The sequence below is a fragment of the Citrobacter sp. MGH104 genome (genome assembly GCF_001034485.1).
GTDB lineage: Bacteria > Pseudomonadota > Gammaproteobacteria > Enterobacterales > Enterobacteriaceae > Citrobacter > Citrobacter freundii.
In genome coordinates this window covers 1,790,003-1,847,673 of sequence record NZ_KQ089818.1, presented here as the reverse complement: position 1 = coordinate 1,847,673, position 57,671 = coordinate 1,790,003, and the positions used below count along the sequence as shown (strand labels likewise).

The 57,671-nt window shown below is 52.8% G+C and carries 50 protein-coding genes and 1 tRNA gene (2 of these 51 running past the window's edge); 16 read left to right on the top strand and 35 right to left on the bottom strand.

Annotation, left to right across the window (positions count from 1 at the left end; genetic code table 11):
- The 11 genes from SK34_RS08595 to SK34_RS08545 form a co-directional block, all read right to left on the bottom strand.
- Positions 1-8 carry the 5' end (the start) of a DUF805 domain-containing protein gene (locus SK34_RS08595; RefSeq protein WP_003024853.1) on the bottom strand. The gene continues 358 nt to the left of window position 1, outside the view, so only the first 8 of its 366 coding nucleotides appear in the window; the start codon lies at positions 6-8; its stop codon lies beyond the left edge, outside the window.
- A gap of 863 nt (positions 9-871) precedes the next feature.
- Positions 872-1,858: a glutathionyl-hydroquinone reductase YqjG gene (yqjG, locus tag SK34_RS08590; RefSeq protein WP_032950281.1), complete on the bottom strand. Its 987-nt coding sequence runs from the start codon at positions 1,856-1,858 to the stop codon at positions 872-874.
- Between the two features lie 71 nt (positions 1,859-1,929).
- Positions 1,930-2,322: a DoxX family protein gene (locus SK34_RS08585; RefSeq protein WP_003024847.1), complete on the bottom strand. Its 393-nt coding sequence runs from the start codon at positions 2,320-2,322 to the stop codon at positions 1,930-1,932.
- Positions 2,323-2,495: 173 nt separating this feature from the next.
- On the bottom strand, positions 2,496-2,795 hold the full coding sequence (locus SK34_RS08580) for a YqjK-like family protein (protein ID WP_003024845.1): 300 nt from the start codon (positions 2,793-2,795) through the stop codon (positions 2,496-2,498).
- Complete coding sequence (locus SK34_RS08575) at positions 2,795-3,190, bottom strand: phage holin family protein (RefSeq protein WP_048232840.1); 396 nt, start codon at positions 3,188-3,190, stop codon at positions 2,795-2,797. Before SK34_RS08575 ends, SK34_RS08580 begins: the two co-directional genes overlap by 1 nt.
- A 2-nt stretch (positions 3,191-3,192) precedes the next feature.
- Complete coding sequence (locus tag SK34_RS08570) at positions 3,193-3,498, bottom strand: ElaB/YgaM/YqjD family protein (protein WP_003024832.1); 306 nt, start codon at positions 3,496-3,498, stop codon at positions 3,193-3,195.
- Positions 3,499-3,531: 33 nt separating this feature from the next.
- Entirely contained in the window at positions 3,532-3,900 is a 369-nt protein-coding gene (locus SK34_RS08565; RefSeq protein ID WP_003024825.1) for a DUF1090 domain-containing protein, read from the bottom strand.
- A gap of 148 nt (positions 3,901-4,048) precedes the next feature.
- The gene (gene mzrA, locus SK34_RS08560) at positions 4,049-4,417 is read right to left on the bottom strand and encodes an EnvZ/OmpR regulon moderator MzrA (RefSeq protein ID WP_162838710.1); all 369 of its coding nucleotides are present in this window, start codon (positions 4,415-4,417) and stop codon (positions 4,049-4,051) included.
- Between the two features lie 18 nt (positions 4,418-4,435).
- Positions 4,436-5,098, bottom strand: a complete 663-nt coding sequence (yqjA, locus tag SK34_RS08555; RefSeq protein ID WP_003024820.1) for a DedA family general envelope maintenance protein YqjA — start codon at positions 5,096-5,098, stop codon at positions 4,436-4,438.
- Positions 5,099-5,446: 348 nt separating this feature from the next.
- Complete coding sequence (exuR, locus tag SK34_RS08550; RefSeq protein ID WP_003024817.1) at positions 5,447-6,223, bottom strand: transcriptional regulator ExuR; 777 nt, start codon at positions 6,221-6,223, stop codon at positions 5,447-5,449.
- A 134-nt stretch (positions 6,224-6,357) separates the two neighbouring features.
- Positions 6,358-7,659, bottom strand: a complete 1,302-nt coding sequence (locus SK34_RS08545; RefSeq protein WP_003024814.1) for an MFS transporter — start codon at positions 7,657-7,659, stop codon at positions 6,358-6,360.
- A 471-nt stretch (positions 7,660-8,130) separates the two neighbouring features.
- Here SK34_RS08545 and uxaC point away from each other — a divergent pair, with 471 nt between their 5' ends.
- The 3 genes from uxaC to SK34_RS08530 all read left to right on the top strand — a co-directional run bounded on the left by uxaC (position 8,131) and on the right by SK34_RS08530 (position 11,808).
- Positions 8,131-9,543, top strand: a complete 1,413-nt coding sequence (gene uxaC, locus SK34_RS08540) for a glucuronate isomerase (RefSeq protein ID WP_016151022.1) — start codon at positions 8,131-8,133, stop codon at positions 9,541-9,543.
- A gap of 15 nt (positions 9,544-9,558) precedes the next feature.
- Positions 9,559-11,046 carry a UxaA family hydrolase gene (locus tag SK34_RS08535; protein ID WP_048232839.1) on the top strand — a complete coding sequence of 496 codons (1,488 nt, stop codon included), beginning with the start codon at positions 9,559-9,561 and terminating at the stop codon, positions 11,044-11,046.
- A gap of 207 nt (positions 11,047-11,253) precedes the next feature.
- Positions 11,254-11,808: a YgjV family protein gene (locus SK34_RS08530; RefSeq protein ID WP_032937316.1), complete on the top strand. Its 555-nt coding sequence runs from the start codon at positions 11,254-11,256 to the stop codon at positions 11,806-11,808.
- 16 nt (positions 11,809-11,824) lie between these two features.
- Here SK34_RS08530 and sstT read toward each other — a convergent pair whose 3' ends face one another.
- The 4 genes from sstT to SK34_RS08510 form a co-directional block, all read right to left on the bottom strand.
- A complete protein-coding gene (gene sstT, locus SK34_RS08525) occupies positions 11,825-13,069 on the bottom strand; it encodes a serine/threonine transporter SstT (RefSeq protein ID WP_003841490.1) in 1,245 nt (414 codons plus the stop codon).
- 243 nt (positions 13,070-13,312) lie between these two features.
- Entirely contained in the window at positions 13,313-14,281 is a 969-nt protein-coding gene (locus SK34_RS08520) for a TerC family protein (RefSeq protein WP_003828551.1), read from the bottom strand.
- 271 nt (positions 14,282-14,552) lie between these two features.
- On the bottom strand, positions 14,553-15,551 hold the full coding sequence (locus tag SK34_RS08515) for a Gfo/Idh/MocA family protein (RefSeq protein WP_003846207.1): 999 nt from the start codon (positions 15,549-15,551) through the stop codon (positions 14,553-14,555).
- A gap of 72 nt (positions 15,552-15,623) precedes the next feature.
- Positions 15,624-16,124, bottom strand: coding sequence for a M48 metallopeptidase family protein (locus SK34_RS08510; protein ID WP_044700945.1), 501 nt, complete (start codon positions 16,122-16,124; stop codon positions 15,624-15,626).
- Positions 16,125-16,208: 84 nt separating this feature from the next.
- On the opposite strand from SK34_RS08510, the gene rlmG reads away from it, so the two are divergent.
- Entirely contained in the window at positions 16,209-17,345 is a 1,137-nt protein-coding gene (gene rlmG / locus SK34_RS08505) for a 23S rRNA (guanine(1835)-N(2))-methyltransferase RlmG (RefSeq protein ID WP_003024789.1), read from the top strand.
- 128 nt (positions 17,346-17,473) lie between these two features.
- Here rlmG and SK34_RS08500 read toward each other — a convergent pair whose 3' ends face one another.
- The 7 genes from SK34_RS08500 to ebgR form a co-directional block, all read right to left on the bottom strand.
- On the bottom strand, positions 17,474-19,492 hold the full coding sequence (locus SK34_RS08500) for an oxidoreductase (protein ID WP_048232837.1): 2,019 nt from the start codon (positions 19,490-19,492) through the stop codon (positions 17,474-17,476).
- A 228-nt stretch (positions 19,493-19,720) separates the two neighbouring features.
- Positions 19,721-22,072, bottom strand: a complete 2,352-nt coding sequence (ygjK, locus tag SK34_RS08495; RefSeq protein WP_046670247.1) for an alpha-glucosidase — start codon at positions 22,070-22,072, stop codon at positions 19,721-19,723.
- A gap of 15 nt (positions 22,073-22,087) precedes the next feature.
- Positions 22,088-23,149 (bottom strand): protein YgjJ, encoded by a 1,062-nt coding sequence (ygjJ, locus tag SK34_RS08490; RefSeq protein ID WP_048232835.1) that lies wholly within the window; start codon positions 23,147-23,149, stop codon positions 22,088-22,090.
- 207 nt (positions 23,150-23,356) lie between these two features.
- The gene (locus tag SK34_RS08485; protein WP_003846220.1) at positions 23,357-24,790 is read right to left on the bottom strand and encodes an amino acid permease; all 1,434 of its coding nucleotides are present in this window, start codon (positions 24,788-24,790) and stop codon (positions 23,357-23,359) included.
- Between the two features lie 66 nt (positions 24,791-24,856).
- Positions 24,857-25,306, bottom strand: a complete 450-nt coding sequence (locus tag SK34_RS08480; RefSeq protein ID WP_003024776.1) for a beta-galactosidase subunit beta — start codon at positions 25,304-25,306, stop codon at positions 24,857-24,859.
- Entirely contained in the window at positions 25,303-28,395 is a 3,093-nt protein-coding gene (gene ebgA, locus SK34_RS08475) for a beta-galactosidase subunit alpha (RefSeq protein ID WP_048232833.1), read from the bottom strand. The genes SK34_RS08480 and ebgA overlap by 4 nt, the downstream gene beginning before the upstream one ends.
- Positions 28,396-28,602: 207 nt before the next feature.
- The gene (gene ebgR, locus SK34_RS08470; protein ID WP_003024771.1) at positions 28,603-29,586 is read right to left on the bottom strand and encodes a transcriptional regulator EbgR; all 984 of its coding nucleotides are present in this window, start codon (positions 29,584-29,586) and stop codon (positions 28,603-28,605) included.
- 209 nt (positions 29,587-29,795) lie between these two features.
- Between ebgR and SK34_RS08465 the strand changes: the two genes are divergently transcribed.
- Positions 29,796-30,128: a tRNA-binding protein gene (locus tag SK34_RS08465; protein ID WP_003024768.1), complete on the top strand. Its 333-nt coding sequence runs from the start codon at positions 29,796-29,798 to the stop codon at positions 30,126-30,128.
- Between the two features lie 73 nt (positions 30,129-30,201).
- On the opposite strand, the gene ygjG is transcribed toward SK34_RS08465, so the two are convergent.
- Positions 30,202-31,581 carry a putrescine aminotransferase gene (gene ygjG / locus SK34_RS08460; protein WP_168150126.1) on the bottom strand — a complete coding sequence of 460 codons (1,380 nt, stop codon included), beginning with the start codon at positions 31,579-31,581 and terminating at the stop codon, positions 30,202-30,204.
- A 430-nt stretch (positions 31,582-32,011) separates the two neighbouring features.
- Between ygjG and SK34_RS08455 the strand changes: the two genes are divergently transcribed.
- Positions 32,012-33,532: a methyl-accepting chemotaxis protein gene (locus SK34_RS08455; protein ID WP_003841468.1), complete on the top strand. Its 1,521-nt coding sequence runs from the start codon at positions 32,012-32,014 to the stop codon at positions 33,530-33,532.
- Between the two features lie 53 nt (positions 33,533-33,585).
- Here the strand turns inward: SK34_RS08455 and SK34_RS08450 are convergent, their stop codons facing one another.
- Positions 33,586-34,263, bottom strand: coding sequence for a PadR family transcriptional regulator (locus SK34_RS08450; RefSeq protein ID WP_161799266.1), 678 nt, complete (start codon positions 34,261-34,263; stop codon positions 33,586-33,588).
- Between the two features lie 237 nt (positions 34,264-34,500).
- Here SK34_RS08450 and SK34_RS08445 point away from each other — a divergent pair, with 237 nt between their 5' ends.
- Positions 34,501-35,283 (top strand): siderophore-interacting protein, encoded by a 783-nt coding sequence (locus SK34_RS08445; RefSeq protein WP_046670253.1) that lies wholly within the window; start codon positions 34,501-34,503, stop codon positions 35,281-35,283.
- On the opposite strand, the gene SK34_RS08440 is transcribed toward SK34_RS08445, so the two are convergent.
- Positions 35,280-36,128 carry a helix-turn-helix domain-containing protein gene (locus SK34_RS08440; RefSeq protein ID WP_003024755.1) on the bottom strand — a complete coding sequence of 283 codons (849 nt, stop codon included), beginning with the start codon at positions 36,126-36,128 and terminating at the stop codon, positions 35,280-35,282. The genes SK34_RS08445 and SK34_RS08440 overlap by 4 nt on opposite strands.
- 67 nt (positions 36,129-36,195) lie before the next feature.
- On the opposite strand from SK34_RS08440, the gene cfa reads away from it, so the two are divergent.
- Complete coding sequence (gene cfa, locus SK34_RS08435; protein ID WP_003846231.1) at positions 36,196-37,350, top strand: cyclopropane fatty acyl phospholipid synthase; 1,155 nt, start codon at positions 36,196-36,198, stop codon at positions 37,348-37,350.
- An 89-nt stretch (positions 37,351-37,439) separates the two neighbouring features.
- On the opposite strand, the gene SK34_RS08430 is transcribed toward cfa, so the two are convergent.
- Complete coding sequence (locus tag SK34_RS08430) at positions 37,440-39,098, bottom strand: glycerone kinase (protein WP_048232831.1); 1,659 nt, start codon at positions 39,096-39,098, stop codon at positions 37,440-37,442.
- Between the two features lie 561 nt (positions 39,099-39,659).
- On the opposite strand from SK34_RS08430, the gene SK34_RS08425 reads away from it, so the two are divergent.
- Positions 39,660-40,757, top strand: a complete 1,098-nt coding sequence (locus SK34_RS08425; RefSeq protein ID WP_003024745.1) for a glycerol dehydrogenase — start codon at positions 39,660-39,662, stop codon at positions 40,755-40,757.
- Between the two features lie 91 nt (positions 40,758-40,848).
- A complete protein-coding gene (gene dhaR / locus SK34_RS08420; RefSeq protein WP_048232830.1) occupies positions 40,849-42,774 on the top strand; it encodes a dihydroxyacetone kinase operon transcriptional regulator DhaR in 1,926 nt (641 codons plus the stop codon).
- On the opposite strand, the gene SK34_RS08415 is transcribed toward dhaR, so the two are convergent.
- From SK34_RS08415 to SK34_RS08400, 4 genes are read right to left on the bottom strand one after another with little or no spacing between them, the layout of a single operon-like run.
- Positions 42,752-43,282: a cob(I)yrinic acid a,c-diamide adenosyltransferase gene (locus SK34_RS08415; protein WP_003841452.1), complete on the bottom strand. Its 531-nt coding sequence runs from the start codon at positions 43,280-43,282 to the stop codon at positions 42,752-42,754. The two genes, dhaR and SK34_RS08415, sit on opposite strands and share 23 nt — an antisense overlap.
- Positions 43,283-43,636: a glycerol dehydratase reactivase beta/small subunit family protein gene (locus SK34_RS08410; protein WP_032950260.1), complete on the bottom strand. Its 354-nt coding sequence runs from the start codon at positions 43,634-43,636 to the stop codon at positions 43,283-43,285. It abuts the gene before it with no gap.
- A 16-nt stretch (positions 43,637-43,652) separates the two neighbouring features.
- Entirely contained in the window at positions 43,653-44,816 is a 1,164-nt protein-coding gene (gene dhaT / locus SK34_RS08405) for a 1,3-propanediol dehydrogenase (protein WP_003024734.1), read from the bottom strand.
- Positions 44,817-44,838: 22 nt separating this feature from the next.
- Positions 44,839-45,267, bottom strand: a complete 429-nt coding sequence (locus tag SK34_RS08400; RefSeq protein WP_003024730.1) for a GlcG/HbpS family heme-binding protein — start codon at positions 45,265-45,267, stop codon at positions 44,839-44,841.
- A gap of 392 nt (positions 45,268-45,659) precedes the next feature.
- Between SK34_RS08400 and SK34_RS08395 the strand changes: the two genes are divergently transcribed.
- From SK34_RS08395 to SK34_RS08375, 5 genes are all read left to right on the top strand, one after another.
- Positions 45,660-47,327: a propanediol/glycerol family dehydratase large subunit gene (locus SK34_RS08395; RefSeq protein ID WP_003841447.1), complete on the top strand. Its 1,668-nt coding sequence runs from the start codon at positions 45,660-45,662 to the stop codon at positions 47,325-47,327.
- Between the two features lie 11 nt (positions 47,328-47,338).
- Positions 47,339-47,923 carry a propanediol/glycerol family dehydratase medium subunit gene (locus SK34_RS08390; protein WP_003024724.1) on the top strand — a complete coding sequence of 195 codons (585 nt, stop codon included), beginning with the start codon at positions 47,339-47,341 and terminating at the stop codon, positions 47,921-47,923.
- 2 nt (positions 47,924-47,925) lie between these two features.
- Complete coding sequence (locus tag SK34_RS08385) at positions 47,926-48,354, top strand: diol dehydratase small subunit (protein WP_016151007.1); 429 nt, start codon at positions 47,926-47,928, stop codon at positions 48,352-48,354.
- A gap of 10 nt (positions 48,355-48,364) precedes the next feature.
- Positions 48,365-50,179, top strand: coding sequence for a diol dehydratase reactivase subunit alpha (locus SK34_RS08380; protein ID WP_048232829.1), 1,815 nt, complete (start codon positions 48,365-48,367; stop codon positions 50,177-50,179).
- A 109-nt stretch (positions 50,180-50,288) separates the two neighbouring features.
- On the top strand, positions 50,289-50,612 hold the full coding sequence (locus tag SK34_RS08375) for a DUF1889 family protein (RefSeq protein WP_001573898.1): 324 nt from the start codon (positions 50,289-50,291) through the stop codon (positions 50,610-50,612).
- Positions 50,613-50,832: 220 nt separating this feature from the next.
- Here the strand turns inward: SK34_RS08375 and SK34_RS08370 are convergent.
- Positions 50,833-50,908: transfer RNA gene (locus tag SK34_RS08370), tRNA-Ile, on the bottom strand.
- A gap of 125 nt (positions 50,909-51,033) precedes the next feature.
- Between SK34_RS08370 and mug the strand changes: the two genes are divergently transcribed.
- Positions 51,034-51,540 (top strand): G/U mismatch-specific DNA glycosylase, encoded by a 507-nt coding sequence (gene mug / locus SK34_RS08365; protein WP_044700923.1) that lies wholly within the window; start codon positions 51,034-51,036, stop codon positions 51,538-51,540.
- Between the two features lie 30 nt (positions 51,541-51,570).
- On the opposite strand, the gene SK34_RS08360 is transcribed toward mug, so the two are convergent.
- From SK34_RS08360 to dnaG, 4 genes are all read right to left on the bottom strand, one after another.
- Positions 51,571-53,568: a TonB-dependent receptor domain-containing protein gene (locus SK34_RS08360; protein ID WP_048232827.1), complete on the bottom strand. Its 1,998-nt coding sequence runs from the start codon at positions 53,566-53,568 to the stop codon at positions 51,571-51,573.
- Between the two features lie 10 nt (positions 53,569-53,578).
- Positions 53,579-54,628, bottom strand: coding sequence for a 7-bladed beta-propeller protein YncE (yncE, locus tag SK34_RS08355; protein ID WP_003846277.1), 1,050 nt, complete (start codon positions 54,626-54,628; stop codon positions 53,579-53,581).
- A gap of 161 nt (positions 54,629-54,789) precedes the next feature.
- On the bottom strand, positions 54,790-56,637 hold the full coding sequence (gene rpoD, locus SK34_RS08350) for an RNA polymerase sigma factor RpoD (protein ID WP_003024699.1): 1,848 nt from the start codon (positions 56,635-56,637) through the stop codon (positions 54,790-54,792).
- A gap of 243 nt (positions 56,638-56,880) precedes the next feature.
- A protein-coding gene (dnaG, locus tag SK34_RS08345) for a DNA primase (RefSeq protein ID WP_003024697.1) crosses the window boundary here: on the bottom strand, positions 56,881-57,671 show its 3' portion. It continues 955 nt past the right edge of the window; the window shows 791 of its 1,746 coding nt (coding positions 956-1,746); its start codon lies beyond the right edge, outside the window — the gene reads right to left on this strand; its stop codon occupies positions 56,881-56,883.

Here is a 57,671-nt window from a genome sequence, read left to right as displayed (position 1 = left end):
CAATCCATTTTTGCCTCGTTCTGCGTTCAATTACTTGTTTTTAAAGCAATCAAATTAAGAATAGCTGCGAATGGAATGCTGGTAAATATTTGTGTTGTTAATTATTTGGCCTCCAAACGGGCAATGCCGATCAGTTAAGCATGTATGGTGAACATGTGATTCTTGCTCAGGGTTCCGTTCACCTCATGTGCGTTGCTTCTCTGATATCTTTATACCCGTGAACGGGCAAGGGAGGCTCACCGCCGCCTCCCTTGCAACCCAGGCTCCCGGCGGGAAAATCGTCGCTGCGCGATGTATTCGTCTTATTCCGTCTGCCTGTCGGGTCGGAGCCGAGCCTGCGTCCATGCAGGCCGTCCCCTCTGCCCGCATCCCTGCGGGCAGCCCCGGTCAGCCGTCAACGCCTCATCGATTTTCAGCCGGACCGGGGTCATCGCTGTAATGCTCTGACTTCCAGTTAAATCTGATTTGCTGTTCAGATATATTCAAAAAAACGCAGATGGTCAGGTGTGGGCTGGTCCGGCTGAAAATTGCCGACGTGTTTCCGTAAGGCCGGGAGAACCCGCATGGATGCGGGTTCAGGGCGCGTTTTACAGGGACGTTTCCTCGCGCCCGACCCGGTAGCCTGGAGGAATAAGCGGAGGGTATTGCACAGCAACAATTTTCCTGCCGGGAGCCGGGATTGTAAAGGGCGTGGCGGAGAACGCCCTTTACACGTTCACAGGAATCGGTGCTTCAGAGAAACGATGAACATGAGGTGAACGGAACCCTTTCCCTGAAATAGCATATTCATTACCTCCGCCAGCACATGTTGATGCCTTTCGAAACTGAGGCGTTAACTGAACAGCATTACCCAAACGGAGGCCAGTGTAAATCAGGCGAAACGCTCGTCACGCCCATGAGGTTCGCTGAGATCCTGCCACGGGCCGATTGAAATAATACCGGTCGGGTTGATTGTTTTGTGGCTACGGAAGTAGTGATGACGGATATGGTCAAAGTTGACGGTCTCCGCAATGCCCGGCATCTGGTAGATATCGCGCAGAAAACCGTACAGATTCAGGTAATCACTGATGCGGTGTTTGTCGCACTTGAAGTGGGTGACATAAACCGGATCAAAGCGCACCAGCGTGGTCCACAGGCGAATATCGGCCTCAGTTAGCTGGTCACCGGTCAGGAAGCGATGCTGACCCAGGATCTGCTCCAGTCGTGCCAGAGATTGAAAGACTTTTTCCACGGCATCGTCGTAGGCTTCCTGGCTGGTGGCAAATCCCGCTTTATACACGCCGTTATTGACGTTGTCATAAATCCAGCCGTTCAGCTCGTCGATTTTACTTTGCAGGGCAGGTGGATAGTAATCCCCGGCTTTCGCACCCAGCGCATCAAACGCAGTGTTAAACATGCGGATGATTTCTGCAGATTCGTTGCTGACAATAGTGTGGTTTTTTTTGTCCCACAGTACCGGAACGGTCACCCGACCGCTGTAGTGCGGATCGGCGTGTAAATAGAGCTGATAAAGAAATTCGTGCTGATACAGGGTATCGCCGGTTGCCGCTGGGAAGTTGTCGTCAAAGGTCCAGCCGTTTTCCAGCATTAGCGGATGCACAACGGAAACGGAAATAAACGGTTCCAGCCCTTTAAGTTTACGCAAAATCAGTGTGCGATGTGCCCACGGACAGGCCAGAGAAACGTACAGATGATAACGGTCTTTTTCGGCAGCAAAGCCACCTTCACCGGTCTGGCCAGGCGTGCCATCTGCGGTGAGCCAGTTACGGAAAGCCGATGCAGAACGTTGAAATTTCCCACCGGTTGATTTGGTATCGTACCAGGTGTCATGCCAGACGCCGTCAATCAGTTGTCCCATTTTATCGTCTCCTCAGATAGCAAAAGCGAGGAGATATCTCCTCGCTTTTTGATGTGTTCAGTATAGTTTGCTTACCACTTTTTATTCAGTACGCGGTCAATACTGAATGCGCCCGGACCGGTGATAGCCAGCAGCAGGAAGCCGCCTGCGATGGTCAGGTTTTTCATAAACATCAGAGAGTTCACACCTTCCGCAAAGTTACTGTGGAAGAGGAACGCCGTCAGCAGCGTGAAGCCTGCGGTGAACAGCGCGGTAGTACGGGTCAGGAAACCGAACAGAATTGCCAGACCGCCGCCAAACTCAAGCAGAATCACCAGCGGCAGCATAAATCCAGGGACGCCCATGGCTTCCATGTACTGTTGGGTACCTGCATATCCGGTGATTTTTCCCCAACCTGCGGTAATAAACAGGATTGGCATCAGAATGCGCGCTACCAGTACACCAACATCTTCTAATTTCTTCATCATACTCTCCAGGAAACCACTCAGGCGGCTTATTGTGTTTTTTTGTGCAACGACGCTGCTGAGCGCGTCGTTGCTGTCGATGAAGAGAATAATAAACGTGGCTAATGAGAATTGTTAGCAAGGAAAACTGTCAGTATTTTTCAAAAATTTTGAGGTTGGGGATAGGGAAGGGATTAGCCGCGCAGTTGCTGCTGTCTGATGGTCGATTTCACCAGACGCCAGATGCTCCAGACGCTAAAGCCGCGTTTGGCCCAGCGGACCAGCAGATTTGGGTTACGGATGGTGCGAACTGCCATAATACTGCTCCCGACTAACACCCAGCCGCGCAGGTTCAACAGCGTCTTCCAGCCACGATCGTAGACCTCGGTGGCTTCCAGCCAGTCGCGGCGAGTAGCAGACAGATCCAGCCGTTGCTGCTGGATCTGTCCAAGCAGTTGCGCCTTACGTTGTTGACGTTCGACTTTACTGCTCATTATGCGTCATCCTCCAGAGCCCGCCTGTCGTTCGCGAGTTCATTGCGCGTATGGCGTAGCAGCGTTGTTTTACGCGCTTTACGCAGCGTCCATATCCCGCCAATCAGCGCTAACAGCAACAGCACTACGGTGGTGGCAATCATGGCGTTCAGGCGGTATTGAGGGTCAATGGCCCAGATGATAAGTACCATCAGGCTCATCAGGCCAAACGCCGCGAACAGCATAGTCAGCCCAAGCATCAGCAGGATCTGGATGAGGTTGGCTTTTTCCTCTTCCAGCTCAACGACGACCAGCCGCAGCCGCGTCTCTACGATCTCAACGAGAATCGTCAGGATCCGCTGTCCAATACCCAGTACGCCTTTGCCTGGACCTTGTGCGTGTTGAGAATCAGCCATTGTTAACGGCGCGACAGCAGTACACCAAGCACCACACCGACTGCAGCGCCAATGCCGACGCCTGTCCATGGGTTTTCGCGCACGTAGTTATCGGCTTTAGCCGCGGCCTCACGGGTCTGTTTGGCAATCACATCGCTGGTTTCACTCAGACGATGGCGGCTCTCGCGCAGCGCATGTTCGGCTTTGCTGCGAATTTTACTCATCTCTTCCTTCGACTTATCGCCAGAAGAGCTAAGTACTTCTTCAAGCGTATCCGCAAGAGATTTCAGCTCAGCGCGCAGGTTTTCCGTAGCATTATCTTTCGACATAGTTTTCTCCAGTTGAGTGGCTAGTTACCGTACTTAGTAATCGCGGGTCTCGAGTTCTTTTAGCTCTTTCTGAGCTTCAGCAAGCTTGTGTTCGCGCTTAGCTACCTTATCCGCATCGCCTTTTTGCTTAGCTTCGGCTAAGTCACGTTGACGCTCGGCAATCTCATTTTTCTGCTCGGCGATTTTTTTCTGATGGTTGGCGCGCAGTTTGCTGTCAGTACAGTTTGCCCTGACTTCGCTCAGCGCTTTGTTCAGCCCATTGATGCGGCTCTGATTATTGTGTTTTTCGGCATAGCTAATCTCCCGCTGAATGTCTTGTTCTTTTTCCTGACAGAGGGTGTTGGCGTAGCTGCCGGCACTTAGAGCGAAAAGGCTAATTGCCAAAGCGATGCGGTATTTCATTCTTGAACCTTCCATTGTGATTCGACCTCGTCGTTTAGGGTCGATGCTCCAGAATAATAAAACGTTGGGTCATAAGCCCAGTTTATTAATCATAGGCGCTAAACGGTGAAATCACCAAAGTGAGTGATCTAATTCAGATTCCTGGAAATTAACCAAAGCGGTGTGGAGTATCACGTAAGCGGGATAACCACTGCACCGCCTGATTATCATCATCCTGCTGAGCAATAACGAAACCGTGCGGTAACGTTCGATCAAGTACGACCTTTGCGGCTGCGCTCTGCGCGCTGGAATCAAAGGTAATCAGCAGTGCGTCATTTTGCGGAGTGATGCTTTTAAAACGAATGCCGTTGGCATCCAGGTGATGCCAGATAGAGAAGCCATCAGGCATGCTGGCTCCCTGGTTTACGGCACGAATGGCAAGCGTTGATTCCTGCTGGCGAATGACAGACCAGGTCAGGAGCAACGCGCCAATGAACAACATAAAAGTGGTGGACCAGGCAAGTCGTCGGAGCGTTATGCATGATTTCAGCATAATTTACCCTCGGTTCCCGTATTTCTTCTTCCAAAGAACAACCAGTGAACCTGCCAGACCAAACACCAGTAACACCACAGGAAGCAGCATCAGACAAGACATCAGCTGATCTTCATACTTGAGAAACACCGGCGTTTTGCCCAGCAGATAACCAAGCGTTGTGAGAATCAAAACCCAAAGCAGTCCACTCATCCAGTTGAAGAACTGAAAGCGCGCATTGTTCAGGCCGGACAATCCTGCGATGGTCGGCAGTAATGTTCTGACAAACGCGATGAAGCGACCGACCAGCAGCGCAGACAAGCCATGCTTATGGAACAGATGATGCGCGCGCTGATGGTAATGCGCGGGCAGATGAGATAGCCAGTTTTGTACTGTGCGGGTATTCCCCAGCCATCGCCCCTGGATATAGCTAAGCCAGCAACCCAGGCTGGCTGCGGTAGTGAGCAGCAGTACCGTTTGCGGGAAACCCATCGCGCCTTTGGCGATAAGTACGCCGACCAGCACCAGTAGACTGTCGCCAGGTAAAAAGGCCGCTGGCAGCAGTCCGTTTTCCAGAAACAAAATGGTAAATAGTACGAAATAGAGCATGCCAATCATGGAAGGATTGGCCAGCGTTTCAAAATCCTGAGCCCATAAAGCATTCAGTAATTGAGTCAGTAGTTCCATTCAATATTCCTGGAGAATCGGTTGTCGTCATGCCGGTTTTCTGGAGTTTGTAACGCCGCAATTTTATTGGTGTTTTTTACATGGATCGCGGTCTGACACAAATTCACGGCCTGAACTATTCCCTGTAAAGTTGTGAAGTAAGCAAGCTCTCAAACACAAAAATTCAAATAGCATCTAATTGTAACAAAGGTCAACGTTGTCCGTTATAGAAATTACGGTTGTTGAACTGTGATTTTGCTTATCGCAATGGAGGGAGGCGAGAGGATTTACACAGGCTGACACTTTATACCTAATGCTTACCAAGCAGGAGAAACAGGCGCTTTGTCGCGCCTGCATCGAAAAGATTGCTTATTTAGCGCTGTTAACCGCCGTATCGAGATGAACGACCGGATTTTCTGCAAAAAGATAACGATCGGCATTGAACTCAAAATCATCGCTGGTCTCATTGAACAACATGATTTTGGTATTCTCCAGGTGCTGCCACATCGCCAGTTTTGCCGCGTTCGGATCTTTACGGATCAGTGCTTTGAGAATTTGATCATGGTCATCACACCAGTTATCGACGGTACGTGCGTCGATATGTTCGTGCAGTTTTTTCCAGTACGGGTTGTGGCTACGCTGGGTCCACATTTTTTCTACGATGGCGGCCAGCGCTGAGTTCTGCGTGGCTAGCGCGACCTGAATATGAAACTGCAGATCCCATTCGGAATCGCGGAAGCATTTTTCATTCCGCGCATGCTCTTGAATGTCCATCAGTTTCATGATGTCTTGCTTGGTAACCTGCGTCGCGGCAAATTCAGCGATATTGCTTTCAATCAACTGACGAGCCTGAAGCAGCTCGAAAGGACCATAATTGGCGAATTCAAGCGATTCGTCGGTGGCCTGCTGGTGACGGGCCTGGTTCGAAATGACATGAATGCCAGAACCTTTGCGCACTTCTACATAGCCCTCAACTTCGAGCATGATAATCGCTTCACGAACCACGGTACGGCTGACATTTTTTTCATCGGCGATAAAGCGCTCTGCGGGGAGTTTTTCACCCACCAGATAGACGCCCTGCTCAATGCGTTCTTTCAGATCAGCGGCAAGTTGTTGGTACAAACGTCGTGGTTCAGTGATTTCCATATGCGCTCCAGGCATGATACGGCAGACTCTATTTGTTATACCACTTTTACGATTACGGCTCCACTCGCGACGTCAAAAAAGCCGCCAGATAACTGGCGGCTTAGCATGACAAAACCTTGTTAAATCTTGTCCGGTTAACTTTGCGCAGCGGGATCGCCAGTTTGCGACTCTGACTCTACCTCGCTGGCCGATTTGTTCTGCAATACTGTCCAGATGACTAACGCGCCGAGCAGGTCGAATACCGCCAGTACGGCAAACAGTGGGCTAAAGCCGATGGTGTCAGCCAACGCGCCGACGACCAGCGCAAACAGCGTACTTGCAAGCCAGGCGGACATACCGGTCAGACCGTTCGCCGTTGCCACTTCATTACGACCAAACACGTCAGAAGAGAGTGTAATCAGCGCACCGGACAGCGCCTGGTGAGCAAAGCCACCGACGCACAGCAGGGCGATAGCAATGTATGGGCTGGTGAACAGACCAATCATCCCTGGGCCAATCATCAGCAATGCACCCATGGTGACGACCATTTTACGTGAAACGATCAGGTTAACGCCGAACCAGCGCTGGAACAGCGGCGGTAAGTAACCCCCAACGATACAGCCCAGGTCAGCAAACAGCATCGGCATCCAGGCAAACATCGCAATTTCTTTCAGGTTAAAGCCGTAGACTTTAAACATGAACAGCGGGATCCAGGCGTTGAAGGTACCCCAGGCCGGCTCTGCCAGGAAACGAGGCAGCGCGATGCCCCAGAACTGGCGGTTACGCAAGATCTGACCGAGCGACATTTTTTTCGAGGTCGCGTTTTTATGCTGTGATTCCTGACCATTCAGAATGTAATCACGTTCTTCATCAGACAGTTTTTTCTGGTCGCGCGGGTGTTTGTAGAACACAAGCCAGCACATCGCCCAGATGAAGCTCAGCGCACCGGAAATAATGAATGCCATTTGCCAGCTGTGCATGACGATGGCCCAGACCACCAGCGGTGGAGCAATCATCGCGCCGATAGAAGAGCCGACGTTAAAGTAACCTACGGCAATTGAACGCTCTTTTGCCGGGAACCATTCAGAACTGGCTTTCAGACCCGCAGGGATCATTGCGGCTTCAGCGGCACCTACCGCACCACGCGCCAGTGCCAGTCCACCCCAACTGCCAGCCAGTGCGGTCGCGCCACAGAAGACGGCCCACAGAACGGCGAACATCGCGTAACCCACTTTTGTGCCGAGCACATCGAGCACGTAGCCGGCAACGGGTTGCATTACGGTGTAAGCAGCAGAATACGCTGCGATGATATAGGAATACTGTTGAGTGGAGATGTGTAACTCTTCCATCAGAGTTGGCGCAGCTGCCGCCACAGTGTTACGTGTCAGGTAACCCAGCACGGTGCCAAGTGTCACCAGTGCAATCATGTACCAACGTAACCCTTTAATTTTACGCATGTAAAACCTCATCGTTTTGTTATGTCCGCGAACGAGCGGTCATCTTCCAGTTCAGGGCGGAGGATGTTCTTTTACGAGGGGGGACCGAAAAAAAGCCGGTACTCCCCGAACTTTGCCATGTCAATAATTGTGCTAATTCGGTTTCCGTACCGGTCAATCCGATGGATATCCATCGGTAATTTGCATTCCGTCGGCTTATGTATCGCGACGGCCAAAAGATAACTTGTCATACAGCTTTAAAAGGTGAGTGCCATCACAAAAGTGTGAATCTTCGTGTGGTCATTATTTCGATTCAGCAAAGCCAGAACTGGCGCGGCTTGACGCGTGATTTACCTCTTTGAGAGTAATTTTTTTGTCACCATTTGTTGATCTAACTCACGAAAATATCTTCAGCGTATAGAAATTGGTGTGATAACTTTGTCAACATCAAAACATAAGCAATCTGACGCACTCGTTGAGAGGAAGACGATAATGACCCCGTTTATGACTGAAGATTTCCTGCTGGACACCGAATTTGCCCGCCGTCTGTACCATGATTACGCCAAAGACCAGCCGATCTTCGATTACCACTGCCATTTACCACCGCAACAAATCGCTGAAAACTATCGTTTTAATAACCTGTATGACATCTGGCTGAAGGGTGATCACTACAAATGGCGTGCGATGCGTACCAATGGCGTCGCTGAGCGCTTGTGTACCGGCGATGCGTCCGATCGCGAGAAGTTTGACGCATGGGCCTCCACGGTTCCGCACACCATCGGTAACCCGCTGTACCACTGGACCCACCTCGAATTACGTCGTCCGTTTGGTATTACAGGTAAGCTGCTGTCTCCGGCAACGGCTGACGAAATCTGGAACCAGTGCAACGAGCTGCTGGCGCAGGATAAATTCTCTGCGCGCGGAATCATGCAGCAGATGAATGTGAAAATGGTCGGCACTACCGATGATCCGATCGACTCTCTGGAGCACCATGCGGCCGTTGCTAAAGACGGAAGCTTTGATGTGAAAGTGCTGCCGAGCTGGCGTCCGGATAAAGCCTTTAACATTGAGCTGGCGACCTTTAATGACTACATGGCGAAGCTCGGTGAAGTGTCTGACACGGATATCCGCCGCTTCAGCGACCTGCAAGCTGCACTGACCAAACGTCTTGATCACTTCGCAGCTCACGGCTGTAAAGTCTCTGACCACGCGCTGGACGTGGTGCTGTTTGCCGAATCTAACGAATCTGAGCTGGATAGCATTCTGGCGCGTCGCCTGGCGGGTGAAACCCTGAGTGAACATGAAGTGGCGCAGTTCAAAACCGCCGTTCTGGTGTTCCTCGGCGCTGAATACGCCCGTCGCGAATGGGTACAGCAGTACCACATCGGCGCGCTGCGTAATAACAACCTGCGCCAGTTCAAACTGTTGGGCGCGGATGTCGGTTTCGACTCCATCAATGATCGTCCGATGGCCGAAGAACTGTCCAAACTGCTGAGCAAGCAGAATGAACAAAACCTGCTGCCGAAAACCATTCTGTACTGCCTGAACCCGCGCGATAACGAAGTGCTGGGCACTATGATCGGTAACTTCCAGGGCGAAGGTATGCCGGGCAAAATGCAGTTCGGTTCCGGCTGGTGGTTCAACGATCAGAAAGACGGGATGGAACGTCAGATGACCCAACTGGCACAGCTCGGCCTGCTGAGCCGTTTCGTCGGTATGCTGACCGATAGCCGTAGCTTCCTGTCTTACACTCGTCACGAATACTTCCGTCGCATTCTGTGCCAGATGATTGGCCGTTGGGTTGCCGCGGGCGAAGCCCCTGCCGACATCCAGCTGCTGGGTGAAATGGTCAGAAATATTTGCTTCAACAATGCGCGCGATTATTTCGCCATTGAACTGAACTAAGGCCTGGGTGAAGGTATGCAATACATCAAGATCCATGCGCTGGATAACGTCGCGGTTGCGCTTGCTGATTTGGCTGAAGGAAACGAAGTCACCGTTGATGGGCAGGCGGTAATCCTACGTCAGGCGGTCTCTCGTGGCCATAAATTCGCCTTATGCGATATTGCGAAAGGCGAAAACGTCATTAAATACGGTTTGCCAATTGGCCATACGCTGGTGGGTGTTGCGGCGGGTGAGCATATTCATGCTCACAACACGCGTACCAATCTGAGCGACCTGGATACGTATCGCTACCAACCTGATTTTCAGGCGGAAGTTGCACAACCGGCGGATCGCGATGTGCAGATTTATCGCCGCGCGAACGGTGACGTTGGGGTGCGTAACGAACTGTGGATCCTGCCAACGGTAGGCTGCGTTAACGCCATGGCGCGCCAGATGCAGAACCGTTTTCTGAAAGAGACTAACGACGCCGAAGGAATCGACGGCGTGCATCTCTTCAGCCACACCTACGGCTGTTCACAGCTCGGCGACGACCACATTAATACTCGCACCATGCTGCAAAACATGGTGCGCCATCCGAATGCGGGTGCGGTGCTGGTGGTTGGCCTGGGCTGTGAAAACAATCAGGTGGATGCCTTCCGCGAAACCTTAGGCGAGTACGATCCTGAGCGCGTTCACTTCATGGTCTGCCAACATCAGGAAGACGAAGTGGAAGCGGGGATTGAACATCTTCACCAGCTGTACAACGTGATGCGTAACGATAAGCGTGAACCGGGTAAGCTGGGCGAGCTGAAGTTTGGTCTGGAATGCGGCGGCTCTGACGGCCTCTCCGGTATTACCGCCAACCCGATGCTGGGCCGTTTCTCCGACTACGTGATTGCTAACGGCGGAACTACAGTGCTGACCGAAGTGCCGGAAATGTTCGGCGCCGAACAGCTGCTGATGGACCACTGCCGCGATGAAGAAACGTTTGGCAAGCTGGTCACTATGGTCAATGACTTCAAGCAGTATTTCATTGCCCACGATCAGCCGATCTACGAGAACCCATCGCCGGGCAACAAAGCGGGTGGTATCACCACGCTGGAAGATAAATCGCTGGGCTGTACGCAAAAAGCAGGCTCCAGTCAGGTGGTGGACGTACTGCGCTACGGCGAGCGTCTGAAAACCCACGGCCTGAACCTGCTGAGCGCACCGGGCAACGATGCCGTCGCCACCAGCGCGCTGGCGGGCGCGGGCTGTCATATGGTGTTGTTCAGTACCGGTCGCGGTACGCCGTACGGTGGTTTTGTACCGACGGTGAAAATTGCCACCAACAGCGAGCTGGCAGCGAAGAAAAAGCACTGGATCGATTTTGACGCTGGACAGTTGATCCACGGTAAAGCGATGCCTCAACTGCTGAGCGAGTTTGTCGATACGATCGTTGAGTTCGCCAACGGTAAGCAAACCTGCAACGAGCGCAACGATTTCCGGGAACTGGCTATCTTTAAAAGCGGCGTAACGTTGTAATTACCCTTCATCTTTTGCACCACAGCTGTGTTGGCTGCGTTCGCCCACCCCGGTCACTTACTCATGTAAGCTCTCGGGGATGTGCGAACTTGCCACCTTGCTGTAGCACAAAATCTTTTGGGTAAGTTTGTTTATGGTGGAATCTAAAAACGGCGTTTCATAATATGGAGCGCCGTTTGTTTTTGCATTACCTGACAAGGATCATTCATGACCGCGTATTGGCTGGCCCAGGGCGTAGGTGTCATCGCCTTTCTGATCGGCATTACCACCTTTTTCAATCGCGATGAGCGCCGCTTCCGGCTGCAACTTGCTGTCTATAGCGCCACCATTGGCGTGCATTTTTTTCTGATGGGCGCCTGGCCCGCGGGAATGAGCGCAGAACTCAACACCATCCGCACACTTGTCTCAATGCATACCCGCAAACTGTGGGTAATGACCGTTTTTATTATCCTCACCCTGGTTCTCGGTCTGGCGAAATTACAGCATGCGATGGAGCTGTTACCGATAATTGGCACGCTGGCCAGCACCTGGGCGCTGTTTCGCTGCCAAGGGTTAACCGTGCGTTGCGTAATGTGGTGCGCAACCGCCTGTTGGGTTATCCATAATTTCTGGCTGGGATCGATTGGCGGGACGATGATCGAAGGGAGTTTTCTGGTGATGAATGGCCTGAACATTATTCGCTTCCGGCGGATGCAAAAACGCGGAATTGATCCGTTCAAAATTGAAAAAAGCGTACAAGAAAAGGGCCCCTCCGCCCAATGACGGAGGGGCGCAGGGATTAGCCGCGCAGAGCGTTATTTGCCAGACGCTCGTCTTCAGCCTGGCAGGCGGCCGCGGTAAACAAGACATCTGTAGAAGAGTTCAGCGCCGTTTCACAGGAATCCTGCAATACGCCGATGATAAAGCCGACGGCAACTACCTGCATGGCGATATCATTCGGGATACCGAACATATTACACGCCAGTGGGATCAGCAGCAGAGATCCACCCGCCACGCCAGATGCGCCACAGGCGCAAAGCGAAGCCACCACGCTCAGTAACAGCGCCGTCGGTAAATCGACCGGAATACCCAGCGTATTCACCGCCGCCAGCGTCAGCACGGTAATGGTGATCGCCGCACCCGCCATATTGATGGTGGCGCCCAGCGGGATAGATACCGAGTAGGTATCACGATCCAGATTCAGCTTCTCACATAGCGCCATATTCACCGGAATGTTGGCGGCGGAGCTGCGGGTAAAGAAAGCGTACACGCCGCTTTCGCGCAGACAGGCCAGCACCAGCGGATACGGGTTACGGCGAATTTTCCAGAAGACCAGCAGTGGGTTGACCACAAACGCCACCAGCAGCATACAGCCTACCAGTACGGTCAGCAGTTGGGCGTAGCCCCAAAGCGTTGCAAAACCGGTGGTTGCCAGCGTGGATGAGACCAGACCAAAGATACCGATTGGCGCGAAACGAATCACCAGCTTTACCATAAAGGTGACGGCGTTGGACATATCATTGACCAGATTTTTGGTCGTTTCATTACCGTGGCGCAGTGCAAAACCCAGACCGACGGCCCAGACCAGAATACCAATATAGTTAGCGTTAAGCAGGGCATCAACTGGGTTAGAAACCATGCTCATCAGCAGGCTACGCATTACTTCAACGATGCCGGACGGCGGCACGATATCGCCAGCGCTGCTGGAAAGATGCAGTGTCGACGGGAAGGCGAAGCTGAAGACAACGGCGGCTAATGCCGCTGAAAATGTTCCGAGCAGGTAAAGGAACAGAATGGGGCGGATATTGGTTTTTTGCCCGTGTTGGTGGTTGGCGATAGAGGCCATGACCAGCATCAGAACCAGAATTGGCGCGACGGCTTTTAATGCGCCGACGAACAGCGTACCCAGTAAACCAACGGCTTCTGCCGCAGGTTTTGACACCAGTGCGAGTAAAATCCCCAGTACCAGGCCAATCAAAATTTGTTTAACCAGGCTCCCTTGCGCCAAACGCGAGAGTAGCCCCGATGAACGTTGCGTAGTCATGTAGTGATCCTTTCATTGTGTTGTTGCTCATCCATCGTGCGCTCTTACGACGCATCTTTCTGGATGTAACAAAGTGTTTGCGTGGTTGAGTATAAGGAAAGATAAAGCTTCGGGAAGAGAAATATCCTGGATTCCCCGCTGAGATCATATTTTATAACTTTGAATTAACATTGTTTTGACATGATAAACAAAAAGCCCGACGCACGCAGTGTGCTGCCGGGCTTTTCAGCTAGCAGATGAAACTTACTGTATTTGCTGCTTTTTATCGTGCTGGTGGTTGACCCATGCGTTAACAATCAGCGTCACAAACAGAATGCCAAATACCACGCCTAACGAGATAGCGATCGGGATATGGTAGAAATCGACGATCAGCATCTTAATACCGATAAACACCAGAATGACCGACAAGCCGTACTTCAGCATGGAGAAACGCTCTGCCACGCCCGCCAGCAGGAAGTACATCGCACGCAGCCCCAAAATAGCAAACAGGTTCGAGGTCAACACGATGAACGGGTCGGTGGTAACGGCAAAGATAGCCGGAATACTGTCGACGGCGAAAATCACGTCGCTCAGCTCAACCAGAATCAACACCAACATCAGCGGCGTGACAAACAGCAGACCGTTTTTACGCACGAAGAATTTTTCATCTTCGATGGTATCGGTCATGCGTAAATGGCCGCGCAGCCAGCGTACTAACGGTCTGTCGCCGATACCGGAGGCATCTTCTTTCGCCAGAGCCATCTTCACGCCGGTAAACAGCAGGAACGCGCCGAACACGTACAGCAACCACTCAAACTGGGTGATAAGCCAGCTGCCGGCGAAGATCATGATCGTACGCAGAACAATTGCTCCCAGCACGCCATACACCAATACCCGGCGCTGCAACGCAGGCGGCACTGAGAAGTAGCTGAAGAGCATCAACCAGACAAAGACGTTATCTACTGCCAGCGATTTTTCGATCAGATAGCCGGTCAGGAACGCCAGTGCCTGTGGGTCGGCAACGGCGCGGCCCTGGGTTTCCGCCAGGTACCACCAGAAGGCGGCGTTAAACAGTAGCGACAGCGTTACCCAGACGATTGACCAGGCCGCAGCCTGTTTCATCGACATCGTATGTGCGCCACGACGACCCTGCAACAGCAGGTCGATGGCCAGCATAATTACCACTACGACAGCGAAGCCACCCCATAACAACGGTGTGCCGACAGTATTCATTGTATTTCCCCATGCATAAAAAAAACGGCCAACGCCGAATGACGTTAGCCGCTGCTTTTTATGCATAGACCTTGCCATTCGGCAAGGTCTCACTTACAACAACAAAGGAATACGATGGCGTATTCCTTTGTTATCGCCCGGTGACCGGATGTGGTTTTTCACACATCGTAATGACGATCAACCGACAACGAAGTTACTCCCCTTTGCGGGTTACAAAATATTACAGGCCATGCATTCAGTCAATGGCCTGCAACATTCCATTTACACACTTTTACGCAGTCAGCGAGGTTACCGTCTCGTCTGCCGGGAAAACCACGCCGGTCTGGCGGCGAATCTCCGTTTGCAGTTTAGCGGTGATACGGCTGACGGCCAGTGCCGGGTGATCCACTTCGCCGGATTCAACCAAATGGGCAAAAGCCTCTGCCTCATACAGCATAGTATTGATGTGTTGAGGCGTCGTCAGATCCTGCGTTTTTCCCCCGCGTGGAACGAAGCACACCTTTTGGCATTCGGAAATATGCTCGATGACCAGCGATCCCGACTCACCCTGAATTTCACTGGCTAATACCGAGTCGCTTACTTTTGAGTGCTGGAGCGTAACGCTGAAATCACCGTAATTCAGCACCACCACACCGTGGGCATCCACGCCGCTTTCCAGCAGGCTGGCGCTGGCCTGAACGCTCTGTGGTTCGCCCCACAGCGCAACCGCCGAGGCCAGGCAGTAAAAACCGATATCCATAATCGAGCCATTGGAGAACGCCGGATTAAACGTGTTCGGATTCTCACCATCCAGATAGCGCTGGTAACGCGAGGAGTACTGGCAGTAATTGATAAATGCCTTCCTGATTTTTCCAACTTTTGGGAGCGATTGCTGTAACAGCAGGAAGTTAGGCAGGCTGGCGGTTTTAAACGCTTCAAACAGCACGACCTGGTTTTCACGCGCGCAGGCGATAGCGGCTTCGGCTTGCGCCAGGTTGGAGGCCAGTGGCTTTTCGCAAATAACATGCTTTTTGTGCCGCAAAAACAGCTCGGTCTGCGGGAAGTGCAGGGAGTTTGGACTGGCGATGTAGACGGCGTCGATCGCCTCGCTTTGCGCCATCGCTTCCAGCGAAGTAAACAGATGCTCGACGGGGTAATCGTTGGCGAAGGTCTGTGCCTGCTCAAGGCTACGAGAATAGACTGCGGTTAACTTATACTTGCCGGTTTCATGGGCGGCATCGACAAACTGGCGGGTGATCCAGTTTGTGCCAATTACTGCGAAACGTATCATAAATGCCTTCAGGCTGCGAAAAGGGATTCTTTCGTCAATTTAGCATGCCCTGAAGACAAAGCCAGTGCGCGACTACGCAGTTTGCTTTAACGATTGTTGCGTTAACCACAGGCGGGTGTCGAACTCCAGTTGGTGATACTGAGGCTCCATATGACAGCACAGCTGGTAAAACGCTTTGTCGTGCTCTTTTTCTTTCAGATGCGCCAGTTCATGAACGACAATCATACGCAAAAAGGGTTCGGGGGCATTGCGAAAAACGGTCGCCACGCGGATCTCCGCTTTAGCTTTGAGCTTTCCGCCCTGCACGCGAGAAACGGCGGTATGCAGTCCCAGCGCATTCTTCAGAACGTGGATCTTGCTGTCATACATGACTTTATTCAGCGGCGGGGCGTTACGCAGAAACTGATTTTTCAGATCCTGAGTATATTGCCAGAGCGCTTTGTCGGTCGCGAAGTCATGCGTACCCGGATAGCGCTTCTCCAGCACTGCACCCAGGCGTTGCTCAGCAATCAGCGTTCTCACCTGAGAAAGTAAATTCTCCGGATATCCTTGCAGATAGGTCAACTGACTCATTAGTGCCCCATATAAAGTATAAAAAGTGTATACTCACGCACCCTTTTCAGGGATACGCCGAAATTTTACCATTCAGGAGGGCCGATGAGCCACATAGACAACGGTTTCCGTTCGCTGTCACTTAAACGTTTCCCGGAAACGGATGACGTTAACCCGCTGCTGGCGTGGGAAGCTGCAGATGAATATCTGCTGCAACAGCTGGACGATACCGAAATTAGCGGCCCGGTGCTGATCCTGAATGATACCTTCGGTGCGCTGGGCTGTGCGCTGGCGGAACATACGCCGTACAGCATTGGCGACTCCTATCTCAGCGAGCTTGCCACACGTGAGAACCTGCGTCACAACGATATTGCCGAGTCGAGCGTCAAGTTCCTCGACAGTACCGCTGACTATCCGCAGGCGCCGGGCGTGGTGCTGATTAAGCTGCCAAAAACCATGGCGCTGCTGGAGCAGCAACTGCGCGCCCTGCGTGAAGTGGTCACGCCGCAGACGCGTATCATCGCCGGTGCAAAAGCGCGTGATATCCACACCTCTACGCTGGAGCTGTTTGAGAAAGTGCTAGGACCAACCACCACCACGCTGGCATGGAAAAAGGCGCGCCTGATCAACGGCACCTTTACCAAACCGGCGCTGGCCGATACCGCACAGACCCTGAGCTGGAAGCTGGAAGGCACCGACTGGACCATCCACAACCACGCCAATGTCTTCTCCCGTACCGGGCTGGACATCGGCGCACGTTTCTTTATGGAACATCTGCCGGAAAACCTGGAAGGCGAGATTGTCGATCTCGGCTGCGGTAACGGCGTGCTGGGCATGACGCTGCTGGCGAAGAACCCAGAAGCCAGCGTGGTGTTTGTTGATGAATCACCGATGGCGGTCGCTTCCAGCCGTCTGAACGTGGAAACCAACCTGCCGGACGCGCTGGATCGCAGCGAATTTATGATTAATAACGCGCTCTCCGGCGTAGAACCGTTCCGCTTCAACGCGGTGTTCTGCAACCCTCCGTTCCACCAGAAGCATGCGCTGACCGATAATATCGCCTGGGAGATGTTCCACCACGCCCGCCGCTGCCTGAAAATCAACGGTGAGCTGTACATTGTGGCTAACCGTCACCTCGACTACTTCCACAAGTTGAAGAAGATTTTCGGCAACTGCGTAACCATCGCCACCAATAATAAATTCGTGGTGCTAAAAGCGGTCAAAACCGGTCGCCGTCGTTAAGCCCTTGTGCCGGATAGCGGCTAACGCCTTATCCGGCCTACACGAGCTGCATCGTAGGCCTGATAAGCGTAGCGTCATCAGGCAAAGATGTGCGCAGTTGCCTTATCCGGCCTACGGGATACAACGTGTTAAATCTCCAGCGCTAAGCGGGTTCCCTGCGCAATAGCGCGTCGGGCATCCAGTTCCATCGCCACATCGCAGCCGCCGATCAGATGCACCGTTTTACCTGCCGCGTGCAGCGGCTCGACCAGTTCACGGCGTGGCTCTTGTCCGGCGCAAATCACCACGTTATCCACGTTAAAGATCACCGGTTCGCCGTTCAACACGACGTGTAACCCATCATCATCAATCTTCTGGTAGCTGACTGCCGGGATCATTTTCACGCCGCGTGAGAGCAGGGTGGCGCGATGGATCCAGCCTGTCGTTTTACCTAAACCTTGCCCCGGTTTGCTGGCTTTGCGCTGCAACATCACTATCTGGCGCGGGCTGCGGGATAAGTGCGGACCTTCCGGGCGTAAGCCGCCAGGCTGTTGCAGGCTGGTGTCGATCCCCCATTCCACGCAGAACTCCGCAATGTTCTGGCTGGTGGCTTCACCGGGTTGACTCAGATACATGGCTGTATCGAAACCAATCCCGCCGCAGCCAACGATCGCTACACGTTTGCCCACTGGCGTTTTATCGCGCAGGACGTCGAGATAGCTCAGCACTTTTGGATGTTCGATCCCCTCGATCGGCGGCATACGTGGCTCGATCCCGCTGGCAAGGATCACTTCGTCGAAAGTGTGCAGATCGTGTGCGCTGACAAAATGATTCAGCTTCAGGGTCACGCCAGTCACGTCGATCATCCGGCGGTAGTAGCGCAGGGTTTCATAGAATTCTTCTTTGCCGGGGATCTGTTTGGCGATATTAAACTGCCCGCCAATTTCGCCATGTGCGTCAAACAGCGTGACGTGATGTCCGCGTGCGGCGGCATTAATGGCGAAGGCGAGGCCCGCAGGACCCGCACCGACAACCGCCAGATTCTTTGGTACAGCTGCCACAACGATCGGCATTTTAGTTTCATGGCAGGCGCGCGGATTGACCAGGCAAGAGGTGACTTTGCCGACAAAGATCTGATCCAGACAGGCCTGGTTACAGCCGATACAGGTGTTGATCTCATCCGCTCGTCCGGTTTGCGCTTTTGACAGCAGTTCGGCATCGGCGAGGAACGGACGGGCCATCGACACCATATCGGCATCGCCACGGGCCAGAATGTCATCGGCGACCTGGGGATCGTTAATGCGGTTGGTGGTGACCAGTGGGATTGTCACATGCCCTTTCAGCTTACGCGTCACCCAACTAAACGCGCCGCGCGGTACCGGGGTAGCGATAGTGGGAATACGCGCCTCATGCCAGCCAATACCGGTGTTAATGATGGTGGCCCCGGCGGCTTCTATAGCCTGCGCCAGCTGGACGGTTTCGTCGAAGGTTCCGCCGTTTTCTACCAGATCGAGCATCGACAGGCGGAAGATAATTATAAAGTCATTACCGGCACGCTGACGTACCGCTCTCACCACCTCAACGGCAAAACGCATCCGGTTGGCATACTCACCGCCCCATTGGTCATCGCGCTGGTTGGTACGCAGAGTCAGGAATTCGTTGATGAGATACCCTTCCGACCCCATCACTTCTACGCCATCGTAGCCCGCTTCCCGCGCCAGTTGGGCGCAATGGGCAAAATCTTCAATCAACTGCAGCACTTCATCATGCGTCAGCTCATGCGGCGTAAAGCGGTTAATGGGGGCCTGAATAGCAGATGGGGCCACCAGATGCGGCTGGTAGCTGTAACGCCCGGTGTGCAGGATTTGCAGGGCGATTTTACCGCCTTCGTCATGCACGGCATCGGTAATGACGCGATGGTGTGCAAGCTGGCTGCTGTCGTTGAGCATCGCGCCGCCTTCCATCCCCACGCCGGAAAGCGCAGGCGCAATGCCTCCGCTCACAATTAACGCTACGCCGTGACGAGCGCGCTCGGCGTAGAACGCGGCCAGCCGTTCTGCACCGTCGGGATACTCCTCCAGCCCGGTATGCATTGAACCCATCAGCACGCGGTTTTTAAGCGTGGTGAAGCCTAAATCGAGCGAGGCGAACAGCGACGGATAGCTCATAAAGGTGTCCAGTATGTAAAATTATTGTTATGTGGTCGGATGAGTTCTAATTTAGCCGTCGCCGCGTAAAAGGGAAAAGGGGAATGCCGTGATTGTGATGGGATTCAAAAAAGGAGTGGGGCCAGAGAATGAATATGCCGGATATCGGTGCAAGCACCTAATCCGGCTTGTGAAAATGTGTCTTTGTAGACCGGATAAACGAAGCGCCATCCGGCGGTATGTCACAGATTACTGTTTTTTAAGAAAATCGTTGTACAGCATATAGAGATGCGCCGCGCTCCAGGAGAAGTTTGGCGCGCCCTGCTGTGCACCGGTCAATGGGTTATAGTTTTCCTGAATCGGACCGTCAGCGGTGAGGCCTTTGGCGTGGCTGAAGAAGGTATCCGCCAGTTTTAACGCTTCATCGCGATAGCCGTAACGCTCCATCCCTTTTAGTCCGAACCAGAACTGATCCACCCAGACGCGCCCGCGCCAGTAGATGTCCGCGCCGAAGGCGGGGTTGGTCAGCGCTGCAGTACCAAGTGGGACAAAGGTGTTGAACTCGTTGGGATCGAGCATCACCTTAACCACCGCATCCGCATGGGGCTGCGTTGCCGCCCCGTTAAACAGCGGCGACCAGCCTTCCGGCCCTTTGCCACGTTCGACGATTGGTTTACCCGCACAGCCGTTGGTCAACGGGGTATCTTCGATCCTCACGTCATAGAAGAATCGGGTGTCTGGGTCGAACATGCAGGTATTGATGTAATCCGCCAGTTTTTGCGCCAGCTGGCGGTAGCGCTGCGCTTCTTTGTGTTTACCGAGCAGGGTCGCCATCTCTGCCAGATAATGGTTGTCGCTGTACATATAGCTGGCCTGATCGACCGATTCCTGCAGCAGCGAGTAACCCAGCAACTTACCGTCGTTACTGCGGTTTTCGGCAAATTTCACCACCCAGTCGCTGCGTTTCCCACCGTTAGCGACGTATTTATCCAGTTGCTCTTTGTCGATAAAACCAAAGACTGCCGCATCGTCACGCCCGGATTCCCAGGAAGCAGCAACCTGTGCTGGGATCTCGAGGCTGTCATACTGGCCTTTACTGGTGATGTTGGCGTAGTTTTTCAGTCCGGATAGGGTTTCTTCCTTGTCGCCATTTTTCACCGTAAACAGCATTTCACCGCTGTCGGTATTGTGGGCTTTATCGCGGGTCGCGCCGTATTCCGGTACGCCGTTGCCGTTATGATCGCGGTTTCGCAGCCACCAGTCGTGATATGCAACCAGCTTTGGATACATCTCTTCGAGCCAGGCCTTATCCTTGGTGACGTTGTAGACTTCCATTACCGACCAGGCAGCCAGGCTTGGCTTGGTGTTACGCTCGTTCCAGTTGCCGCCGTCGCCGCCGCGCTCGGGGCTAAGGTTCCAGGCAATCAGGTCGGGAAGGAATCCGGCATCCTGCGCACGAACCGGATCGCCAGGTTTAACCTGCCATGAAAAGACGGCGCGAATGTTCTCTTTGGCGATATCCGGGTTAAAGTGCGCCATGGCGAAGGCCTGCTTCCAGGTATCCCACGGCCAGGTCTGGTTGCCGGAGAACCAACGGCCGGTAACCGACGGTGTCACGGTATTGTGTTTTACCGCACCGCCCGGCGAGCGCCAGTTACCGTTCAGCGTTTCGATCGCCTTCACCGCCACTCGGGTTTGTTCTGGCGTGGCGTCCGGGTTGTTTAAGCCTTTCTTGAGATAGTCGTCCCAGCGCTGCTGCGAGGCGAGCATGTAAGAAGAAGGACGCGCCAGAATATCGCGGATCTGCGGTTGCTCTTTTGCCACATCTTCGGCGGTAAGCAGATGAGACCAGGTGGTGTAAATCGTCGTCGAACCGTTGATATGGGTCTTCCCCGTGAAGCGATGACCATTAACCGTGGTTTTCATGGCGACAGATTTATGCACCTGATACTCCGACTCGCCGGAGGTGAGCAGATCCCAGGTTGAACGCACCTTGCCGAAGGTGACTTTCAGGCCGTCGTGCGTGGCGGTGATTTTGCGCTGATAGCCAGGGAACTCGCCATCAATGGTTTTATCCGACAGGGCTTTTCCCTCTTTTGCCTCCAGTTTTTCCAGCAGTTCGCCGTCCCACACCAGATCCAGCGGCGAGTTGCTGGTGATTTTGGTTTCCAGCAGCGAAGTGCGCGGACTGGCGAAGCGTAGCGTCATCTCTACCTGTACATCTTTTGATGACAATTTCTGTACCAGCGCCCCGGGAATGCTGTAAGCCTCGAGGGCAAAATCGACCTTTTTACCGTGCTGATACACCGTCAGTCGGTCAAAATTATTGGCCATAAAGTTGATGTACTCTTCGGTCAGCAGTGCGACGCCAGGAAAGCCGCCCATTGTTGCGGGGCCATCTGGCAACAGATGCCCGTGCCATGAGCCGAGGTCGAAAAATGGATTAAAACGCTGGTGGTCGTCGTGATCGTAGTCATGCATGTAGTCCGGCGCACCGGTGCGATTAATGATGTTTTTGAAGTCATTAACGCTGGCGGCATGTGCAGAGACGTTCATCAGCAGGAGGCAGGCCAGCGGCGTAAGAAGAGGTTTGATATTCATGGGTTCCGGTCCTTGTTACCAATAGAAATATTGCATCAGGAAGATTTGGTCGCTCGGGTCACCAGATGCATTCTGCATATAGAACCGGCTGTCGAAGGCGGTAGCGAAACGTCCGCCGCCGTATTCATACCAGATACCGAACTGCATAAAGGACGTGGTTTCTTCCTCGGCGCGATCTGGTCGGTGTTTGGCGTAGCTATATGCGGTGGAGAGGTAAACGCCTTTTAGCGCTTCATACATCGCGCTGACCATATAGCCGGTCTCGGTGCCGGACACATCCAGCCCGTCGGCGCGACCTGTGTGGTGCCACGCGCGGGCGGCGAAGTTGGGCGAGAGGATGCCGGTCAGGAACAGCTGTCCGGTACCGTCCGTTATCTCCAGACCGTTCATCCAGGTTACGCCTTCAGTCAGGTCGTACTGGATGTAACCGTTCATCATGGCCGGATAGGTATATTTATCGTCGTAGCGATCGTATTTACCAAAGTGCAACCATGCTTTGCTTTCATCGTGATGTCCGGCGGGTGTAGCGGTCACGCTATAGCGCAAAGGGCCGGTCAGGTTTTGCACCTTAATGGCGGTCATGATGTCTCGGGTATTCGGAATAACGTAGCCCAGGTCTGGCGTGAAATCCCCCCACCATTGCAGGTCATCCAGCGAGGAGTCCTGGCGCAGGCTGAGCATCACCTCTGTTCCAGCATCGGTACGGTAACCACCGTAAAAGCGGTTGATCCCGCCTTCGAATCCGCCCCAGCTATGGTCAGGAACCCAGGCATTGCCTTGATGGTCGGCCTGCACGGTCCAGCCCTCGCCGTAGATCAGACCAAACCATGAACCGTGTTTTATCTCCAGGCCACCTTCAATGTAAGTACCGTCGCTGTATTTATGCTTATCTTTTCCTTCTAAATCCATATATCCACCCATGCCCAATTCGCCATAAAAACGAAAAGAGGGGGAGGTTATGGCAGGTGTTTTCGTATCGTCGTGTTCAGCAGGGCGAACTTCTTCTGCACCCACAGAAGAGACGCAGAAAAAGGGCAGGGCAATAATTGCCCTGCAATAATGGCTAATGTTATTCATGCTTCGATCCTAAGCAAATAAAATATAATTTTTATTGTTATATACCCTTCATACTTCAAGCTGCATGTGCGTTAGCTACGTTCGTTCACCCCAGTCACATAGTTATCTATGCTCCTGGGAATTCACTCACTTGCCGCCTTCATGCAACTCGAATTATTTTGGTTATAGCCTTGGAGAATATTGTTTATTGTTATTATGTTTTAGTCATTAATTGATATTTGAAGCGGGAGCAGCCTCAATAGCTTTTTCTTCTTTAGTTAGCCCTTTGATGTATTTACTGTATTTCCACCAGGCAAAACCGAGGAAAATAACAATCCCACCGACGTTATAGAAAATAATGGTTATGATATTTCCGCCGCTCGGGAAGGTAGAGGCAATAAATCCGATAGTGAACAGGACGATCAGCATTGATACCACAATAATGCCGGTTTTTTGCGAACCCATACGGAAGTCGCGCGGTAAGTGGTCCAGTTTTGCGCGCAGATTCAGGTAGGCCAGCATAATAAACAGCGGCGGCAGCATCGATGCGGCGGCGGTCATGTTGATGATGGTGTTCATTAAGTCTTGCACGGTATTGGAACCGAGCGTTGGGATAATCATCAGCGGGATAACGATCAGAAACTGGATCCACGCTGCGCGGGCCGGTACGCCGTTTTCATTCAGTTCGACGGTTTTTTTACCGAAAATACCCGCCGGAATTTCAGAGAAGAAGATCTTCACCGGCGTTGCGGTCCACATCAGCAGAGAGCCGAACATCGCGGTAAAGGAGACCAGGCCGACAAAGCGGTTAACGATCAGTTCCGGCAGACCAAAGTATGCCGCCAGACCGTGGAATACCTGCACCGAACCACCGGTAAACTTCAGCTCTTTGCTGCTGACGAAGACGTTGATCAGCACCGAGGAGATGGAATAAAGCACGCCGATAAAAATCCCGGCAATGATAATGACCTTCACGAACGATTTTGACCCGCCCTTGACGTCGTTGACATATACCGCTACGGACTCCGCGCCGCCTGCCGCCATAAAGATCCAGGTGGTGATACCGAGGAATGCCCAGTTAAAATTCGGGATCATTGCATCAACGGTGATGGGGTCAGCAGGCTGCACGCCGCCCACCAACGCAGTACCCGCCAGTAAAATGTAGGACAGCGTCAGCAGCAGCATTAACGTGGAGGTGACAGAGGTAATCGGCCCCAGCATTTTTGCGCCGTTGGTCGAAACCCAGGTCGAGAAGGCAAACAGCACCATACTTAACACGGTTGTGGCGAAGGGCGTCAGAATGTATTCGTAGCCTAAAAATGCGTACGAGGCATAGGCGATAACGCGCGGGAGTAACGAGGTAAAAAAGAACAGGTTAACGAACCAGTAGGTGTAGGCGGTAATAAAGGCCCAGCGCCCGCCCAGAGAGCTTTTCACCCATGCGTAGACACCGGCTTCGGAGTTTTTATTCAGCGAAACAAATTCGGCGATGATTAAGCAGAATGGAATAAAGTAGAAAATTGTCGCGAGGAAAAACATCGGTGCGGATGCCAGACCAAGCTCAATATTATTGTTGATAACGTTATTAAAACTATAAACCGCGGCAAAGGTGAGTGAAAGTAAGCCGAACTTGCCGATGGTATTACGTTTGGTATCAGACATAGCACATCTCCGATTCCTGATTATTATAGGGTACTGGCGGCGCAACGTCGGCGCCGCCTGTGTTTTTTATTTATTATGAAAATAACCATCTTCGATGGTGACTTTGAGTACGACTTTCTTCACTACGCTATTACAGATAAAACGATAGGCTTCATGGTTGTCACAAATAACCATTTGTCCTTCGTGCACTTCTACGGTTTTTCCGCAGCCTTTCAAATATTCGCGGTCGGTTTCATCGCGATAATATTCAACCACCTGGAGATCCTCTTTGGCGGCATACTCTATTTTTTGCTGTCCTTGCAGGTAGTAATGGATCTCAAAATAACGACGATGACCGGTAAACAGCGCATCGGTTGCAGAGTCTGTCTCTACGCGGTAGCTCAGAGAATCACCGATAGAGTGAGCGACGCCTGGCTGAATATTGTCAATGTTTTCAATGGCCTCGACGCAGCGTTGCCATTTCCGACCCGAAGCATAGCGTTGCTGGAACTGCTCTAAGTTGTCGATGATCCTCATTTTGTATTCTCGCTGTGCATATTCGTGGAAAAGAACCCGGTGCCAAAGGCACGGTTGGCGGTGGTTTGAGCGCCAGACTCACTGCCGGCAACCGGCAACAACGTGAAGCCGTAGCTGAATGACGTAAACCAGACGCGCCAGGAATCAAGTACCTCGCTTCCCCACGAGTTAGAACCTAAGCCCAGTAGCTGATGGTCCAGATTGAGAGTGATGTCATCGCTGTGCTGCAGCTCATTACAGTGCTGTGCGGCAAAGATATTTTCTGGCGTATAACGCCAGGCGCTCAGGTTGACAGGGCGCTGCGGAATCACTAGCAGACCGTTACCGTGACGATTGGTTAGCGTTGCCCAACGTACGTCCTGACGATTGCCGTTGTTTTGCGGGAACGGATAATTCTCGAACATCTCATCCACGCTGCTGCGCCAAATGTCGATGATGTTGGCCTGCTGACTATCGGCATAGTTTTCACCAGGACCACGTCCGTACCAGGCCACCTGTCCCAAATCACCGCTGATGCCCATCGTGAAGCCGATGCACGGAATAATGTCCCGGTACTCGCCGTAAGGCTGGCCGGAAAGCTCCACATTCAACTGACCGTCTGCGGCAATCCGCCAGCGATAGGTGCAGCGCATACCGAAATCAAATACCGGCGGGGCGATAATCGTTTGGCTGGTGATGAGCAGCGCATCTTCGGTTTGCTCAAAGGTAAAGTCGCGCAGATGCTCCTGCATTATCTGTATATGATTTGGCTGCCAGAGGCCTTCGAACTCTTGCTTGTGGTTATCTATGGTTGGTTTGAAGAAATTAATCTTCGGCTCGCGGGTAATCAGCTCTTCACCATTGACGTTCCAGCTAATGGGTTTACCGGTCAGCTTTGAGAACGTCAGATGGAAGTTATAACCGCGAACGGTGCAGCTCTGGCGGTTCTCTTCCAGCGTCAAAGGGGTGGCGTTTTGCAGACTGAACGGTACGGCAGTCGCCGTTCTGGCCTTCAGCGGGAACTGATAAGTCGCGATGTGATGCCCGGCTTCGCTGTATAACGTGCGGGAATCTTTCGTCACGGTGACGTTGAGGAACGCCTCGCGCGCATCCAGCTCCGGCAGCGTGCATTGCAGCAGCGTATCGCTGTTGGGAGGAACGTCGCGCAGTTTTATCTGCTGAGCAGAGAGCGTATCTCCTTCGGCGCGAACCTCAATATGCAAGGTGTAGTCGTCAAGCGTGGTGAACCACAGTTTGTTTTCTACCCGCAGCTCGCCGCGAGCCAGATCCTGCGCGCGCACTTTCACTGGTGCAATTACCTGCTTGTACTCTTGCAGACCCGGGCCTGGGGTTTGATCGGAATAAATCAGGCCATCAAGGCAGAAGTTGTAGTTGTTCGGGTAGTCGCCGTAGTCACCGCCATAGTTGTACCAGACGTTACCGTCTTCATCTTTGGCCTGAATCCCGTGATCGCACCACTCCCAGACATAGTGTCCCTGAATGCAATCATGCTGATAGAAGACGTTCTGATATTCCGTTAGCCCGCCGGGGCCGTTGCCCATTGCGTGAGCATATTCGCAGATGATGCGCGGCTTAGGATGTGGGTATTCACCAAACTCATTCATCAACGGTACGCGGGTGTACATGGTGGAAATGATATCCACCACTTCGGCGTCACGATCTTCTTCGTAGTGGATCAGACGCGTGTCATCCAGCGCTTTTGCCGCGTGGTACATGGCGCGAATATTACAGCCGTAGCCGGATTCATTGCCGAGCGACCAGATGACGATCGACGGGTGGTTTTTCTGCGCGTGGACGTGGCGTACGATGCGCTCAACGTAGACATTTTCCCACAGCGGATCGTCGGTGATCCGGCTGATATCGCCGATATTAGCGAAGCCGTGAGATTCAACGTCGGTTTCGGCCATGACGAACAAACCGTAGATATCGCACAATTCATAGAAACGTGGATCGTTCGGGTAATGGGCGGTGCGTATGGAGTTGATGTTGTGCTGCTTCATTAACAGCAGATCTTTTTCCACGCGATCCATACCGACCGCGCGACCCTTGAGATGATCGTTATCATGACGGTTGACGCCATGCAGCATGACATAGCGGTTATTGATGTAAAACAGACCGTTGCGAACGTTGATATCGCGGAATCCGACGCGCTGCGGCACAACCTCAAGGATGTTGCCGCTGGCATCTCTCAGGGTCATCACCAGATGATAGAGATACGGCGATTCCGCTGACCACTGCTGTGGTGCGCTGACCTTGAAATTGAACGCGGTGCGGGTGAGTTTATCCACTGTCAGAGCGTTAATCACGCCGCTATGCAGCGTCTGCTCACCGTCAAACAAAGTGTATTCGAGCGATGCCATCGTTGGCGTGGAGGCGATGTTTTCCAGCACGATGTCGCAGGAGAGGGTGGCATCGCGATAGTCATCATCGAAATCGGTACGAACAGTAAAATCCTGGATATGGGTCGCCTGTTTGCCGACCAGATAGACGTCGCGGAAAATTCCCGCCGACCACCACATATCCTGGTCTTCAACGTAGGTGGAATCAGCCCATTGCATGACGCGAACGCACAGCAGGTTGTCACCTGTTTTCACCACCGCGCTGATATCAAACTCGGCCGTCAGGCGACTGCCTTTGCTGAAGCCAACGTACTGACCATTCACGTAAACTTCGAAGTAGGTTTCTACGCCATCAAATTTAATCAGCGTCTGTTTACCCTGCCAGCCTTCGCTGAGAGAGAAAATACGCTGGTAGGCTCCGGTGGGGTTATTGGTCGGTACGTAGGGGACATCAATCGGGAAAGGAAAACCTTCGTCGGTATACTGCAGCTTGCCGTGCCCTTCCATCTGCCACATACCGGGTACGGTGATGTTGCCCCAGTCGCTCATAAACTGCGACGTAAAGGCTTCCGGCACCTGCAGCGGATGCTCAAAGAACTGGAAATTCCACTGACCGCTCAGCAACTGAAAGAGGCTGCTGGTTTCGCGGGCAAACGAGCGAGCCTGCGCAACGGAGTCGTAAGAGAAAAAATATGCGCGTGGCGCCAGTCGATTTTCGTGGGTGAGCTGAATGTTTTCCCAGCGATTCATAAGGCCTCCCGGTGGAGAAAAATCGGAACCATTCATTTTAATGGTGAGTAAGTGTAATTGATGGTGATTTTAGTAAAAGTTTTACTAAAATATAGCGAGTGAGGTGATTTACTTTAACTGGATCACGAAAATAATTCGGGCGCAGAAAAAAATGCATGACAATGCGCGCCCGGCTTCAGCAGAAACCGGACGGATTAACGGGGGATTTTAGCGGGTGGTGCCGCGCAGTTTCAGCTTGCTGGGAACAAAAACCAGCAGGGGAAGTGCACGTCCGTCGCGGGCTTTCTCAAACAGCAGGTTGACGCCCTGACTGCCCATCATTTCTGAATGGATGCGTACGGTGGAAAGCGGAGGAAAGGTGAAGCGCGCCGTCGGGATATCATTAACGCTAATCAGCGAAATATCCTGCGGAATGTTCAGTCCACGCTCGTGAATGGCGCGCAGAACGCCAATAGCAATCGAGTCAGAAGCCACAAACAGGGCGCTGGGATAGTCGGCTTTCGCCAGCATTTTTTTGGCCAGTTCATAGCCTGATGAACTGGAGAAGCCGCCGCGATAAATATCCTGTTCTGAAACGACCTGCTGCAGGCGACCGTATTCGACAAACGCGGCTTCGCGGATATCAGCCTTGCCAGGCTGATCTTCGCCGCCGATGAAGCCAATGCGGGTCACGCCCTGGGCGATGAAGTAGTCGATGCTCTCTTTACTGATGCGGGCCAGATCGATATCGACAGCGTCATATTCACTGCCGGGTTCATGAAAATCGATAAAGCAGATGTTGTCGGTAAGCGCTGTTGCCGCCTCGCGCAGCGCAGGAGAAGGCTTGCCGACAATAAGAATGCCGGTAATGTTTTTGCTCTCCGGCAACCCACTGTGCTCATAGCAGTTGGTCAGTTCAATCCCCAGCTTCTCGCACTGGGTTTCAATCCCATGGCGGATCGCGAGATAGTAAGGATCGTTGATTTCCAAATCCTGCTGATAGCTGTAGAGCGCCAGAATATGCTGGGGGCCGAGTGCGCTGGTCTGGTTCTTACGGGCGCTGCTGGTTTTATACTCCAGCTTTTCCGCGATCTCCAGAATGCGATGCTTGGTCTCTTCTTTTACATTCAGCGTGGGGTCATCGTTTAAAACCCGGGACACTGTCGCCAGGGACACGCCAGCTTCGATTGCGATGTCTTTAAGTGTTGCCATGTTTGCCTTTTCCCTGAGTTACCTGCGCATTGTAAATGAAGTGCTTATCTATTCATCTGTTTTCAGTAAAAAAAGCACGTTTAATTGACATGCTCGGGGTAAAACTGGGCTTGCAGAGTGTGATGAATACGTCATTTCCCCGCTTTTGAGAACAATGCCCGGAAAATAGTTTGCTAGTATTTAGTAAAATTTTACCAAAGGAGAAAACAATGGATACTGTCGCATTTGCTGATTTTGCCCGCATGGAAATACGTGTTGGAAAAATCGCACAGGTTAAGCGCCATGACAATGCCGATAAGCTGTATATCGTACAGGTTGATGTGGGAGAGCGTACGCTGCAAACAGTGACCAGCCTGGTGCCTTATTACAGCGAAGAGGAGCTGATGGGGAAAACGGTGGTGGTGCTGTGTAATCTGCAAAAGGCCAAAATGCGCGGTGAAACATCAGAGTGTATGCTGCTGTGCGCTGAGACGGACGATGGCAGCGAAAGCGTGCTGTTAACGCCAGAACGGGTGATGCCTGCAGGCGTGCGGATTGTTTAAATTGTGCTGATGCCGGATGGCGGCTACGCCTTATCCGGCCTACGTTTGCTCACGCAGGCCGGACAGACATCTGTTACATCTGCTCCACGCTCACCCGTAATGCTGCCAGGGCTTTGCGTGTTGATCGCAACACCAGATCGCATTGCTCGATCGTTAACGTTAGCGGCGGTTCGATGCGGATCGTCTTGGCATTGTTCAGCGTCCCAGCGACCAGCACCCGCTGGCGGAACATCTCACTGGCAAAGTTATAGCCGATTTCATTATCGACAAACTCAATCGCCATCAGCATGCCTTTGCCGCGTACATCATGTACCAGGTCCGGGTATTCCCGCGCAAGCTGACGGAAACCATCCAGCAACATATCGCCTTTCTGCTCCGCCTGAGCCGGTAAATTTTGCTCCAGCAGGACGTTAATGGTGGCCAGCGCAGCCGCACAAGCGAGCGGGTTGCCGCCAAACGTGGTGGTATGCAGGAAAGGATTGTCGAACAGGACGGAGAACACCTCTTCGGTGGCAATGGTTGCGCCAATGGGCATCACGCCGCCGCCTAACGCTTTGGCCAGACACATAATGTCGGGCTGCACATTTTCGTGCTCACAGGCGAACATCTTGCCGGTACGCCCCATCCCGGTCTGCACTTCGTCAAGGATCATCAGTGCGCCGAACTCATCGCAAAGTTTACGAACAGCGGTTAAATAGCCTTGTGGCGGCAGGATCACCCCCCCTTCACCCTGGATGGGTTCGAGGATCACGGCTGCGACATCGTCACCGGTCTTTTTACACTCGCTGAGCATGGTGCGCATCGCGTTAACATCGCCAAACGGCACATGACGGAAGCCCGGCAGCAGCGGCATAAAGGGTTTGCGGAAGGTAGATTTAGCCGTGGCGGACAGCGCGCCAAGTGATTTACCGTGGAATGCGCCGCTGGTGGCAATAAACGTAAATTTACCGCGCGGTGATTGATACGCTTTCGCCAGCTTCAGGGCGGCTTCAACCGACTCGGTCCCGCTGTTACAGAAGAAACTGTATTTCAGTTTACCGGGCGCCAGTGCGGCGAGAGTTTTTGCCAGCATGGCCCGCAGAGGGTCAAGTAACTCCTGGCTGTGCAGAGGTTGTTTCGCGAGTTGATTCTGTACGGCGGAAACCACGACTGGATTACGGTGCCCCACGTTGAAAATTCCAAAACCACCCAGGCAATCGACGAACTCCTGCCCTTGGGTGTCGACAAGCGTATTGAGGCTTCCCGCTTGCCACTCTACGGCTCCGTAATCCCCGCCTGCAGTTACAGATTTTCGATACTCTAAGAACCCCGGATTGACATGCTCCTTGAAGTACTCAATCACCTCTCGGTTTAACGATTTCATTTCCTCATGATCAAGCGTGCGCTTTTCGATGAGATTCAGTGCGTGTGCGCTGCAGGCTAGGGCCGATGCGCTGGAAGGTAACCTGTTCAAAATATGCTCCCGGAGCTCGCGTATCACATGATACTGATTTAAGTATTGCAGGGATTGCGCCATTCCGGCGCGCTTAGCAAAAATCGGGATAAACACCAGGAAACATCTCATTTACGCAACATTTAATGCCATTGTTTAACATTTGCTGGCATTTTGCCCAAGTCAGGAGCCTGAAAACAGATCGAATAAACGCAAATTTGCTCTAAAAATGGGCAATATTTGCACTGTGACGGTGCGCTGGTAGAAGTGATATTGAATAGTTACTTGATGAAAGTATTTTAAATCAATGGATTAGAATGCGTACAGTTTTTGAGGTTTAATCGCAAATTGCGATCTAAATCAAATTTAACAACTAAAGATAAAAAAATTATCGCCGAAATAACATAAGCCGAAAGAGTTAACAACCAGATAACCTGCACAGGACGCAATCATGTCTTCTCATCCCTACGTTAGTCAGCAAAATACACCGCTGGATGATGATATCACCCTCATGTCGACCACCGATTTGCAAAGCTATATCACCCATGCGAACGACACCTTCGTTCAGGTCAGCGGCTATCAACTGAATGAGTTGCTCGAAAAGCCGCACAATCTGGTTCGTCATCCGGACATGCCAAAAGCGGCGTTTGCGGATATGTGGTACACCCTGAAGCAGGGCGAGCCATGGAGCGGGATTGTGAAAAACCGGCGTAAGAATGGCGATCACTACTGGGTGAGGGCCAATGCGGTGCCGATGGTGCGGGAAGGACGCGTGACCGGGTATATGTCGATTCGTACCCGGGCAACTGACGAGGAAATTGCAGCGGTAGAGCCTTTATATAAAGCGCTGAACGAAGGACGTTGCAACCGGCGTATCCATAAGGGGTTGGTGGTACGCAAAGGCTGGCTGGGTAAACTGCCGGCGATGCCGATTCGCTGGCGGGTACGCAGCGTGATGGCATTCATGTTTGTCCTGCTAGCGGTCGCATTGCAGCAAATGGGTGCTGAATGGCCATTACTGTTGATGAGTGCATTGGTGATGCTTTTAGGAACGGCTATTTTCGAATGGCAGATTGTGCGTCCTATTGAGAATGTCACCCGTCAGGCGCTGAAAGTGGCGACCGGTGAGCGGAACAGCGTGTCGCATCTTAACCGCAGCGATGAACTGGGACTGATGCTGCGAGCAGTGGGCCAACTGGGATTAATGTGTCGCTGGCTTATTCATGACGTCTCCAGCCAGGTGAGTTGCGTGCGCAGCGACAGCGAAACGCTGGCAAAAGGTAGCGATGATTTAAATAAGCATACGCAGCAGACCGTTGAGAACGTGCAGGAAACGGTGACCACCATGAATCAGATGGCGGCATCGGTAAAACAAAACTCAGAGACCGCCGCGGCGGCTGATAAGCTCTCTATTGCCGCCAGCAGCGCGGCAACGCACGGCGGTGAGGCGATGGATACCGTCATCAAAACCATGGACGATATCGCCAACAGCACCCAGCGGATCGGCACCATTACCACGCTGATTAACGATATTGCCTTCCAGACCAACATTCTGGCTTTGAACGCCGCTGTTGAAGCCGCGCGGGCGGGCGAGCAGGGGAAAGGGTTCGCCGTGGTGGCGGGAGAAGTGCGTCATCTTGCCAGCCGCAGCGCCAGTGCGGCCAATGATATCCGCAAGCTGATTGATGCCAGCGCCGACAAAGTGCAGTCCGGATCCGACCAGGTTCACGCCGCAGGACGCACGATGGACGATATTGTGGCGCAGGTGCAAAACGTCACTCAGCTGATCGCCCAAATCAGCCACTCAACGCTGGAACAGTCAGATGGTCTTTCCAGCCTGACCCGCGCGGTGAATGAGCTGAGCAACATTACGCAGAAAAACGCCGAACTGGTTGAAGAGAGTGCGCAGATTTCCGCAATGGTGAAACATCGCGCGGGTCGTCTGGAAGATGCGGTCACGGTGCTGCATTAATACTAATAATACAGGCGGAACGTCGGGCAAACGGGTTCCGCCTGCTGTGCAGATTAATCCAGCTGAGTAATATCCAGCGCAGCGCGATCGATAATACCGATGATTTTTTTGATCTGCGCATCGCTGGTATCACCATGATTAACGCGTAGATCCAGCACGGCTTTGAAGTTTTCCAGCGCGCGTTTCATCTGTGGATTTTTGCGTAATTCAAAACCCACGCAGCGGGCTTTGATCCGTTCGTGGATATGGCCCAGATGCTCACGGTTTTCATCCAGCCATTGCTGGCCCTGGGTCGTGATCGCAATCTGTTTACGCCCACCTTCCTCGTCGCTGACGGTGATCAGTGCCTGATCCTGCAAGAAATCCAGCGTCGGATAGATAACGCCCGGGCTCGGGGTATAGTTACCCTGAGTCAGGGTTTCAATCGCTTTTATCAGCTCATAGCCGTGGCTGGCGTCGCGGGTCAAGATATCCAGAATGACCAGGCGTAATTCTCCGTGACCGAAGAAGCGTTGGCGACGACCACCACCGCCGCGACCGTGGCGGTGCCCGCAGCCGTGCTCGTGGTGGTGATCTTTGTTACAGCCTTCATGGCGATGTTCTTCACCTTTGCAGCAGCCTGCATGGTGCTCGTTGTGGCGGCCTTCATGGTGATGTCCTTCACCCTTGCAGCAGCCTTCGTGTTGGTGCTCTGTATTTTTGCAGCAACCTTCATGATGGTTTTGCATCATCGTCTCCTGATGTGTTTTAGATATATCTAATTTATATCTAAAGATTGTCATTTTGCAAGTCTACAAAATAGATGTTGTTTAAGATCATGATTATCTAGTGTTTTTGTTGATTTTTGATAGCTGTTTAATCAGACGGTGACTATATCAAAAAAGTGCTTGCAATCTTCTTTATTAGCAATCATTATCATTTAAAAAATGAATTTAGATATATCTTATTATTTTCACGAAGGCGATAACATGACAAAAAACACCTCACGCTACCCGCAGCGCGTTCGTAATGAACTGCGTTTTCGAGAACTTACCGTCCTGCGCGTAGAGCGTATTAGCGCGGGCTTTCAGCGCATTGTACTGGGCGGTGACGCTCTGGACGGTTTTAGCTCACACGGCTTTGACGACCATACCAAGGTCTTTTTCCCTGAACCGGGCAGCCACTTTGTGCCGCCTGTCGTCACCGATGAAGGCATTGTCTGGGCTGACGGTGTGCGTCCGCTTTCCCGTGACTACACGCCGTTGTATGACGAAGCGCGCCATGAGCTGGCGCTGGATTTCTATATTCATGATGGCGGCGTGGCGAGTACGTGGGCGATGAATGCCCGCGAGGGCGACAAGCTGACAATCGGCGGGCCGCGCGGTTCTTTGGTGGTGCCTGAGGATTATGCGTATCAGGTTTATGTGTGCGATGAGTCGGGAATGCCCGCGCTACGCCGACGCCTGGAGTCGCTCAGCCGTTTAGCAGCACGTCCAAACGTCACGGCGCTGGTCAGCGTGCAGGATGCGGCGTACCAGGATTATCTTGCCCATCTCGACGGGTTTACTATTGAGTGGTTTATCGGCCATGACGCGCAGGCGGTGAATGAACGCTTATCGCGACTAACCGTGCCCGCAGATGATTATTACGTCTGGATCACTGGCGAAGGCAAGGTGGTAAAAAACCTGAGTGCTCGCTTTGAAACCGAGGCGTTTGACCCTCAACGGGTGCGTGCGGCAGCCTACTGGCATCAGCGTAAAGCGGCAGATTAATAATTAGATGGCGGAACTCCAAACGCCTGGCGGAAGGCATAGCTAAATGCCGCGGTGCTTGAATATCCTACGTCGAGCGCCACGGCGGTCACGCTTTTATTTTTTTTCAGCATTAATACGGATTCCAGAATACGCATTTTTTGCTTCCAGACGCTGAAAGGCAATCCGGTTTCTTTTTTGAAATGGCGTGAAAAGGTACGGGCAGACATACCCAGATGATGCGCCCAGTATTCAACTGAATGCTCCAGGGCGGGGGATTCTTGTATGGTTCGGCATACTTTGGTTAATTCGCGATCCTGCGGCCAGGGTAATACAAAGGCGACTTCCGGGAGTTGCAGAATAATATCGACCAGTACGCTAACCAGTTTGCCCTCTTTTGACTGGCTATCATAATGACCTGAAATTGAATTCGTGGCGTAATGAATAAACTCTCTGGCGAAATCACTGATAGCCACAACTTTGCATTCATTGATGCTCTCTTCAAGAAAGCCCGGTTTAATATCCAGATTTTCTAAATACACATCATCCAATGCCCAAACTGCATGCTCAGTATTATTTGGGATCCAGATGCCATAATGCGCTGGGATTATCCAGCACTTACCAGCAACATCAATGCGCATGCTGCCTTTGCGGGCGAAATGAAATTGCATAAAAGAGTGTGAATGCTGCGGTACATGGTGGTTGGCTTCCAGGACATAAGAGCGAAAGAATACGTCCTGCGGCAGTTCGGTCATGGAGTTATCCGGGAAGGAGTTCCACTGTTTTTGCGCCAGAGTTTCCATAAATGAATCGTCAATACTCCCGATGATGTGTCCGCTGCTCGATAGATCTTGTCCGCGGATCATAATACATACACTCTTTTTTCCATAATAATCTTGCGTAATAATTTTTAGCCCACTTTTGGTAAATACCATGAACTCGCTTTGTTCAGATGCTGTCATCGTCAATGAAACAAATGATAACTGGACCCGAATGGGAAAAGAGCTGCTTTCACAAGCGGATATCAGAATTAATGGCTCACGCGCCTGGGACATTCAACTTCATCATACCGGTTTCTTTAAACGAGTATTGCAGCAAGGCTCATTAGGGCTTGGCGAAAGCTATATGGAAGGCTGGTGGGACTGCGAACGGCTCGATATTCTGTTCTGCAAAATCCTGAAAGCAAAACTCGACCAGCAGATGCCAGGTAATCTGAAAGATATTTTACGCATTGCCAGCGCGCGCCTGTTTAATTTGCAGTCACGTAGCCGTGCATGGATCGTCGGTAAAGAACATTATGATATTGGTAACGATCTCTTTGCGCTGATGCTTGATCCGCATATGCAATATTCCTGCGGTTACTGGAAAGATGCAACCACATTAAACGATGCGCAAAATGCCAAATTAAAAATGATCTGCGAGAAGCTGCAGCTTAAACCGGGTATGCGTTTACTCGATATCGGTTGTGGCTGGGGCGGGCTGGCGGAATATGCGGCGCGTCATTATGGCGTGGCAGTAGAAGGCGTTACCATTTCCAAAGAGCAGCAGAAAATGGCGCAGCAGCGCTGTGAAGGGTTGGACGTTAACATTCTGCTGCAGGATTATCGCGATCTTAATAAACACTACGATCGCATTGTCTCCGTGGGGATGTTTGAACATGTCGGGCCGAAAAACTACGACACCTATTTCAGTATCGCCGACCGTTGTTTAAAACCAGACGGACTGTTCCTGCTGCATACCATTGGTAGCAATAAAAAAGGGATGAGCGTCGATCCGTGGATCAATAAATACATTTTCCCAAATGGCTGCTTACCGGCGATTTCCCATATTGCCGAGGCCAGCGAATCACGGTTTGTGATGGAAGACTGGCATAACTTCGGCAGCGATTACGATAAAACGCTGATGGCCTGGCATGAGCGCTTTAATCAGGCATGGCCGGAGCTGTCATCACGTTATTCAGCCACCTTCAGAAGAATGTTTAATTACTATTTATGCGCGTGCGCAGGGGCTTTCCGCGCCAGAGATATTGAGCTTTGGCAGGTGCTGTTTAGCCGCGGCGTAGAGGGCGGGATCCGCGTTTATCGTTAACGTCCGCCGGATGGCTGTGTTGCCTTATCCGGCCTACAAAGCTTTGCACTCGTAGGCCTGATAAGCGCAGCGCATCAGGCACTTATGGCTTATCCCAGTTCACTCTCTGCCAGCGCTTTAAACACCATCGCTACGGCGTGCGCGCCGGGGTCCATATTTCCGAGCAGGCTTTCGCTGCTGAGATACGATGCGCGACCGGCATTGGCTTTGCTAGACAAACAGGTTCGTTCGGCTCCCGCTTGCGCGGCGTCGAATGCGGCCTGCAGATTTTGCGGCTGCGTGAGCAGCGAAGCCAGGGCCGGTTGCAGCGCATCTATCATGGTGCGATCGCCTTCATCTGCGCCGCCGTAGAACTTCATCTGCGCCAGTCCCGTATTCAGGGATTCGGCAACGCTAGCTCCCTGTTCCAGTTTCTGCCCTGCGGCGGTAAAGAAAATAGACATCAGTACACCGCTGGAACCGCCCATCACCACGGTCAGACGTTCGCCAATCAGCGCGAACAGCGTGGCAAGGTTATCCAGCGGCAACTGCTGGCGATGCAACAGACTGGCAATTTCACGCGCGCCAGCGGCAAAGGTCGAACCGGTATCGCCATCGCCGACTTTGGCGTCCAGCGCATTAAGATGAGTCTCCAGATCGGAAAGGGTTGTGGTGACAAGTTCCACAATCCCGGCCACCAGGGCGTTCGCCGAAGGCTGGAATTCCACGCGTGCGCTACGCTGAGATGACGGTACACAACTGATTTCACGCGGCGGGACCGGCGTCGGCCAGTTGCTGGTTTCCACCTCGGTGAGTAGCGCTTTTTCGATGCTCTCTTCCAGCACGATGGCCGTCAGTGAAAAGCCTTTCATATCCAGCGCGGTGACCAGTGAGGCCGGGCCAATCAGCCAGTCGATACGTGGGTGCAGCGGGCTGCTGGCCAGTTCGCGGGTAATGATGGCCATTTCGGCAACGGAAACGCCGCCAAGATTGTTAACCATCACCGCCAGACGGCCGGTTTCAGGCAGGGCTGCCATCAGTTTATCCACCATCAGGTTCACCACCTGCGCACTGTTCTGGGTGTCGATAACCGATGCGCCTGGTTCGCCGTGAATGCCCATGCCCAGTTCCGCGTGGCCCGGATGATGACGCGGAGCGGCGTCGGCTTCTTGCGGCAGATGACAGCTGGAAAGCGCAACGCCCAGGCTGAAGGTGTTATTGGCCGCGTACTGCGCTTCACGCAGGACAGTGGCGAGGTTGTAGCCGCGTTCGGCAAAATAGCCTGCGATTTTATGCACCAGGATGGTTCCCGCAATGCCGCGTGGGTGTTTGTTATCAGGCAGGGAGATGTCGTCGCCAACAATCAGCATTTCAACGTTGTAACCAAGGCGACGGGCTTTCTCGGCGGCGAGACCGAAATTAAGACGGTCACCGGTGTAATTTTTCACGATCAATAAACAGCCCGCCTCACCGGTTACCGCCTGGATGGCGGTCAGTACCGCATCCACGCTCGGGGAAGCGAAAACGTCGCCGCAAACCGCAGCGGTTAGCATACCTTTACCGATAAACCCAACGTGCGCGGGTTCGTGCCCTGAACCACCGCCGGAAATTACCGCCACGTTATTTTTGTTGAGGTCACGACGGACCACGATGCGAATGGCCGGATCGCTTTCCAGACGCGCCAGGTTATTCCACGGGCTGGCGATAATCGTACCGTCGATGACGTCGCTCACGAGATGGGTGCGTTGATTAAAAAAGAATTGAGACATAACGGCTCCTTGAGGTTGAGTGTAAGACAAACCCCCGGAAGCATGGTCATGGTACGGAGGCGATAGAGAGATTCTGGCGAAGTCAGCGCGGAAAAAAACAACGTTAAAATGAGTTTCATTACGGAACGTTGTCATTGTTTTTTGTTTCGTAATGAAACCGAAAAGAACGAAGAACGATCACAATGCGAGATCGCTCGACTTTTTTCTCTCGCGATGAATGCAGCTGATACGGCACTGTCAGCTTTTTTTTTGCCGGTTTTTTGGCAAGTGAGTAGGTAAAAAGAAAGTGAGATTCGTCTGTGCCGGAGATTTGGTGGCAAATGAGCGGATCGGGATCGCAAACCTTATCATTTTTGTGGATAAGCGTTCCAATATGGAACGTACTCCGTTTTTATCTGTTTCATATCAGAACAAAAAGACGAAAGATTTTTTTGTGCACGCCTCGCCATACAGTTATTGCATCGCTCCGGTACCTCCCGTTTTCGCCGTCTGCATCAGGCCAAACAGGTTAACGCCAGGGCTCACCATGTAAAAACATGTACTTATTTGAGGATGAAAGGAATGCTAAAAGTTATTCAATCTCCAGCCAAATATCTCCAGGGTCCTGACGCTTCCACCTTGTTTGGTCAATACGCTAAAAATCTGGCGGACAGCTTTTTTGTGATTGCGGATGACTTCGTGATGAAGCTGGCGGGAGAGAAAGTACTCAACGGCCTGCACAGCCACGACATTAGCTGCCATGCGGAACGCTTTAACGGTGAATGTAGCCATGTTGAAATTAATCGACTGATTGCCATTCTGAAACAGCACGGTTGTCGCGGCGTGGTTGGGATTGGCGGCGGGAAAACGCTGGATACCGCCAAAGCGATTGGTTACTACCAGAAGCTGCCGGTGGTGGTGATCCCGACTATCGCGTCTACCGATGCGCCAACCAGCGCGCTGTCCGTTATCTATACCGAAGCCGGTGAGTTTGAAGAGTATCTGATCTACCCGAAAAACCCGGATATGGTGGTGATGGACACTGCGATCATTGCCAAAGCGCCGGTACGTCTGCTGGTGGCCGGGATGGGCGATGCGCTCTCGACCTGGTTTGAAGCGAAAGCCTGTTATGACGCCAGAGCGACCAGCATGGCGGGCGGACAGTCCACCGTGGCGGCGCTGAGCCTGGCGCGCTTGTGCTATGATACCCTGCTGGCGGAAGGCGAGAAGGCACGCTTTGCTGCGCAGGCTGGCGTGGTGACCGATGCGCTGGAGCGTATTGTCGAAGCTAACACTTACCTCAGCGGCATCGGCTTTGAAAGCAGCGGTCTTGCAGGGGCGCATGCGATCCACAACGGCTTTACGATTCTGGAAGAGTGCCACCATTTGTACCACGGTGAAAAAGTCGCCTTTGGTACGCTGGCGCAACTGGTGCTGCAAAACAGCCCGATGGAAGAGATCGAAACCGTGCTGAATTTCTGTCAGAAAGTAGGCCTGCCGGTAACGTTAGCGGAAATGGGCGTGAAAGAAGACGTTGACGGCAAGATCATGGCCGTGGCGAAAGCGACCTGCGCAGAAGGTGAAACCATCCACAATATGCCGTTCCCGGTAACGCCTGAAAGCGTACATGCCGCTATCTTGACGGCAGATCTGCTGGGACAGCAGTGGTTGGCGCGTTAATCAGTCGTCGGTAGGTTGTTATCCGGCATCTTCTCCCCCTCTGACAGTTTCTGCCGGAGGGGTTGTCTATGGTTAAACAGCGGAAAGGGATATGACGGCGCACACGCATAGCATCGGGAAGGAAGTCTCTTCAGTCATTGCCCAGTCATGGCATCGTTGCAGCAAGTTTATGCAGCGGGAAACCTGGCAGGCGCCGCATCAGGCGCAGGGACTGACCTTTGAGTCGATTTGTCGTCGCAAGACGGCGTTGCTGACGATTGCTCAGGCTGCGCTGGAAGATGCCTGGGAGTTTATGGACGGCCGCCCGTGCGCGCTGCTGATTCTGGATGAATCAGCCTGTATTCTCAGCCGTTGCGGCGATCCGCAGACGGTAGAACAGCTGGCGGAGCTTGGGTTTCGTGACGGCAGCTACTGTGCAGAAAGCATCATTGGCAGTTGTGCCCTGTCGCTGGCGACGATGCCGGGCCAGCCGACAAAAACCTCTGGCGAGCAGCATTTTAAACAGGCGCTGCATCCGTGGTCGTTCTGCTCGACGCCGGTCTTCGATAACCATGGTCGACTGTTCGGCTCCATTTCGCTGTGTTGTCTGGTGGAGCATGAGTGCGTTTCTGATTTATCCCTGACGCTGGCGATTGCCAGAGAAGTCGGCAACTCTTTGCTGACCGACAGCCTGCTGGCTGAATCCAACCGCCATCTGAACCAGATGTACGGGCTGCTGGAGAGTATGGATGATGGTGTGATGGCCTGGAACGAACAGGGCGTATTGCAGTTCCTCAATGCACGAGCGGCGCTGCTTTTGCATCTCGATGCGCAGGCCAGTCAGGGGAAAAACATTCACGATCTGCTCAATCTCCCCATGCTGCTGCGCCGGGCGATCAAACATGCCCGCGGTCTGAATCACGTCGAAGTTACCTTTGAAAGCCAGCATCAGTTTGTTGATGCCGTCATTACCCTGAAGCCGATTGTTGAGGAGCAGGGCAACAGCTTTATTCTGCTACTGCATCCGGTGGAACAAATGCGCCAGCTGATGACCAGCCAGCTCGGCAAGGTGAGCCACACCTTTGAGCAGATGTCGACTGACGATCCGGAAACCCGCCGCTTGATCCATTTTGGACGCCAGGCAGCGAGGGGGAGTTTCCCGATCTTGCTGTGCGGGGAAGAGGGTGTTGGTAAAGAGCTGCTGAGTCAGGCCATCCACAATGAAAGCGAGCGCGCCAGCGGGCCGTATATCGCCGTGAACTGTCAGCTGTATGCCAACAGCGTACTGGGGCAGGATTTTATGGGCAGTGCGCCCACCGACGATGAAAATGGCCGGTTGAGCCGTCTTGAACTGGCGAACGGCGGCACGCTGTTTCTGGAAAAAATTGAATATCTGGCGCCGGAGCTGCAATCCGCGCTGTTACAGGTGATCAAGCAGGGGGTATTAACCCGCCTGGATGCCCGTCGGCTGATTCCGGTGGATGTCAAAGTGATCGCCACTACCACGGTTGATCTCGCCAATCTGGTGGAGCAAAACCGCTTTAGCCGTCAGCTGTATTATGCGCTGCATTCTTTTGAGATAGTGATCCCACCGCTGCGGGCGCGGCGCAGTAGTATTCCCTCGCTGATTTTTACGCGGCTGAATAGCCTGAAAAAACGCTTTTCATACAGTTTGAAGATCGACGACGACGCGCTGGCGCAACTGGTGGCTTATTCGTGGCCGGGCAATGACTTTGAGCTGAACAGCATTATCGAAAACATCGCCATCAGCAGTGATAACGGCCATATTCGGCTGAGCAATCTACCGGATTATTTGTTTGCCGAACGTCCGGGTCTGGAGACGGCGTCTTCACTGCTGCCTGCTAGTCTGACGTTTACCGCTATTGAAAAAGAGGCGATTATCCATGCTGCCCGCGTCACCAGCGGGCGCGTGCAGGAGATGTCGCAACTGTTGAATATCGGTCGCACTACCTTGTGGCGCAAGATGAAGCAGTACGACATTGATGCCAGCCAGTTTAAGCGCAAGCATCTGGACTAGTTTCTTCAATTCTCGCCATCGAGAACAGCGCGTCTGACAGTCGGTTGATATAACGCCTGGGTTCATCGCGTAACGTTAGCGATCTGCTCATCGCGATGAGGACCCGCTCCAGTCGGCGCGTCAGGGTTCGCGCAACGTGTAGCTGTGCCGATGCGAGATTTTTCCCCGGAATAACAAACTCTTTGAGCGGGCCGCTTTGCGCCATATTGCGGTCAATAAGCTGCTCCAGCGCCTGAGTATCCTCTTCACCAATACGCTGTTGTAAGCGAGCGAGTCCTTTCTCATCGCTGGCGAGTTCCGCACCCAGAACAAACAGCATTTTCTGTATGGCGTGCAGATCCTGGCGTAGCCCGGCCTGACGCGTGCTGGCATAGCAGACGCCAAGTTGGGAAATCAGTTCATCCACCGTACCATAGGCCTCAACGCGGATGTCGTCTTTGTCGATACGGCTGCCGCCAAACAGTGCGGTCGTGCCTTTATCGCCGGTTCGGGTGTAGATGCGGTACATTTATTTTATCTCGCTGAAGGGAAGCACTTTGACCAGTTGACCAGCATTAGCACCGAGGACGCGGAGCCGGGCTGCACCGGCGCGGATATGACCACGGATCAGCGCCCGATCCTCGGGCAACTGGGCGTGGGTTAACGCAATATCACCCGTGGCGTTAAGACCCAGACCGACACGTAGCGTTGAGCTTTTGGCCGCAAGTTTGCTTAGTGCCAGCGCGCAGTCATGCTCGTCGCAACAGATTGCCCGGCAAGGGACACCTTGCTCTTCCAGTCCCCAGCACAGCTCATCAAGCACGCGAGTATCCTGCCAGCGCGAGTGATAAAACAGATGTACGCCCGGTGATGAAAGTGACATTGCGCCCCCTGTACTATCAGAATGCCTGACGGAAGATCTCGGCAATTTCTTTCTCGTTCCCTTTGCGCGGGTTAGAGAAGGCGTTGCCGTCCTTCAGCGCCATTTCCGCCATGTACGGGAAATCGGCTTCTTTGACACCCAGATCGCGCAGATGCTGCGGAATGCCGATGTCAGCAGAGAGACGAGCAATGGCGTGAATGGCCAGTTCTGCGGCATCCATGGTGGAAAGTCCGTCAGTGTTTTCGCCCATAAACTCTGCAATATCGGCAAATTTTTCCGGGTTAGCGATCAGGTTATAGCGCGCCACGTGCGGCAGCAGTACGGCATTCGCCACGCCGTGCGGCATGTCGTACAGACCGCCAAGCTGATGCGCCATCGCGTGAACGTAGCCGAGGTTGGCGTTGTTGAAAGCCATACCTGCCAGCAGGGAGGCGTAGGCCATGTTCTCGCGAGCTTTCAGGTTGCTGCCCAGCGCTACGGCCTGACGCAAGTTGCGTGCGATCAGGCGAATAGCCTGAATAGCGGCAGCGTCGGTGACCGGGTTGGCATCTTTGGAAATATAGGCTTCCACGGCGTGGGTCAGGGCGTCCATACCCGTCGCGGCGGTCAGCGGGGCGGGTTTGCCGAGCATCAGCAGCGGATCGTTAATGGAGACCGACGGCAGGTTACGCCAGCTGACAATCACAAACTTCACTTTGGTCTTGGTATTGGTCAGCACGCAGTGGCGGGTGACTTCGCTGGCGGTACCGGCAGTGGTATTTACCGCAACGATCGGCGGCAGCGGGTTGGTCAGGGTTTCAATCCCGGCATAGCTGTAGAGATCGCCTTCGTGAGTTGCTGCGATACCGATGCCTTTACCGCAGTCATGCGGGCTACCGCCACCGACGGTAACGATGATATCGCAATGCTCTTTGCGAAAGACTTCCAGACCGTCACGCACGTTGGTGTCTTTGGGGTTAGGTTCAACGCCATCAAAAACCACCACGTCAATGCCCGCTTCACGTAAATGGGCGAGGGTTTTATCTACCGCGCCGTCTTTAATGGCCCGCAGACCTTTATCAGTAACCAGCAGCGCTTTTTTACCGCCTAACAGTTTGCAGCGTTCGCCGACAACGGAAATAGCATTGGGGCCAAAGAAGTTCACATTTGGCACCAGGTAATCAAACATACGATAGCTCATAATATACCTTCTTAGATTTAAATTATAATTCAGAGAAACAATTCAGTGCGGTTTCTGCTAATAATCTGTCTTGTTCAACGGTGCCGCCGCTAACGCCAACGGCACCAATTAATTTACCGTTTAATATGACAGGTAAACCGCCGCCGAAAATAACAATGCGCTGTTGGTTGGTAAGCTGCAAACCATATAGCGAAGCACCAGGTTGTACCGCATCGGTAATTTCATGGGTACCCTGGCGCAGGCAGCAGGCGGTATACGCTTTATTAAGAGAGATATCACAGCTGGTGACAAACGCATCGTCCATGCGTTGCATTAGCAGCGTATTCCCACCGCGATCCACCACGGAAAAGACCACCGGAACGCTGATCTCAAGCGCTTTAGCCTCAACGGCCTGTGCCATTTTTTTTGCAGCCGCCAGCGTAATGGTGGCAATTTGTTGGCTCTTATTCACAGTTTCTCCTGAAAATGTTGTAGGGCTGAGGTCACGAAACATATCGCGCAACAGCTATTTTTATCATTGGCTTTACCTTATTTTCTCGCCGCACGTTATTAAGTCAATAGGGCGAAAATTTCAAAGATATTAAAATCACCTTCCCGGTTTTGCGTTTATTGATAATGATCATTTAACCTCGTCACAATTCACGATGGATATTCCTGAATTGCGTTTCAATATGAAACGATGCGTTTTTATTAGGTACCAAATTGGAACGAAATTAATTTTATTTTTTTATTGTTCTGCTCATTTAGAGTTCGACCATTGCTGATGAAAGGCGAATGACGGGTGTTGTGTCCCCGGCAATGCGGCCCGGCGTCCCTATTTTTTATCTTTTGAGTCAATAAATCATGAGAAGATCAAAACGATTCGAAGTACTTGCGAAGCGGCCTGTAAATCAGGATGGGCTGATTGGCGAATGGCCTGAAGAGGGGCTGATCGCCATGGAAAGCCCCTACGATCCAGCGTCGTCGGTGAAGGTGGAAAATGGTCGTATTGTTGAGCTGGACGGTAAGAGCCGCGCCGAGTTCGACATGATCGACCGTTTCATTGCCGACTACGCCATTAACGTGGCTGAGGCCGAGCACGCCATGCAGCTCGACGCGCTGGAGATCGCCAGAATGCTGGTGGATATCCACGTCAGTCGGGAAGAGATTATTGCCATTACCACTGCCATCACCCCGGCGAAAGCGGTGGAAGTGATGGCGCAAATGAACGTGGTGGAGATGATGATGGCGCTGCAAAAAATGCGTGCCAGACGCACGCCCTCCAACCAGTGCCACGTGACCAACCTGAAAGATAACCCGGTACAGATTGCCGCCGACGCTGCTGAAGCGGGGATTCGTGGTTTTTCCGAGCAGGAAACGACGGTCGGGATCGCCCGCTATGCGCCGTTTAACGCTCTTGCGCTGTTGGTCGGTTCTCAGTGTGGTCGCCCTGGCGTACTGACGCAATGTTCTGTTGAAGAGGCCACGGAGCTGGAGCTTGGCATGCGTGGGCTAACCAGTTATGCCGAAACTGTGTCGGTGTATGGCACAGAATCGGTGTTTACCGACGGTGATGACACGCCGTGGTCCAAAGCGTTTCTCGCCTCGGCTTATGCATCGCGTGGCCTGAAGATGCGCTACACCTCCGGCACTGGCTCGGAAGCGCTGATGGGCTATTCCGAAAGTAAATCGATGCTATATCTGGAGTCGCGCTGCATTTTTATCACTAAAGGCGCGGGCGTACAGGGGCTGCAAAACGGTGCGGTCAGCTGCATCGGCATGACCGGCGCTGTGCCTTCGGGGATCCGCGCGGTGCTGGCGGAAAACCTGATTGCCTCAATGCTCGACCTTGAAGTGGCCTCCGCCAATGACCAGACCTTTTCTCATTCCGATATTCGCCGTACTGCCCGCACCCTGATGCAGATGCTGCCGGGTACCGATTTTATTTTCTCTGGTTACAGCGCGGTACCCAACTACGACAACATGTTTGCCGGGTCGAACTTCGACGCTGAAGACTTCGATGATTACAACATCCTGCAACGCGATCTGATGGTTGACGGCGGTCTGCGTCCGGTGACTGAAGAAGAAACTATCGCTATACGCAATAAGGCTGCACGCGCCATTCAGGCGGTGTTCCGCGAACTGGGCTTGCCGCTGATTAGCGATGAAGAAGTGGAAGCCGCTACTTATGCTCATGGCAGCAAAGATATGCCTGCGCGCAATGTAGTGGAGGATCTGGCGGCCGTGGAAGAGATGATGAAGCGTAATATCACCGGGCTGGATATCGTCGGCGCGTTGAGTTGCAGCGGTTTTGAAGATATCGCCAGCAATATCCTCAATATGCTGAGACAGCGTGTTACTGGTGATTACCTGCAAACGTCGGCCATTCTGGATCGCCAGTTCGACGTCGTCAGCGCCGTCAACGACATCAATGATTATCAGGGACCTGGTACCGGCTATCGCATCAGTGCCGAACGCTGGGCGGAAATTAAAAATATTGCGGGCGTGGTTCAGCCCGGCTCGATCGAATAAGGCGGAACACTGTGGAATGCACAACTGAACGTAAGCCGGTTTTCACCTTACAAGTGAGCGAAGGCGAGGCGGCTAACGCGGATGAACGCGTGGATGAAGTGGTGATTGGCGTCGGCCCGGCCTTTGGCAAGCACCAGCATAAAACCCTGATTGATATGCCTCACAACGCGATTCTGAAAGAGCTGGTTGCTGGCATCGAAGAAGAGGGATTACATGCGCGGGTAGTAAGGATCCTGCGCACCTCGGATGTTTCTTTTATGGCATGGGATGCGGCAAACCTCAGCGGCTCAGGCATCGGGATTGGCATCCAGTCGAAAGGAACCACGGTGATTCATCAGCGCGATCTGCTGCCGTTAAGCAACCTCGAGCTGTTCTCTCAAGCTCCGCTGCTGACGCTGGAAACCTATCGTCAGATTGGTAAAAACGCCGCGCGATATGCACGCAAAGAGTCGCCTTCGCCGGTGCCAGTGGTCAATGACCAGATGGTGCGCCCTAAATTTATGGCCAAGGCCGCGCTGTTTCATATCAAAGAAACCAAACACGTGGTGCAGGATGCTGCGCCTGTCACGTTGCATATTGCACTGGTAAGGGAATGACCATGAACGACAACATCATGACTGCGCAGGATTACCCATTAGCGACCCGCTGTCCGGAGAAAATCCAGACGCCTACCGGCAAGCCGCTAACCGACATTACTCTTGAGAATGTGCTGGCGGGCCGCGTAGGACCACAGGATGTGCGTATTTCTCAGCAAACGCTGGAGTACCAGGCGCAGATTGCCGAGCAGATGCAGCGTCATGCCGTGGCGCGCAATTTTCGTCGTGCGGCTGAGCTGATTGCGATTCCGGATGCCCGCATTCTGGAGGTCTACAACGCGCTGCGGCCGTTTCGTTCTTCGTTCGCCGAGTTGCAGGCCATTGCCGATGAACTGGAACACACATGGCATGCCACGGTGAACGCCGGGTTTGTCCGCGAATCGGCAGAGGTATACCAGCAGAGAAATAAGCTGCGTAAAGGCAGCCAGTGACGGAGGCAGCATGCCGTTAATTGCAGGGATCGATATCGGCAACGCCACCACCGAAGTGGCGTTGGCGCAGGATGGCCGGTTTATCGGCAGCGGGATTGTCGCCACGACCGGTATGAAAGGCACGCGGGATAATATCGCCGGGGTAGTCGCGTCCCTGCAGCAGGCGCTGAATAACACGCCGTGGTCGCTGCAGGACGTAGCAAAAATTTGCATCAACGAGGCCGCACCGGTGATTGGCGATGTGGCGATGGAAACCATCACTGAAACCATCATTACCGAATCGACGATGATTGGTCATAACCCGCAAACGCCCGGTGGCGTTGGCGTGGGTATGGGAACCACCATCGCCGTGGAGAAGTTGGCGGCGTTGAGCGAGGATCGATTTGCCCAGGGCTGGATCCCGTTGGTAGGTGAGGAGATGGATTTCTTTGAGGCGGTTTGGTTTATCAATGAAGCGCTGGATCGCGGCGTCAATGTGGTGGCGGCCATCCTGAAAAAAGATGATGGGGTGCTGGTGAATAATCGCCTGCATCGGCCAATGCCGGTGGTTGATGAAGTCACTCTGCTGGAGAAGGTGCCGGAAGGTGTGCTGGCGGCGGTGGAAGTGGCGGCCCCGGGACAGGTGGTACGGGTGCTGTCGAACCCTTACGGCATTGCGACCTTCTTTGCCCTGACGCCCGAGGAAACGCAAACTATCGTCCCCATCGCCAGAGCGCTGATTGGCAACCGTTCCGCCGTGGTGCTGAAAACCCCGCAGGGCGATGTGCAATCAAGAGTGATCCCGGCGGGTAAGATCTTTATCCGTGGTGAAAAGCGTGGCGGTGAAGCCGACGTAGCGCAAGGCGCGCAGGCCATTATGCAGGCGATGAGCGCCTGCGCGCCCGTGCGCGATATTGCCGGGGAAGCTGGTACGCACGCAGGCGGCATGCTGGAGCGGGTGCGAAAGGTGATGGCCTCGCTGACCGGTCATGACATGAACACGGTGCATATTCAGGATCTGTTGGCGGTCGATACATTTATTCCGCGTAAGGTGCAGGGCGGCATCGCCGGAGAGTGTTCAATGGAGAACGCCGTGGGCATTGCGGCGATGGTGAAAGCCGATCGCTTACAGATGCAGGCCATCGCCAGTGAGCTGAGTGCCCGGTTAAACACGCCGGTTGAAGTTGGTGGCGTGGAGGCTAACATGGCTGTAGCGGGGGCGTTAACAACACCTGGATGCGCTGCGCCGCTGGCAATCCTCGATTTAGGCGCAGGATCTACCGATGCAGCCGTCATCAATAGCGATGGCATAGTGAAAGCGGTACATCTGGCCGGGGCGGGGAATATGGTCAGCCTGTTGATTCAAACAGAGCTGGGCTTAAGCGATGCATTTCTGGCGGAGGAAATTAAAAAATACCCGCTGGCAAAAGTGGAGAGCCTGTTCAGCATTCGCCATGAGAACGGCGCGGTAGAGTTTTTCCGCGAACCGCTCAGCCCGTCGGTGTTTGCCAAAGTTGTGTATTTGAAAGAGGGCGAGCTGATCCCGGTAGATAACCAGACCTCGCTGGAAAAAATACGTCTGGTGCGCCGACAGGCCAAAGAGAAGGTTTTTGTGACCAACTGCCTGCGCGCGTTACGCCTGGTGTCACCCGGTGGATCTATTCGCGATATGACTTTTGTGGTGCTGGTAGGCGGTTCTTCGCTGGATTTCGAAATCCCGCAGATGATCACCGATGCGCTGGCGCATTACGGCGTTGTCGCCGGGCAGGGCAATATTCGAGGTACCGAAGGGCCGCGTAATGCGGTGGCAACCGGACTGGTTTTAGCCGGAGATGCAAAAAAATAGCGCAGAAAACAGCCGCGCAAGCGTTTAGCTGCGGGGTAAGTCAAATAAAGGCGATGTTCTCTTTGATATCCCGACGGAGTTGGGTACATAGTATAAATGTGTCTCTCACGTGGTTAATTTTAAGGATAAGAGCATGCCAACAGCAATTGAGAAAGCATTGGATTTTATTGGTGGTATGAACACTTCGGCGTCAGTACCCCATTCAATGGATGAAAGCACCGCTAAGGGAATCTTAAAGTATTTGCATGACTTAGGTGTGCCAGCGAGTCCGGAAGTTGTGATGGCACGGGGTGAGCAGGAGGGATGGAATCCCGAGTTCACGAAAAAAGTGGCCGGATGGGCAGAAAAAGTTGCCTCCGGTAACCGCATCCTTATCAAGAACCCAGAGTATTTTTCAACCTATATGCAGGAGCAGCTCAAAGAACTCGTGTGAGCTGACTATCGAATCAAACTCTAACGGACGTTTCCATCTCGGGATGGCGGCGTCCAAATGGAATGCCAGCGATATGGGCTGGCGTATCGCGTGATATATCCTTATTCCCACGCCATCCCCCGCTACGCATTCAGAGCCATCCAATTATTGGCTTTGCCAACAATTGCATATATTTCCAATAACAAAAAGGACCTGCGATTTCTCGCAAGTCCTTGAAATTTGGTGGCCCCTGCTGGACTTGAACCAGCGACCAAGCGATTATGAGTCGCCTGCTCTAACCACTGAGCTAAGGGGCCGTGGCGGTGGATTATAAAGTAACTCCGCGTTGCAATCCAGACATAAGCGTACGGATGCTGTTTTTATAAACAATGTATTTTCAGTCCGTTATACTTGTTCCTCTGATGTATTGTTCGGAGTAATTATGGTTAAGGACATACTGGCACCGGGGCTGCGGGTGGTATTTTGCGGCATCAATCCGGGGCTCTCTTCTGCGGGTACAGGATTTCCCTTTGCACACCCCGCTAATCGCTTCTGGAAGGTTATCTATCAGGCGGGGTTCACCGATCGCCAGCTTAAACCTGAAGAGGCACAGCATCTGCTGGATTTCCGCTGCGGCGTGACTAAGTTTGTCGACAGACCAACGGTACAAGCCAATGAAGTGAAGCTACAAGAGATGCGTAGCGGAGGTCGTCTGCTTATTGAGAAAATAGAAGAGTATCAGCCAGCCGCGCTCGCTATCCTCGGGAAGCAGGCATTTGAGCAGGGGCTTAGCCAGCGTGGGGCGCAGTGGGGAAAACAGACGCTGACCATTGGCGCGACGCAAATATGGGTATTGCCGAATCCCAGCGGGTTAAGCCGGATCACGCTGGATAAACTGGTAGAGGCGTATCGGGAAGTGAATGTGGCGTTGAAGGCGCGCGGCCTGTAACTGCCGGAGCCTTAGGCTCCGGCGTCACTGTCAGAACTCGAAGCGTGCGCCCATGTTGTAGCGGCGTCCTTCCAGGATGGAAGACTGGTTATAGGACGTTTTGTAGATTGGGTTCACGTCGAACAGGTTATAAACCCCCGCCATCAATGTGATGCTCTTGTTGAGATGGTAGCGTGCCCCTAAATCGACCAGCGCATAGGCGTCGGTTGACGTTGATTTGCCGATGTCAGGCGTATTGCTGCGCCAGCTGGCTTTGCTCCACAGTTCAAGATCGTTAAGTGCATTCCATGTCAGAGACAGGTTGGCCATGCTCGTCGGGAACTCGTTCAGTGCCTCTCCCTTGTACTGACCACTCTTTTGCTCGCTGTGGGTATAGGTGTAGTTCGCGTTCGCTTTCAGCGCGGTAGTGACCTGCCAGTCGCCGTTCAGCTCCAGGCCATAGATTTCCGCGTCGCTGACGTTGAAATACTGCGAGACTTCTTCCGCTTCATACCCGTTGTAAATGCACTTCTGCGTGGCCGTTGCGGTACAGATGGTGTAGTCGCTGATCTTGTCCTTGAATTTGGTGAAGAACACGGTTGCATCCAGTGCCAGTGTGTCCTGTTGCCAGTAGACGCCCAGCTCGGTGTTGACGCTCTGCTCAGGTTTCAGGTCATCGTTACCGATCCCAATGAAGGAATACGGATACGAACCGTAGACGCTGGTGAAACCTTCATTGTTCTCACGCAGGTCCGGTTTTTTATAGCCCGCCGATACGCCGCCCTTCAGCGCCCAGTTTTCGTCAATCGTCCAGTTACCGTAGAGTTTTGGCGTGACGTGGTAGCCAAAGTAGCTGTCGTGATCGAGACGCGCCGAGGTGGTGAGGGTGAAGTCCGGAACCATCATCCAGGCATCTTCCGCGAAGATGGCCCAGCCGTCACGGGTGATCTTGCTGACTGGCGTTATGCCCGGCACTTCTTTGTTTTCGATGCCGAAAGTGTCGTCCAGCTCATTACGGGTGAAGTTGATCCCCAGCGTCAACTTGTGGTCGCCCAGCGTAAAGGTGTTCGCGCTGTTGGCTTCATAGTTTTTCTGCTTAATGAACTGCGAACTCATGCCCGGCACACGATACTCGGTTTTAGCGTTTTCGTAGCTGATGAAGTTCTTCACTTCCAGCAGATCGTCGCCGTACCAGGCATGCTGCGCAAGTGAAGCGGCATCGCGGTCAAAGTCCCATTGCCAGGCTTTATCATTGTGTGATTTTACCTGATGCCCTTTGACGACGTTCAAATCCCAAAGTTGGGTGTCGGTCGGCGACATGTTGATGGTGGCATCCAGATTGCCAGCCTGGTGCTTCACAAAGCGCTCATCGGAGATGCTGTCGTCATCACGGCGATCAAGATAATCCGCCGCTACGCTCACCCCGAGCTTGCTGGGGATAATTGGCCCCATCAGGAAGACATTAGTCTGGTTGGTGTTACCGTACTCGCTCTTCTCTTGCAGGAAGTAGTTATCTTCCAGCACACCCGTCCATTTATCGAGGTTGTAGCCTTTTTTGGTGATGACGTTGACCACGCCGCCAATGGAGTCAGAGCCATACAGTGAGGACATCGGTCCGCGAATCACCTCTATTCGCTCGATAGCGGCAAGCGGCGGTAAAAAAGCAGCCTCTGTCCCGATATGGTGTCCGTAAGGACGCGATTCGCGGGTGCCTTGTTTGATGCCGTTGACCATGTAGGAGGTATAGGTCGAGTCCATTCCGCGCATCTGCACATCGCCTGTGGCAAGGCTACCGTTGCCATTACCCACCAATACGCCGGGCATCTCGCGAAGGGCTTCGGTGACGTTCTGGTTAGAGCGGGTGTTCAGTTCTTTCTCGCCGACGACGGAGATGGTCGCCGGTGCCTCACGGCGTTCCTGTGCGAAACCGGTGGCGGTGACCACCAGTTGATCTTCATTATCTAGTGTGGTTTCTTCGGCGAAAACGGTCGCCGGGAGGCTGGCAAGGGCGAGCGAAATCGCCAGCGCGGTACGAGTCTGGTTAATCACAACGCATTCCTCAGAACTGGGTTAAATCGAGCTTGAGTACATAGTCAGCCTTGTTGGCTTTTTCATCCTGCTTCACGCTAACGAAGAGCGTTTTGCTGTCAGGAGAAAGCACCATGCTGTTTGGCATTGCTGCCGTTTTGATGGTGTGCTTCAGGCTGTAAGTGTTGGCATCGATAACGCTAATCTGACGGGCATTGCGATGGGTAACATACACTTCGTTGCGGGCAGGGTTATAGACCGCAGCGATAGAGTTTGGCGTGGGAACGCGGTGAACAATTTTACCGCTGTCCAGTTGGACTACCAGCACGTCGGCGGTGTTGGTATCGGCGATAAATCCGATGCCTTTGGCCGTGTTCAACGCGATGTTCAGGAAGTAATGCTTCGGCTCGGAGGGGTCAACCTTCACACGCGACAGAACCTGCGACGTTTTGCCATCCAGGGTAACCAGTTCGCCTTTGCCAGTGACGGCGTAAACTTTATCGCCAGCTTCATCAACGGCGAAACCGACCGGATCCATCCCTTTGAGAGCGTGTAATAGTTTCTGGTTATGCGTGTCGACAACCCACAGCACACCTTTATTTTCACTGCCAATACCGGAGACATACAGACGGTGGTGCTTCTTGTCGAGCACCACTTCACGAACGTGGGCTTTATTTTCTTCGTCTGCAAGCTGAAGCATTTTCACTTCTTTATGGGTGCGGGTATCCAGCAGGGTCAGTGAGCCATCCAGCGCATTACCTAGCCAGAGAATGTGGTTAGGTTCATCCAGTGAGACCGCAAAAGGACGGCGTTCGGTGGCGATCCGCTCATCGACTTTTAATGATTCAGTTGAAAACAGGAACACTTCACCGGCGGTTTTATCTTTGTCGAAAGAGGGGGCAGAGGCTGCATAGATAGCCTGTTGTCCGGCGTCATAAGCCAGTTCGTAAACGCCATGACCAAGCGTCTGAGAGGCGAACTGATCCTCAGTAAAGTCTTTTGCCAGGGCTGAACCGGTATAAAGTGCCAGTGAAATCGCAAGCGCGCAGAGGGACTGATTTTTTAATGTTTTTAAATTCATGTCATTTTTCTTTACAGTTGTTTACGAAAAGAAAATGATAATGAAAATAAATATCATTTACAATTGCGTGTATAGGCAATGCCCCCTACCAATTTTTGTACACTGCGGAAAATCCCAAAAAAAAAAGCTCCCCGGAGGGAGCTTCTTAATAACAGAAACGATTAATCGTCGAGGAAGCTACGCAGTACTTCAGAGCGGCTCGGGTGGCGCAGTTTACGCAGCGCTTTCGCTTCGATCTGACGGATACGTTCGCGGGTAACGTCGAACTGTTTACCGACTTCTTCCAGCGTGTGGTCGGTGTTCATATCGATACCGAAACGCATACGCAGAACTTTCGCTTCACGGGCGGTCAGGCCAGCCAGAACGTCGTGCGTTGCGGCACGCAGGCTCTCGGTAGTCGCAGAGTCCAGCGGCAACTCGAGGGTGGTATCCTCGATGAAATCACCCAGATGCGAATCTTCATCGTCGCCGATCGGCGTTTCCATGGAGATAGGCTCTTTAGCGATCTTCAGCACTTTACGGATCTTGTCTTCTGGCATCAGCATGCGTTCAGCCAGTTCTTCCGGCGTTGGCTCGCGGCCCATCTCTTGCAGCATCTGACGGGAGATACGGTTGAGCTTGTTAATGGTCTCAATCATATGTACCGGGATACGGATGGTACGCGCCTGATCCGCGATCGAACGGGTGATCGCCTGACGGATCCACCAGGTTGCATAGGTGGAGAACTTGTAACCACGACGGTATTCAAACTTATCAACCGCTTTCATCAGACCGATGTTACCTTCCTGAATCAGATCCAGGAACTGCAGGCCACGGTTGGTGTATTTTTTAGCGATAGAGATAACCAGACGTAAGTTCGCTTCAACCATCTCTTTTTTCGCACGGCGGGCTTTCGCTTCACCGATGGACATGCGACGGTTGATATCTTTAACCTGCTCGATGGTCAGGCCGGTTTCTTCTTCAATCTGCTGCAGTTTCTGCAGGCCGCGGTGAACGTCATCTGCCACATCGTGCAGTTTTTCAGACCACGGTTTGTTCATCGCGATTGCCGCGTTGAACCAGGTTTCGCTGGTTTCGTTGCCAGTGAACAGGGTGATGAAGTTTTTCTTCGGCATTTTGCACTGCTCAACGCAGAGCTTCATGATCAGACGTTCCTGAGTACGCACGCGGTCCATCATGACGCGCATGCTGTTTACCAGGTAGTCGAACTGCTTCGGCACCAGGCGGAACTGTTTGAACACTTCGGACAGCTTCTGAATTTCTTCCTGCGCGGCAGCATGGCTGCGGCCTTTCGCTTTGATGGTGTCACGAGTGATTTCGTACTGAGTACGCAGTTCACCGAATTTTTCACGCGCTAACTCAGGGTCGATGCTGTTGTCGTCATCGCTGCTGTCGTCGTCGCCATCTTCTTCATCTTCGTCTTCATCGTCATCCATCTCTTCCTGAGAGAGTTCAGAACCGACGTGGGTCGCCGTGGGCGCCATGTCTTCTTCCGCGTTTGGATCGACAAAGCCAGTGATCAGATCGGAAAGACGTGCTTCTTCAGCTTCTACGCGATCGTACTGCTCAAGCAGGTAGGTGATAGCTTCCGGGTATTCGGCAACGGAGCATTGAACCTGGTTAATCCCGTCTTCGATGCGTTTAGCGATGTCGATTTCGCCTTCGCGGGTTAACAGTTCAACGGTACCCATTTCACGCATGTACATGCGGACCGGGTCAGTTGTACGACCGATTTCGGACTCAACGCTGGACAGAACCTGGGCAGCCGCTTCTTCCGCGTCTTCATCGGTGCTGTTGGAGGTTTCAGCAAGCAGCAGATCATCGGCATCAGGTGCTTCTTCCATCACCTGAATACCCATGTCATTGATCATTTGGATGATGTCTTCGATTTGATCTGAATCGACGATATCTTCCGGCAGATGGTCATTGACCTCGGCATAGGTCAGATAGCCTTGCTCCTTACCACGTTGGACAAGAAGCTTCAGCTGTGACTGCGGGTTTTGCTCCATAAGACGGTATCCACACTTAATTCGTTTGATTGGTGTTGGGCGGTAAAACCGCCAACGGCAAAACGAGGGCATACTTATATTTTGCCGCTGCCTCTCCGTGCGGCTGTCGGGGGCTTCCCGATCGATATTCGGCAGTTAAGCCGTTAAATACTTCATCTTTCACGTTGTCTCTGCGTTAGCTGCGTTCGTTTACTTGCTGCCTTGATACAACGCGAATGATTTTGTCTTTGTTTTGTCTTTCTCTTATTTCTTGGCCAGTTCCTGGTTCAGCGTCCAGAGTTCCCGGCGTTCTTCGCTGCTTAAACCGTGTGTGCGCTCACGAGCTATCAACTCTTCCTGGCGCAGTTCAAGCATCGAATCAAACATATGGTTGAGTGAGTCGGTGAAGGTTTTTTCTGCGATATCTTTATCTGCTATATCGTCCCACATCGACAGTTTTTCAAGGGTCGCAGCATCATTTGTGCCACGATAGTGTTCTAAAAGTTGCCCGGTGGTCAGACCTGGCTGAGCCAGACAAGTGTTGACCAGTTCTCTGAATAAGCCAAGTCCAGGCAGCTTATTGCTATCCAGTGCCCCTAACGGTGGAACCAGCGGGGCGAGCTCCGGGTTCTGCACCAGCAACCCTATAAGTATACGCATGGTCGTACGTTTTAGCTGTGGAACAGGGCGGGAAGCCCCATTTTCTGCCAGTTTTGGCATTAAACGTTCAAGCTGGCTGTCATCCAGAATGCCGAGCTTGTTTCCCAACTCCTGTCGCAGGTAAATGCGCAACGTTTCGCCTGGTACTTGAGTAATCAGCGGTAATGCCAGCGTGCTGAGCTGTGCGCGTCCGTCTGGGGTACTCAAATCCACCTGCGGCAACAGGCTGTTAAATAAAAACGCAGAGAGCGGCAGCGCCTGCTCCATCCGCGCTTCAAAGGCCTCTTTCCCTTCTTTGCGCACTAGCGTATCGGGATCTTCGCCGTCAGGTAAAAACATAAAGCGTAGCTGGCGTCCGTCTGTCATATAGGGCAGTGCGGTTTCCAGCGCGCGCC

Bases quoted from the DNA above. Each gene is read 5' to 3' on its own strand.
- yqjG (WP_032950281.1), bottom strand. From the start codon at position 1,858: ATGGGACAACTGATTGACGGCGTCTGGCATGACACCTGGTACGATACC.
- SK34_RS08585 (WP_003024847.1), bottom strand. From the start codon at position 2,322: ATGAAGAAATTAGAAGATGTTGGTGTACTGGTAGCGCGCATTCTGATG.
- SK34_RS08580 (WP_003024845.1), bottom strand. From the start codon at position 2,795: ATGAGCAGTAAAGTCGAACGTCAACAACGTAAGGCGCAACTGCTTGGA.
- SK34_RS08575 (WP_048232840.1), bottom strand. From the start codon at position 3,190: ATGGCTGATTCTCAACACGCACAAGGTCCAGGCAAAGGCGTACTGGGT.
- SK34_RS08570 (WP_003024832.1), bottom strand. From the start codon at position 3,498: ATGTCGAAAGATAATGCTACGGAAAACCTGCGCGCTGAGCTGAAATCT.
- SK34_RS08565 (WP_003024825.1), bottom strand. From the start codon at position 3,900: ATGAAATACCGCATCGCTTTGGCAATTAGCCTTTTCGCTCTAAGTGCC.
- yqjA (WP_003024820.1), bottom strand. From the start codon at position 5,098: ATGGAACTACTGACTCAATTACTGAATGCTTTATGGGCTCAGGATTTT.
- exuR (WP_003024817.1), bottom strand. From the start codon at position 6,223: ATGGAAATCACTGAACCACGACGTTTGTACCAACAACTTGCCGCTGAT.
- SK34_RS08545 (WP_003024814.1), bottom strand. From the start codon at position 7,659: ATGCGTAAAATTAAAGGGTTACGTTGGTACATGATTGCACTGGTGACA.
- uxaC (WP_016151022.1), top strand. From the start codon at position 8,131: ATGACCCCGTTTATGACTGAAGATTTCCTGCTGGACACCGAATTTGCC.
- SK34_RS08535 (WP_048232839.1), top strand. From the start codon at position 9,559: ATGCAATACATCAAGATCCATGCGCTGGATAACGTCGCGGTTGCGCTT.
- SK34_RS08530 (WP_032937316.1), top strand. From the start codon at position 11,254: ATGACCGCGTATTGGCTGGCCCAGGGCGTAGGTGTCATCGCCTTTCTG.
- sstT (WP_003841490.1), bottom strand. From the start codon at position 13,069: ATGACTACGCAACGTTCATCGGGGCTACTCTCGCGTTTGGCGCAAGGG.
- SK34_RS08520 (WP_003828551.1), bottom strand. From the start codon at position 14,281: ATGAATACTGTCGGCACACCGTTGTTATGGGGTGGCTTCGCTGTCGTA.
- SK34_RS08515 (WP_003846207.1), bottom strand. From the start codon at position 15,551: ATGATACGTTTCGCAGTAATTGGCACAAACTGGATCACCCGCCAGTTT.
- SK34_RS08510 (WP_044700945.1), bottom strand. From the start codon at position 16,124: ATGAGTCAGTTGACCTATCTGCAAGGATATCCGGAGAATTTACTTTCT.
- rlmG (WP_003024789.1), top strand. From the start codon at position 16,209: ATGAGCCACATAGACAACGGTTTCCGTTCGCTGTCACTTAAACGTTTC.
- SK34_RS08500 (WP_048232837.1), bottom strand. From the start codon at position 19,492: ATGAGCTATCCGTCGCTGTTCGCCTCGCTCGATTTAGGCTTCACCACG.
- ygjK (WP_046670247.1), bottom strand. From the start codon at position 22,072: ATGAATATCAAACCTCTTCTTACGCCGCTGGCCTGCCTCCTGCTGATG.
- ygjJ (WP_048232835.1), bottom strand. From the start codon at position 23,149: ATGAATAACATTAGCCATTATTGCAGGGCAATTATTGCCCTGCCCTTT.
- SK34_RS08485 (WP_003846220.1), bottom strand. From the start codon at position 24,790: ATGTCTGATACCAAACGTAATACCATCGGCAAGTTCGGCTTACTTTCA.
- SK34_RS08480 (WP_003024776.1), bottom strand. From the start codon at position 25,306: ATGAGGATCATCGACAACTTAGAGCAGTTCCAGCAACGCTATGCTTCG.
- ebgA (WP_048232833.1), bottom strand. From the start codon at position 28,395: ATGAATCGCTGGGAAAACATTCAGCTCACCCACGAAAATCGACTGGCG.
- ebgR (WP_003024771.1), bottom strand. From the start codon at position 29,586: ATGGCAACACTTAAAGACATCGCAATCGAAGCTGGCGTGTCCCTGGCG.
- SK34_RS08465 (WP_003024768.1), top strand. From the start codon at position 29,796: ATGGATACTGTCGCATTTGCTGATTTTGCCCGCATGGAAATACGTGTT.
- SK34_RS08455 (WP_003841468.1), top strand. From the start codon at position 32,012: ATGTCTTCTCATCCCTACGTTAGTCAGCAAAATACACCGCTGGATGAT.
- SK34_RS08450 (WP_161799266.1), bottom strand. From the start codon at position 34,263: ATGATGCAAAACCATCATGAAGGTTGCTGCAAAAATACAGAGCACCAA.
- SK34_RS08445 (WP_046670253.1), top strand. From the start codon at position 34,501: ATGACAAAAAACACCTCACGCTACCCGCAGCGCGTTCGTAATGAACTG.
- SK34_RS08440 (WP_003024755.1), bottom strand. From the start codon at position 36,128: ATGATCCGCGGACAAGATCTATCGAGCAGCGGACACATCATCGGGAGT.
- cfa (WP_003846231.1), top strand. From the start codon at position 36,196: ATGAACTCGCTTTGTTCAGATGCTGTCATCGTCAATGAAACAAATGAT.
- SK34_RS08430 (WP_048232831.1), bottom strand. From the start codon at position 39,098: ATGTCTCAATTCTTTTTTAATCAACGCACCCATCTCGTGAGCGACGTC.
- SK34_RS08425 (WP_003024745.1), top strand. From the start codon at position 39,660: ATGCTAAAAGTTATTCAATCTCCAGCCAAATATCTCCAGGGTCCTGAC.
- dhaR (WP_048232830.1), top strand. From the start codon at position 40,849: ATGACGGCGCACACGCATAGCATCGGGAAGGAAGTCTCTTCAGTCATT.
- SK34_RS08415 (WP_003841452.1), bottom strand. From the start codon at position 43,282: ATGTACCGCATCTACACCCGAACCGGCGATAAAGGCACGACCGCACTG.
- SK34_RS08410 (WP_032950260.1), bottom strand. From the start codon at position 43,636: ATGTCACTTTCATCACCGGGCGTACATCTGTTTTATCACTCGCGCTGG.
- dhaT (WP_003024734.1), bottom strand. From the start codon at position 44,816: ATGAGCTATCGTATGTTTGATTACCTGGTGCCAAATGTGAACTTCTTT.
- SK34_RS08395 (WP_003841447.1), top strand. From the start codon at position 45,660: ATGAGAAGATCAAAACGATTCGAAGTACTTGCGAAGCGGCCTGTAAAT.
- SK34_RS08385 (WP_016151007.1), top strand. From the start codon at position 47,926: ATGAACGACAACATCATGACTGCGCAGGATTACCCATTAGCGACCCGC.
- SK34_RS08380 (WP_048232829.1), top strand. From the start codon at position 48,365: ATGCCGTTAATTGCAGGGATCGATATCGGCAACGCCACCACCGAAGTG.
- mug (WP_044700923.1), top strand. From the start codon at position 51,034: ATGGTTAAGGACATACTGGCACCGGGGCTGCGGGTGGTATTTTGCGGC.
- yncE (WP_003846277.1), bottom strand. From the start codon at position 54,628: ATGAATTTAAAAACATTAAAAAATCAGTCCCTCTGCGCGCTTGCGATT.
- rpoD (WP_003024699.1), bottom strand. From the start codon at position 56,637: ATGGAGCAAAACCCGCAGTCACAGCTGAAGCTTCTTGTCCAACGTGGT.